This is a genomic window from Marinobacter caseinilyticus, from assembly GCF_011074955.1.
Lineage (GTDB): Bacteria > Pseudomonadota > Gammaproteobacteria > Pseudomonadales > Oleiphilaceae > Marinobacter > Marinobacter caseinilyticus.
This window is the reverse complement of the sequence record NZ_WUQJ01000031.1, coordinates 173,015-230,685: the sequence shown is the minus strand read 5'-3', so window position 1 is coordinate 230,685 and position 57,671 is coordinate 173,015. Positions and strand designations below refer to the sequence as shown.

General features: G+C 59.7%; 52 protein-coding genes and 1 pseudogene (2 of these 53 running past the window's edge). 33 read left to right on the top strand and 20 right to left on the bottom strand.

Translation table 11 applies throughout. The annotated features are described in order from the left end of the window. Both GRX64_RS16260 and GRX64_RS16255 read right to left on the bottom strand, forming a co-directional pair. Positions 1-209: the 5' portion of an anti-sigma factor gene (locus GRX64_RS16260; RefSeq protein WP_166268785.1), read on the bottom strand. The gene continues 496 nt to the left of window position 1, outside the view; 209 of the gene's 705 nt are visible here — the first part of the coding sequence; the start codon lies at positions 207-209; the stop codon falls past the left edge of the window. Continuing rightward, entirely contained in the window at positions 206-763 is a 558-nt protein-coding gene (locus GRX64_RS16255; protein ID WP_166268784.1) for a sigma-70 family RNA polymerase sigma factor, read from the bottom strand. The genes GRX64_RS16260 and GRX64_RS16255 overlap by 4 nt, the downstream gene beginning before the upstream one ends. Positions 764-952: 189 nt before the next feature. Here GRX64_RS16255 and GRX64_RS16250 point away from each other — a divergent pair, with 189 nt between their 5' ends. The 4 genes from GRX64_RS16250 to GRX64_RS16235 are packed head-to-tail and all read left to right on the top strand — an operon-like array spanning position 953 to position 5,026. Continuing rightward, positions 953-2,443 (top strand): DUF4331 domain-containing protein, encoded by a 1,491-nt coding sequence (locus GRX64_RS16250; RefSeq protein ID WP_166268783.1) that lies wholly within the window; start codon positions 953-955, stop codon positions 2,441-2,443. Positions 2,444-2,458: 15 nt separating this feature from the next. Beyond that, positions 2,459-2,692 (top strand): hypothetical protein, encoded by a 234-nt coding sequence (locus GRX64_RS16245; RefSeq protein WP_166268782.1) that lies wholly within the window; start codon positions 2,459-2,461, stop codon positions 2,690-2,692. A gap of 7 nt (positions 2,693-2,699) precedes the next feature. Continuing rightward, the gene (locus tag GRX64_RS16240; protein WP_235937721.1) at positions 2,700-3,896 is read left to right on the top strand and encodes a hypothetical protein; all 1,197 of its coding nucleotides are present in this window, start codon (positions 2,700-2,702) and stop codon (positions 3,894-3,896) included. After that, positions 3,893-5,026 carry a HupE/UreJ family protein gene (locus GRX64_RS16235; RefSeq protein WP_166268781.1) on the top strand — a complete coding sequence of 378 codons (1,134 nt, stop codon included), beginning with the start codon at positions 3,893-3,895 and terminating at the stop codon, positions 5,024-5,026. Before GRX64_RS16240 ends, GRX64_RS16235 begins: the two co-directional genes overlap by 4 nt. A gap of 187 nt (positions 5,027-5,213) precedes the next feature. On the opposite strand, the gene GRX64_RS16230 is transcribed toward GRX64_RS16235, so the two are convergent. From GRX64_RS16230 to GRX64_RS16220, 3 genes are all read right to left on the bottom strand, one after another. Further along, complete coding sequence (locus tag GRX64_RS16230) at positions 5,214-5,789, bottom strand: hypothetical protein (RefSeq protein WP_166268780.1); 576 nt, start codon at positions 5,787-5,789, stop codon at positions 5,214-5,216. A gap of 127 nt (positions 5,790-5,916) precedes the next feature. Further along, positions 5,917-7,404: an amidase gene (locus GRX64_RS16225; protein ID WP_166268779.1), complete on the bottom strand. Its 1,488-nt coding sequence runs from the start codon at positions 7,402-7,404 to the stop codon at positions 5,917-5,919. Between the two features lie 115 nt (positions 7,405-7,519). Further along, positions 7,520-8,071: a glutathione peroxidase gene (locus tag GRX64_RS16220; protein ID WP_166268778.1), complete on the bottom strand. Its 552-nt coding sequence runs from the start codon at positions 8,069-8,071 to the stop codon at positions 7,520-7,522. A 68-nt stretch (positions 8,072-8,139) separates the two neighbouring features. Between GRX64_RS16220 and GRX64_RS16215 the strand changes: the two genes are divergently transcribed. Continuing rightward, a complete protein-coding gene (locus tag GRX64_RS16215; RefSeq protein ID WP_166268777.1) occupies positions 8,140-9,267 on the top strand; it encodes a lytic transglycosylase domain-containing protein in 1,128 nt (375 codons plus the stop codon). Between the two features lie 34 nt (positions 9,268-9,301). Then, a complete protein-coding gene (locus GRX64_RS16210) occupies positions 9,302-10,072 on the top strand; it encodes a sulfite exporter TauE/SafE family protein (RefSeq protein ID WP_166268776.1) in 771 nt (256 codons plus the stop codon). Here the strand turns inward: GRX64_RS16210 and GRX64_RS16205 are convergent. Together GRX64_RS16205 and GRX64_RS16200 are read right to left on the bottom strand one after the other, a co-directional pair. Beyond that, positions 10,052-10,978, bottom strand: coding sequence for a DMT family transporter (locus GRX64_RS16205; RefSeq protein ID WP_235937720.1), 927 nt, complete (start codon positions 10,976-10,978; stop codon positions 10,052-10,054). The genes GRX64_RS16210 and GRX64_RS16205 overlap by 21 nt on opposite strands. A 60-nt stretch (positions 10,979-11,038) precedes the next feature. Then, positions 11,039-13,402, bottom strand: coding sequence for a sensor domain-containing diguanylate cyclase (locus GRX64_RS16200; protein ID WP_166268774.1), 2,364 nt, complete (start codon positions 13,400-13,402; stop codon positions 11,039-11,041). A 103-nt stretch (positions 13,403-13,505) separates the two neighbouring features. Between GRX64_RS16200 and GRX64_RS16195 the strand changes: the two genes are divergently transcribed. The 9 genes from GRX64_RS16195 to GRX64_RS16155 all read left to right on the top strand — a co-directional run bounded on the left by GRX64_RS16195 (position 13,506) and on the right by GRX64_RS16155 (position 22,558). Then, the gene (locus GRX64_RS16195; RefSeq protein ID WP_235937719.1) at positions 13,506-14,327 is read left to right on the top strand and encodes a MotA/TolQ/ExbB proton channel family protein; all 822 of its coding nucleotides are present in this window, start codon (positions 13,506-13,508) and stop codon (positions 14,325-14,327) included. Further along, positions 14,314-14,715, top strand: a complete 402-nt coding sequence (locus GRX64_RS16190; protein ID WP_166268773.1) for an ExbD/TolR family protein — start codon at positions 14,314-14,316, stop codon at positions 14,713-14,715. Before GRX64_RS16195 ends, GRX64_RS16190 begins: the two co-directional genes overlap by 14 nt. A gap of 3 nt (positions 14,716-14,718) precedes the next feature. Beyond that, entirely contained in the window at positions 14,719-15,129 is a 411-nt protein-coding gene (locus GRX64_RS16185; RefSeq protein WP_166268772.1) for a biopolymer transporter ExbD, read from the top strand. Continuing rightward, complete coding sequence (locus GRX64_RS16180) at positions 15,126-15,911, top strand: TonB family protein (RefSeq protein ID WP_235937718.1); 786 nt, start codon at positions 15,126-15,128, stop codon at positions 15,909-15,911. The genes GRX64_RS16185 and GRX64_RS16180 overlap by 4 nt, the downstream gene beginning before the upstream one ends. A 224-nt stretch (positions 15,912-16,135) precedes the next feature. Next, positions 16,136-17,929, top strand: coding sequence for an ABC transporter ATP-binding protein (locus GRX64_RS16175; RefSeq protein ID WP_166268771.1), 1,794 nt, complete (start codon positions 16,136-16,138; stop codon positions 17,927-17,929). A gap of 99 nt (positions 17,930-18,028) precedes the next feature. Continuing rightward, on the top strand, positions 18,029-18,814 hold the full coding sequence (locus tag GRX64_RS16170; RefSeq protein ID WP_166268770.1) for an ABC transporter ATP-binding protein: 786 nt from the start codon (positions 18,029-18,031) through the stop codon (positions 18,812-18,814). Continuing rightward, entirely contained in the window at positions 18,804-19,742 is a 939-nt protein-coding gene (locus GRX64_RS16165) for an ABC transporter substrate-binding protein (protein ID WP_235937717.1), read from the top strand. Before GRX64_RS16170 ends, GRX64_RS16165 begins: the two co-directional genes overlap by 11 nt. After that, a complete protein-coding gene (gene fhuB / locus GRX64_RS16160; RefSeq protein ID WP_166268769.1) occupies positions 19,732-21,741 on the top strand; it encodes a Fe(3+)-hydroxamate ABC transporter permease FhuB in 2,010 nt (669 codons plus the stop codon). The genes GRX64_RS16165 and fhuB overlap by 11 nt, the downstream gene beginning before the upstream one ends. Beyond that, complete coding sequence (locus GRX64_RS16155) at positions 21,728-22,558, top strand: (2Fe-2S)-binding protein (protein ID WP_166268768.1); 831 nt, start codon at positions 21,728-21,730, stop codon at positions 22,556-22,558. The genes fhuB and GRX64_RS16155 overlap by 14 nt, the downstream gene beginning before the upstream one ends. Positions 22,559-22,603: 45 nt before the next feature. Here GRX64_RS16155 and GRX64_RS16150 read toward each other — a convergent pair whose 3' ends face one another. Next, positions 22,604-24,781 carry a TonB-dependent siderophore receptor gene (locus tag GRX64_RS16150; protein ID WP_166268767.1) on the bottom strand — a complete coding sequence of 726 codons (2,178 nt, stop codon included), beginning with the start codon at positions 24,779-24,781 and terminating at the stop codon, positions 22,604-22,606. A 214-nt stretch (positions 24,782-24,995) separates the two neighbouring features. On the opposite strand from GRX64_RS16150, the gene GRX64_RS16145 reads away from it, so the two are divergent. Beyond that, positions 24,996-25,835 (top strand): hypothetical protein, encoded by an 840-nt coding sequence (locus tag GRX64_RS16145; RefSeq protein ID WP_345790089.1) that lies wholly within the window; start codon positions 24,996-24,998, stop codon positions 25,833-25,835. On the opposite strand, the gene GRX64_RS16140 is transcribed toward GRX64_RS16145, so the two are convergent. Further along, positions 25,809-28,469, bottom strand: a complete 2,661-nt coding sequence (locus GRX64_RS16140) for a nitrate reductase (protein WP_166268766.1) — start codon at positions 28,467-28,469, stop codon at positions 25,809-25,811. The genes GRX64_RS16145 and GRX64_RS16140 overlap by 27 nt on opposite strands. A 579-nt stretch (positions 28,470-29,048) precedes the next feature. On the opposite strand from GRX64_RS16140, the gene GRX64_RS16135 reads away from it, so the two are divergent. The 6 genes from GRX64_RS16135 (at position 29,049) to nirD (ending at position 36,825) form a co-directional block, all read left to right on the top strand. Continuing rightward, a complete protein-coding gene (locus GRX64_RS16135) occupies positions 29,049-30,407 on the top strand; it encodes a CmpA/NrtA family ABC transporter substrate-binding protein (RefSeq protein ID WP_166268765.1) in 1,359 nt (452 codons plus the stop codon). 25 nt (positions 30,408-30,432) lie between these two features. Continuing rightward, positions 30,433-31,434: an ABC transporter permease gene (locus GRX64_RS16130; RefSeq protein ID WP_166268764.1), complete on the top strand. Its 1,002-nt coding sequence runs from the start codon at positions 30,433-30,435 to the stop codon at positions 31,432-31,434. 10 nt (positions 31,435-31,444) lie between these two features. Then, the gene (locus GRX64_RS16125) at positions 31,445-32,374 is read left to right on the top strand and encodes a nitrate ABC transporter ATP-binding protein (protein WP_166268763.1); all 930 of its coding nucleotides are present in this window, start codon (positions 31,445-31,447) and stop codon (positions 32,372-32,374) included. Positions 32,375-32,646: 272 nt separating this feature from the next. Further along, positions 32,647-33,870: an NAD(P)/FAD-dependent oxidoreductase gene (locus tag GRX64_RS16120; protein ID WP_166268762.1), complete on the top strand. Its 1,224-nt coding sequence runs from the start codon at positions 32,647-32,649 to the stop codon at positions 33,868-33,870. 55 nt (positions 33,871-33,925) lie between these two features. Continuing rightward, positions 33,926-36,445 carry a nitrite reductase large subunit NirB gene (nirB, locus tag GRX64_RS16115; protein ID WP_166268761.1) on the top strand — a complete coding sequence of 840 codons (2,520 nt, stop codon included), beginning with the start codon at positions 33,926-33,928 and terminating at the stop codon, positions 36,443-36,445. Positions 36,446-36,456: 11 nt separating this feature from the next. Next, positions 36,457-36,825, top strand: a complete 369-nt coding sequence (nirD, locus tag GRX64_RS16110; RefSeq protein ID WP_166268760.1) for a nitrite reductase small subunit NirD — start codon at positions 36,457-36,459, stop codon at positions 36,823-36,825. A gap of 58 nt (positions 36,826-36,883) precedes the next feature. Here the strand turns inward: nirD and GRX64_RS16105 are convergent, their stop codons facing one another. Both GRX64_RS16105 and GRX64_RS16100 read right to left on the bottom strand, forming a co-directional pair. Further along, positions 36,884-37,285 carry an NINE protein gene (locus GRX64_RS16105; protein ID WP_166268759.1) on the bottom strand — a complete coding sequence of 134 codons (402 nt, stop codon included), beginning with the start codon at positions 37,283-37,285 and terminating at the stop codon, positions 36,884-36,886. Between the two features lie 26 nt (positions 37,286-37,311). After that, positions 37,312-37,482, bottom strand: a pseudogene (locus GRX64_RS16100) (helix-turn-helix domain-containing protein); the annotation flags it as partial. Between the two features lie 115 nt (positions 37,483-37,597). Here GRX64_RS16100 and GRX64_RS16095 point away from each other — a divergent pair. The 4 genes from GRX64_RS16095 (at position 37,598) to GRX64_RS16080 (ending at position 40,713) form a co-directional block, all read left to right on the top strand. Further along, on the top strand, positions 37,598-38,302 hold the full coding sequence (locus GRX64_RS16095) for a spondin domain-containing protein (protein ID WP_166268758.1): 705 nt from the start codon (positions 37,598-37,600) through the stop codon (positions 38,300-38,302). A 14-nt stretch (positions 38,303-38,316) separates the two neighbouring features. Beyond that, positions 38,317-39,039: a spondin domain-containing protein gene (locus GRX64_RS16090; protein WP_166268757.1), complete on the top strand. Its 723-nt coding sequence runs from the start codon at positions 38,317-38,319 to the stop codon at positions 39,037-39,039. Positions 39,040-39,222: 183 nt separating this feature from the next. Beyond that, a complete protein-coding gene (locus GRX64_RS16085) occupies positions 39,223-39,798 on the top strand; it encodes a DJ-1/PfpI family protein (RefSeq protein ID WP_166268756.1) in 576 nt (191 codons plus the stop codon). 153 nt (positions 39,799-39,951) lie between these two features. Next, positions 39,952-40,713 (top strand): SDR family oxidoreductase, encoded by a 762-nt coding sequence (locus tag GRX64_RS16080; protein ID WP_166268755.1) that lies wholly within the window; start codon positions 39,952-39,954, stop codon positions 40,711-40,713. Between the two features lie 77 nt (positions 40,714-40,790). Here GRX64_RS16080 and GRX64_RS16075 read toward each other — a convergent pair whose 3' ends face one another. The 4 genes from GRX64_RS16075 to GRX64_RS16060 all read right to left on the bottom strand — a co-directional run bounded on the left by GRX64_RS16075 (position 40,791) and on the right by GRX64_RS16060 (position 45,376). Further along, positions 40,791-42,071 carry an MHYT domain-containing protein gene (locus tag GRX64_RS16075; protein WP_166268754.1) on the bottom strand — a complete coding sequence of 427 codons (1,281 nt, stop codon included), beginning with the start codon at positions 42,069-42,071 and terminating at the stop codon, positions 40,791-40,793. Positions 42,072-42,247: 176 nt separating this feature from the next. After that, positions 42,248-43,105: a PA4780 family RIO1-like protein kinase gene (locus GRX64_RS16070; RefSeq protein WP_166268753.1), complete on the bottom strand. Its 858-nt coding sequence runs from the start codon at positions 43,103-43,105 to the stop codon at positions 42,248-42,250. A gap of 69 nt (positions 43,106-43,174) precedes the next feature. Further along, positions 43,175-44,284 (bottom strand): diguanylate cyclase, encoded by a 1,110-nt coding sequence (locus GRX64_RS16065; protein WP_166268752.1) that lies wholly within the window; start codon positions 44,282-44,284, stop codon positions 43,175-43,177. A 276-nt stretch (positions 44,285-44,560) separates the two neighbouring features. Further along, positions 44,561-45,376 (bottom strand): SDR family NAD(P)-dependent oxidoreductase, encoded by an 816-nt coding sequence (locus tag GRX64_RS16060; RefSeq protein WP_166268751.1) that lies wholly within the window; start codon positions 45,374-45,376, stop codon positions 44,561-44,563. Positions 45,377-45,610: 234 nt separating this feature from the next. Between GRX64_RS16060 and GRX64_RS16055 the strand changes: the two genes are divergently transcribed. Then, a complete protein-coding gene (locus tag GRX64_RS16055) occupies positions 45,611-46,072 on the top strand; it encodes an NfeD family protein (protein WP_166268750.1) in 462 nt (153 codons plus the stop codon). Between the two features lie 2 nt (positions 46,073-46,074). Further along, positions 46,075-47,109 carry an SPFH domain-containing protein gene (locus GRX64_RS16050; RefSeq protein ID WP_166268749.1) on the top strand — a complete coding sequence of 345 codons (1,035 nt, stop codon included), beginning with the start codon at positions 46,075-46,077 and terminating at the stop codon, positions 47,107-47,109. A gap of 75 nt (positions 47,110-47,184) precedes the next feature. On the opposite strand, the gene yfbR is transcribed toward GRX64_RS16050, so the two are convergent. Continuing rightward, complete coding sequence (yfbR, locus tag GRX64_RS16045) at positions 47,185-47,778, bottom strand: 5'-deoxynucleotidase (RefSeq protein WP_166268748.1); 594 nt, start codon at positions 47,776-47,778, stop codon at positions 47,185-47,187. Between the two features lie 117 nt (positions 47,779-47,895). Between yfbR and GRX64_RS16040 the strand changes: the two genes are divergently transcribed. After that, positions 47,896-48,690 (top strand): transporter substrate-binding domain-containing protein, encoded by a 795-nt coding sequence (locus GRX64_RS16040; RefSeq protein ID WP_166268747.1) that lies wholly within the window; start codon positions 47,896-47,898, stop codon positions 48,688-48,690. Between the two features lie 60 nt (positions 48,691-48,750). On the opposite strand, the gene GRX64_RS16035 is transcribed toward GRX64_RS16040, so the two are convergent. Continuing rightward, complete coding sequence (locus GRX64_RS16035; protein WP_166268746.1) at positions 48,751-51,693, bottom strand: DUF748 domain-containing protein; 2,943 nt, start codon at positions 51,691-51,693, stop codon at positions 48,751-48,753. A gap of 152 nt (positions 51,694-51,845) precedes the next feature. Between GRX64_RS16035 and pdxH the strand changes: the two genes are divergently transcribed. From pdxH to GRX64_RS16015, 4 genes are all read left to right on the top strand, one after another. After that, the gene (gene pdxH, locus GRX64_RS16030; RefSeq protein WP_166268745.1) at positions 51,846-52,481 is read left to right on the top strand and encodes a pyridoxamine 5'-phosphate oxidase; all 636 of its coding nucleotides are present in this window, start codon (positions 51,846-51,848) and stop codon (positions 52,479-52,481) included. Then, complete coding sequence (locus GRX64_RS16025) at positions 52,478-53,068, top strand: DNA-3-methyladenine glycosylase I (RefSeq protein ID WP_166268744.1); 591 nt, start codon at positions 52,478-52,480, stop codon at positions 53,066-53,068. Before pdxH ends, GRX64_RS16025 begins: the two co-directional genes overlap by 4 nt. A 189-nt stretch (positions 53,069-53,257) precedes the next feature. Then, complete coding sequence (locus tag GRX64_RS16020; RefSeq protein ID WP_166268743.1) at positions 53,258-53,563, top strand: DUF6482 family protein; 306 nt, start codon at positions 53,258-53,260, stop codon at positions 53,561-53,563. Further along, a complete protein-coding gene (locus GRX64_RS16015; protein ID WP_166268742.1) occupies positions 53,560-54,009 on the top strand; it encodes a DUF3429 domain-containing protein in 450 nt (149 codons plus the stop codon). Before GRX64_RS16020 ends, GRX64_RS16015 begins: the two co-directional genes overlap by 4 nt. A gap of 70 nt (positions 54,010-54,079) precedes the next feature. Here GRX64_RS16015 and GRX64_RS16010 read toward each other — a convergent pair whose 3' ends face one another. From GRX64_RS16010 to ectB, 3 genes are all read right to left on the bottom strand, one after another. After that, the gene (locus GRX64_RS16010; RefSeq protein WP_166268741.1) at positions 54,080-55,099 is read right to left on the bottom strand and encodes a sigma-70 family RNA polymerase sigma factor; all 1,020 of its coding nucleotides are present in this window, start codon (positions 55,097-55,099) and stop codon (positions 54,080-54,082) included. Positions 55,100-55,467: 368 nt separating this feature from the next. Next, positions 55,468-56,910: an aspartate kinase gene (locus tag GRX64_RS16005; protein WP_166268740.1), complete on the bottom strand. Its 1,443-nt coding sequence runs from the start codon at positions 56,908-56,910 to the stop codon at positions 55,468-55,470. A 106-nt stretch (positions 56,911-57,016) separates the two neighbouring features. After that, a protein-coding gene (ectB, locus tag GRX64_RS16000) for a diaminobutyrate--2-oxoglutarate transaminase (RefSeq protein WP_166268739.1) crosses the window boundary here: on the bottom strand, positions 57,017-57,671 show its 3' portion. Its footprint extends 617 nt past the window's final position; the window shows 655 of its 1,272 coding nt (coding positions 618-1,272); the start codon falls outside the window, past its right edge; it ends in the stop codon at positions 57,017-57,019.

Below are 57,671 nucleotides of genomic sequence, written 5' to 3'. Positions count from 1 at the left end.
TCAATCGCCGACCAGATGCTGGCCGGTGGTTGTTGGGGCGGCACCACGCCGGACAATCCGCTCAGTTTCTCCTCCCAGAACCAGACCTCTTGCCGCACGCGGTAGGATTCCATCATCCAGCGTTCAAACCGTCGTCGGGCAGGTCCCTTGAGTGAACCAAGCACATACTCGGCGGACAAACTCTCAATACGCTCAGGTGTTTTTTTCATCGCTCAAGACACCTCTTCAAGGCCTGCAACCCCCGACGAACCCAGCTCTTGACCGTGCCGATAGGGGTACTCAAGGTTGTAGACAGCTCTTCATGCGTCAGCCCACGGTAATAGGACAACAAGATGCTGTCGCGCTGCACCGGACTCAGTTCATCCAGGCAACCGGTCAGGGCGGCAGCGCCGTCCATCTGCATCGAGGTTTCCAGCGGTCCCGCGCGCTCGTCTTCTGCGTAATTCAGTGCCTCATCGCCCGCGGTCTGGCGAACCTTGCGGGCTCGCATCAAATCCAGCGTGCGATAACGCGCAATGGTCATCATCCAGCTCATGGGTGAGCCACGGTCACTGTGGTACTCGCTGGCATGGTGCCAAATGCGAACGAAGGCGTCCTGCAGCGCCTCCTCGGCCAGCTCCTGCTGGCCGGCCAGTTTTTGGCATAAGCCAAACATGCGACTGGCGACCTGTTGGTACAGTTGCTCAAAAGCCTTGCGGTCCTGACGCGCTACCGCGCTCAGCAGAGCCATCAGCTCATTCTGGCTTGCGTCTTCCATCATCATTACCTACTCCAGGTGATCTCATTATTTTGGTTCTGAGACTAGTACGTTTGGTTGGGATTAAAAGATGCGGTGGAGCGTCTGCGCATTTTATTTGTTGTTCACTGCATCTATTGGTGGCTGGAGAACGTTCAAGCTGCATGGGACGACGATCGTTCCCTGCAAACAGTAACAATAGATGAGGAATACGGAATGAACACATTCGTTAAACGCTCCGGCCTCGCCATGGCGATGGCTGGTCTCTGTCTCTCTGCCGGCATGGGCCATGCCTCAAGCCACCGGGAAGCGCCGTTCATCACCGAATTGCCCAAGGTTGACGGCACGGATTTCTACATGTTTCGCAGCTATGAAACCGGCCGCGAAGGCTACGTCACCCTGATCGCGAACTACCTGCCCCTGCAGGATGCGTACGGTGGGCCAAACTACTTCGACCTGGACAGCGACGCTGTCTATGAGATCCATATCGACAACGACGGCGACGCGGTGGAGGATAAAACCTTCCAGTTCAAGTTCAGCGATATACTGAACGACATCCAGCTTCCAGTCGGACCAGACGGTGGTCCGAAGGAAATGGTTTCGGTTCCGCTCAAGAACATTGGCGACGCCTCCGATCCGGCCAATGTCCAGTTCAGCCAGGAATACACTGTCACGGTCATCAATGGCGATCGTCGCACCGGCACCCGGCAAATCGCCACCAACGTGGCGACGGGCACCGAGTTCTTCAGCAAGCCGCTGGACAACATCGGTGCAAAGTCGTTCGGTGATTACGCAGCCTACGCCAATGGCTTCATCAACGAAATCGCGATTCCCGGATGCGGCACCAACGGCCGGGTATTTGTCGGTCAGCGTAAAGAAGCCTTTGCCGTCAACCTGGGAGAAATCTTTGACCTGGTCAACACCAACCCCTTGGGTCCACGTAATGGCGAAGGTCCCGGCGATCTGGCGGACAAGAACGTGACCTCCTTTGCCCTGGAAGTACCGACCGAGTGCCTGACTGGCCCGGCCAACACGGCGATGAACGGTGCCGGTGACCCGGTGATTGGCGCCTGGACCACTGCCAGTGTTCGTCAGGCGCGGGTGATCAATCCAGCGCCGAAGGCCAATGGCAAAGGGGCAACCGTCGAAGGCGGAGCGTATGCGCAGGTATCCCGTCTGGGCATGCCACTGGTTAATGAAGTGGTCATCGGCCTCAAAGACAAAGACGCATTCAACGCCAGCGAGCCCAAGGACGACGGTCAATTCGCAACCTACGTCACCAACCCGACGTTGCCCGAATTGCTGGAAATCCTCTTCGGCGGCGCAGGTGCAGTGGCACCAAACAACTTTCCACGCACCGACCTGGTCACGGCGTTCCTGACCGGCGTGCCGGATCTGAACCAGCCAGCGGGCGTGACTGTATCGGAAATGTTGCGCCTGAATCCGGCAGTTGCAGCAACCGCTGCGGCGAGCCAGAGCGATCTGGGCGTACTGGGTGGCGACTTAGCCGGCTTCCCGAACGGTCGTCGGCCGGTTGATGACGTGGTAGACGCCGCCTTGCGCGTTGCAATGGGCGCCCTGACCGCTGACGCGCCGAACAGGGACACGCCGTTTACCGATGGTGTTCAGCTTGATCCGGCCGAATTGCAAACCGTGTTCCCGTACCTGGCGACACCGTTGGCCGGTTCACCGAACGGTCCCCTGTAAGGGAAGGAGAAGCCCATGATACGCGTTATGCAACTCACCGGCGTGGCCCTGATCGGGCTGGCTCTGACCGGGTGCTTCGATGGCAACAGCAATCGATCCGCCCGTCCGGATCTGCCAACCGACTTCACCGCTTTCGTGACGTCTGAAATCAGCAATACCGCTGACAACCGCAACGCGGTTGGAATCAATGATCTGGAGTTCGGCTTCAATGATCAAACCAATGAACAGGCTTTTAACGGGCTGTTCTGAGATGGAAATGAGTGAGCGTTGCCGCCAGCCAGCCTTGTGTTTACGGCTGGCGGCCTTTTTCCCTGCCCTTTGGGGCAGGGTTTTTTGCGGCTTGCTGACCCTGATGTCCGTCGGCGTCGCCGATGCGTCACCCGCTCCCATCCAGACCCAATTTTCCGATACCCAGGTCCTGGTGTCGCTCCCCAACCTGGCCTCACCGGCACTGGCGCCAAGCCAGACCGAAGACCAACTCGCGACCAAGGTCCGTGATTTCCTGCAACAGGCCCGGTCCGAGGGCGACCCACGCTACCTGGGCTATGCCCAACGCGCGCTTGAGCGCTGGCCGGAGACGCAAATGACCGATCGCCTGCGGGTCCTGCGAGCCACACTCTGGCAAAGCCTGCACCGCTTTGACGAGGCTCGTGCCGATCTGGCACAGGTGCTCGCGACCGGCAATGTCAACGCCAATACCATTCAAGCCACCCTGACTCTGGCCAACCTGGAGCTGGTACAGGGCCATTACGAGGCTGCGCGCCGCGCTTGCGGCCAGCTTCAACAGCATTACCCCGGCTTGCTGGCCTTGAATTGCCAGGCCCAGGTGTCGGCACGAACCGGCCAAGCCCTGGAAGCCTATGACAGCCTGACCGCGGCCAAAGACAACGCGTCTCGTCTGTCCGCAACCGACCGCAGCTGGACCGAAGGCACGTTGGGCGACCTGGCAGCCCAGCTGGGGCGTCCGGAAGCTGAACTCCACTGGCGCCGGACCCTCCGGATCGCGCCGGACGACCTCTACGTGCGGGCCCAATTGGCCGACTGGCTGATCAACCAGCAACGGTTTGAGGAAACGCTGGCGCTCACCGAAGGCTACGAAGCGGTGGATTCGCTGGCGGTACTGAGAGCCATTGCCCTGAACCGTGCCGGGCATGACCATGCCGATGACCTGACAATGCGATTGCGCGAACGATTCGCCGAAGCGCGCTGGCGCGGCAATTTACTGCACCAACGCGATTACGCCCGATTCCTGCTGGATGTGGAAGGCGAGGTGAGCGACGCACTGACGTTTGCCCGGCAGAATTGGCAGGCCCAACGAGAACCCATGGATACTCGCCTGCTGTTGCGGGCCGCCCGCGCAAACGACGACAACGACTTGCTGAGGGTCACCCGCCAGTGGCTGGCCCAAGCCAACCAGCAGGACGCCCGCTTCTCCGAGGACACCAGGCCATGACACGTTGTTCCCTACTCTGGGTTGTCCTTGTAGCGCTGATCGGGGCACCGCACGCCTGGGCTCATAAGGCCAGTGACAGTTTCATCTACGTGGACCAGAGCGAACCCGACCGCCAGACGGTGAGAATCGACGTGGCACTGCGTGACCTGGCGCTGGTTGTAAACCTCGACGCCGACCGTAACCGGGACGTCACCGGCGCGGAACTGCAAGCCGCAAGACCCGCCATTACCCAGTACATTGACCAGCGCCTGACGGCTCGCAATGGCGCGGGCCGCTGTCGCCTGATTGGGCAGCAATGGGGGCTTTCCAGCCACAGCGACGGTCCTTATGCCGCCGGCGCCTACCGCATGGACTGTCCCGATGGCGAGCCCGCCCAGCAGCTGCAGTACGACTTGCTGTTCGATATTGACCCGTTGCACCGGGGCCTGGTGCAGCTGACCGGAACAGAGGGCGAATCGCTGGCAGTGATGGGGCCCGACGCCCGGCGCCTGGACCTGGCGGCCCCCCAGGTCTCAGCACTCGCCACCTTTGGTACCTTTGTGTACGAAGGCGTTTTCCATTTACTGATCGGACTGGACCATATTCTGTTTCTGTTGGTGCTTGTGCTGCCGGCCACGTTTGGCCACACCCACGCCCCGACCGCAAGTCAGCCGTCTGCCAACGGCAACCTTCGTAGCGCTCTGCTGGAGCTGATCGGAATTGTCACCGCCTTTACCGTCGCCCACTCTATGACGCTGGCACTGGCCGTTCTGGACATAGTGCAACTGCCTGTCGCCTGGGTGGAAATGGTGATTGCGCTGTCCATTGCGATCGCGGCACTGAATGTGTTCTGGCCGGTTTTGGGCAAAAAAACCTGGAAGCTCGCCTTCGGCTTTGGGCTGATCCACGGGTTCGGGTTTGCCAGCGTACTGGGGGATCTGACCAGCGGCCTGTCGCAGACAGTGGTCGCCCTCGCGGGCTTCAATATCGGTGTCGAGCTGGGTCAGTTGGCACTGCTGTTGGTGTGCTTCCCCATCCTGTTCCTACTCGGCAAACACCCGTTGTACGCTCGCGCTGCGGTACCGGCAATGGTCTTGGTGGTGTCGTGCGTCAGCCTGTATTGGGCGGTTGAACGAGCCGGAGCGCTCTAGGCCTGGCGGCAGGAGAGGCCCTCGGGGTCACTCTGGCAGGCCACGGCCTGCACCGAAGCTGAGGCGTCGGCTACATTTACCCGCAGGCGTCTTCGGGGGCCGCGTGCAACGGTCGCGCTTTCACACCCATTTGCGGTGCGTCAAAAAAAACCCGGCCATCGGGCCGGGTTTTTCAGGCAGCGTGCAATCAGTGCAGCGCTCGCATTTGTCGTGGGTAGAGTGCAGCCGTCACTTCCGGTTCCTCCAACAGGTCCGCCAACTCGCGATCAATGTCGCTTTCTTCTCCTTCATCCGGTAACGGCTCGAACAGGGTGTCCAGCCATGCGGTGACTGAGGGTGTCTCATCCCGATTATAATCCGTCGACAGCGCCTTGATCCGCTTGAAGCCAATAATGCGCTGGTGTCGTGGGTCCCGGATTTGCTCAAACCCTCGCCAGTAGATCCGGTCGCGGGTATGCAGTTGCACGAAAAGCGTGTCGATAGGGTCCGACGGCTCGTCGCTGTTACCGTTTTCGCGCTTCTCCCGTATGGTGGTCCAGGCGGGATACAGCACCGCCACCGCGTCAGCCTCTACATGCTCTCTGGCAGCGCGCAGAATCAGAGCCCAGCGGGCCTTGTCGGCATCGGTTTCCAGTGAGTTGATAGGCAAGTCGTAGCTTTGGTCGTTGGAAAGCACGATCGCCATCATCGGCGCGTCAAGCTCTCCCATGGCCTCCGCTTGTGCTACAGAGATCAATTCGTCGATTGCCATCGGTTGGTTCATAATACACTCGCCTCCTCGATGCCATCATGGACGGTCAGGGAACCCTACTCGGTCTCCTGACTAACAGCATAGCCTGTTCCCGCTACAAAGATAAACGTCCAGTTGCGATAAGTGGATCACCGCCCGGTCAATAATGGCCCTCGGTGCGCTCGTAGTGGGCAAACCAGGGATTCGCCTCTTCCAGTTGGGCCGCCAATTGCAGCAACGTGGCCTCATCACCATGGGGGCCACCGAACTGAATTCCAACCGGCAGGCCTTCAACGGTCCAGTGCAAAGGCACCGACATGGCCGGGGTGCCGGTCAGATTTGCCAGTTGGGTAAAGGGCGTACGTGCCAGGTTTTCCAGCGCCAACTCCTCCACTTGACCACTTTTGTGAACCAACCGGCCGGCTTTTAGCATCAGCATCAGTCGCGACGCCATCCGCAGATGGGTCGGCGTCTCTAACTCGCCAATACGCGCCGGCATCTGGCCGGTGGTAGGACACAGGTAAACGTCGTAGGACTGGAAAAACAACCCCAATGCCCGGCCAAAGTCATTCCAGCGCTGTCGCAGGCGGACATAGTCCGGCAGTGGCAAAGTCTTACCCAGCATACCCAGTAACCGGGTATCCAGTTCAAAATCCGAATTCCGGGCGCCAAATTCAGTTCTGGCCTTTTCCATCAGGGTGGATACCTCACCGAAATACAGGCCCAGATAGCACTTGGCCAGGGCCATACCGTCAAACTCGGGTTTGGCATACTCGACGTGATGACCGAGGTTTTCCAGCATCAGGGCCGTCGACTCCACACCCTCAATGCAAGCGCTATCCACCACCGTACCGTAGGGTGAGGCCGTAAACACCCCAATTTTCAGACGCTTTGGTGCCCGTTGCATGAGCTCGGCGTACGGCGCCGGTGGCGAGGCAATGACAAATGGGTCACCCACAGCCGGGCCGGACAGCACATCCAGCATCGCCGCACTGTCTCGCACGGTGCGGCTAACCACATGGTCGGTCGAGGCGCCCAGCCAATGCTCCGCCGCGTGCGGACCGGCGGAGACGCGACCGCGGGATGGCTTGAGACCGAACAGCCCGTTGTAAGCCGCCGGAATCCGGATCGAACCACCGCCGTCATTCGCCCCGGCCATGGGCACCACGCCCGCTGCGACGGCGGCACCGGATCCCCCGCTGGACCCCCCGGGGGTGAGTTCGGTGTTCCAGGGGTTGCGGCTGGCGCCCCATAATTCAGACTCGGTAATACCCTTAAGTCCAAATTCCGGCGTTGCCGTGCGTCCAATAAAGACCAGGCCACCCTGGCGGCTGCGTTTAACGAATTCCGAATCCTGACCCGGGATATTGCCTCGAAACGATCGGCTGCCAAAGGTGCAGGGGACACCGGCCTGTTCCTGGCAGAGATCTTTCAACAAAAACGGCACACCGCCAAAAGGCGCATCGTCCGGGACCCGTTGCTTGAAGGCGTCCGCATATTGCGCATGACAAATGGCATTGAGCCCCGGGTTCACTGCCGACGCTCGCGTGACGGCGGCTTCGCAGACGTCCTTGATATTGACTTGGCCCCGTCGGATCAAATCCGCGAGAGCGACCGCGTCGTAGCGCAGGTATTCCGATTGCTTCATGGCGTTCACCGGTTATTATTATCGTTGCTTTGCTGTCCGGGCACAGGGCACAGAAACGCCAGCATACCGCAATGGAACCGGGAGTGAAGTCAGGCCCGGCCTGCCACCAGGATGATCACAGCAGTGATTCGATTCGGTTAATCAGCACCTCATCATCGGGCCGGACCTGGCTGGGGTAATACCAGACCTGACCGGAGACGGGATCAACCAGATATTTGTTGAAGTTCCATTGGGGCTCATGGCCACTGTGCTCGGCCAGCGCCCGGAACAACGGATGGGCCTGGTTGCCGCGCACCCGTTGCGGGGACGTCATCGGGAAGGTTACCCCGTAGTCGACGAAACAGACTTCGGCGGTTTTTTCCTCGGTACTGGCCTCTTGGCGGAAGTCGTTGGATGGCACACCGACCACCCGCAGACCCTGCTGGCGATAGCTCTGATAAAGCGCTTCGAGTCCGCGAAACTGGCCCGCATAACCGCAAAAACTGGCGGTATTGACCACCAACAGCGGCATGTCCGACGGCGGCTCACAGAGGTTGAAGGTCATGGTCGATCGCAACTGATACAGGTAGTGATCAAGCCACGCCGGACATTCGGCTTTGACCACCATGGACACCAGCAGCCCTGCCACAAGCATTATTACAGTTCGGATAACCGGATTAGCATACATAGACGTACCTCTTGCTAATCTATAGGCTTTCAAGACTAGTCCGGATTTAGCTTCAGGAACAGAACAACATGAAAACTCTGGTCCGCACAGGCCTGATGATTTTGTTGTCCGCCATGGCAGTATCGGGATTCGCCGCCGAGGGAACTGAGTCTGGCGGCGGGATTGAACGGGGCGCTGTGAAGGACTGGAAAACCATTGTTCGCGAATCGCCTTATTGGGTCAGCCAGGGCGTCTATCAGAACATTCTGACCATCCGTCGCTGGGTACTGTCGGAGTCCGGCTACTGCTCGGACCAGGACCGTCACATTCTGTTCGACATCCGCGGTCAGTTTCTCGGCTACCTGGACGATGGCAGTTCACGGCAGGCGACTCAGGCCCAACTGAACGACACCCGCGCCGCGCTGGTGGACAAAGGCCGGGTCGATGCCTGGGCCAAGGGTGAGGAAGGCCAGACCGGTTATCCCTTCGCCTTGGCCTGCCGCCAACCCCACGTCAATCTTGATGAATCCCTGGCACGTTACCTGGGCACACTGCCGGCGGACCTGATATGGGGCAGCTGGGATGACCTTGTTGTGGGTGACGCCAGCAAACCGGAACCGCTCCACGACACCCTGAATTATGTCTACCAGACCCGCCAAAACCAGCAGCGGCTGGACTTGCCACCGGAGTTGCCACGTTATCTTGCCGGCCAATTATTGATAGAAAGCGGTGGCCAGCAACGGGCTCACTCGGCGGCCGGGGCAAAGGGAATTCTGCAGCTGTCCGAGTCGGCGCTGAACGACTGCGGCATCGCCCCCAAAAATTACTGGCACCGACTGGCACAGATCGATTGCGCACTGAAGCTCATGAGTCAGAATGCCCGTAACCTGAAACCCGCCTTTGACCAGCGCTTCGGCCATTTGCCGGAACAGAAGCGCCATCGCCTGTTCACGCTCTTGCTGATCCAGGCTTATCATGGCGGGGTCGGTCGGGTGACGGCACTGCTCGACGAAGATACGCTGGCACGTCCGGCGACCTATTTCGCCGCCAATCATCAACAGTACACCGCCGGAGACATCGCCTTCGGGTTGATTTTCCACAACCTGGGACGCAATCGGCTCGGCCTGGCCTCGCTGTACTATGTGGCCGATGTGCAGCTGGCAACCGAAGCCCTGTGCAGCACCGCCCGGCTTGAACCGCAACCTTTCTGCCAATGACCCAGCCCGACTCAACCCCTCCGACGGAGCGCCATTGCAAACACTGACGTTGATACCCGACGCCCTGACTCTGCCCCTGGTATCACTGCTGCTGGCCTGCTCGGTGCTTACGTCCATGATCACTGCCAGCCTCGGCGCGGGCGGCGGCGTGCTGCTGCTGGTGCTGATGGCGTTGTGGCTTCCCCCGGCGGTCATTATTCCTGTTCATGGCCTGATCCAACTGGGCTCAAACAGCGGCCGAGCGGCACTAACCTGGCGCAATATAGACTGGAAAGTCATTGCGGCCTTTGCGCCGGGGGTGTTGATTGGCGCCGCGCTGGGTGCCTGGCTGCTGGTCGCATTACCGCCTTATCTCTGGCAGCTCACAATCGCCGTGTTCGTGCTTTATCTTTGCTGGGGGCCGGCGCTGCCCCGGCGCGCCTTTGACGCTGGTGGGACCTTGCTCGCCTCCACCTTGACCAGCTTTATCAGCCTGTTCGTCGGGGCGACCGGCCCACTGGTCGCGGCGTTTATCAAGCAAATTCATACCGACCGGCATCGGACCGTGGCCACCTTTGCCGCCGCGATGACGCTCCAGCACGCGCCCAAGGCCCTGATCTTTGGTGCCGCGGGTTTTATCTTCCGGGATTGGATCGGGTTCGTTATCGCTATGATTGCTTGCGGCTTTGCCGGCACCTGGCTGGGGCTGCGATTATTGAACAGCCTCAGCAACCAGCGATTTCATCAGGTCTTCAACCTGCTGCTGACATTGCTGGCGTTCAGGCTACTGTGGCAGGCCTCGATGTCAGCCAGTGGGTGGGGTTAACGGCTGCTGCAACCGACTGCGGCGACGTCTGGTCTCGAACACGGCATTGATGGCCAGGGCGGTGAGAATAATGCCACCGCCCACAAAGCCAAGGGGCGGCGGCACTTCGGCCAGAAACACCCACACCAGGAAGGTGCCGATCACCGTTTCCAACAATAACAGAAGGCTGACTTCCGCCGCGGGCAGGTAGCGAGGTCCGGTTTGTATCAGGATCGCCGAGGTTGGCAGAAACCCCAGGCACAGCAACAGAATGAATCCCATATCCGGCCACCCAGGCCATTGCGCGCCACCCAGCAACGCTGCCACCAGCGCCACCAGCAGGGCGCCCAGTACCAGCATCACACTCATGTCCTGGTGGGCTCGGGAGCGTGCAACGACTAAATTGGAGGCCAACCCAAACGCCGCCAGACCGGCCATCACCAACCCCAGGGGTTCGCCTTTGCCCATTTCCCCAACGGCCATCAGTGTTGCACCCCCAACACACACCGCAATCAACACCCAGGTGCGCAGCGGTAACCGGTCGCGCCAGAACAGCCAGGCCAGCAACGCCGCTATCACCGGGGAAGTATTGAGTATCACCAGCACGTTGCCCGCGGCGGTATATTTGACGCCGGTGACAAACCCCACGGTGCTGAGAAAATATGCAAACGCACAGTAAAGCCCCGGCCAGCCCGTAGCCCGCATCAAACCCGGCAGCCGGCGTCCGTATCGAAAAGTGTTAATAACGGTAAAGCCAAAGGCCAGAAGCAGGCCACGCCAGAACAGGAAGACCAGCGGTGAGGCGTCGGTGACTTTGATCAGCAGCGAGTCGGGGGACAACAGCAACACGCCCAGACCCGCGATCAAAAACCCGCGTCGCCTGAGCGCTCGCCGTCCCTCATCCTTTTCCTGTGCGGTCGGGGTCACGGCCCTACCCAGCGTGGGCAGGCCCCAACATAGAGGGCAGTGCCAACCCATCCTGAATACTCAGACACCGTCAGCACAGGTGGGTAAGGGCACTGTGACAACCGTGTTGCGACCCCGGGCTTTAGCATCGTAGCAACCCTCGTCGGCCCGGGCCATGGACGCCTCAGTGCTGGCATCCTGGGCCGACACTGGCGTCAGGCCAATACTGGCGGTCACACGGTACGACGTACCCTCTTCTTCGACACTCACGCGGGCGACCGATTCCCGGATGTGCTCGGCCAGTTCTTCGGCGCGGGCCAGGCTGCACCCGGGCAGGATGATGCCAAACTCATCGCCACCGATGCGGGCCACGCAGTCCGACTGCCGCACCTCACTGGCCAGGGCGAGCGCCAGGCGACGCAACAGCTCATCGCCGACCAAGTGTCCGCCAAGGTCATTAACCGGTTTAAAATAGTCCAGATCAATCAGCATCAGAACGCAGGAAAGGTCCGTCACCCGGCTTTCAACCAACGCGTTTGACAGGTGGGCATTAAAGGCGCGGCGATTGAACAACGCCGTTAGACTGTCATGACTTGCTTCCCAGGACAGCTGGGCTTCCTGGCGCCGGCGTTCACGATCGTCCCGCAACACAAACACCAGGCACTCATGCTCACCCCCACGGTTCAATCGCAGCATGGTCAATTCAATATCCAGTGTTTGTCCGGCCCGGTTGGTGACCACCGCTTCCAGACTCTCAACTTTGTCCCGTGCCAGGAATTCCTCCTCAGACCAGTGATCGCCCTTCACCTCAATGCTGAGCAAATCAAAAAAGTTACAGTCCATGCACTTGGGCGTTATGGTCACGAAGCCGCAGGCCGCGCGATTGGCGTACTGAATCATGCCCCGGGTGTTGGTCAGCAATACCCCTTCCTGGAGTGCACCTAAAATGCCCTCGGCGCGCTCCTGCTCGGCCCGCAGCTGCTCTTCCACCGCCAGTTCATGGGTGATGTCCCGGGTCACGGTGATGGTGCCAATGGAGCGATCCGAGGTTTGAATGACGGACGTCATTGCATCCACCCAGATCAAACGACCCGACTGCCGGTCCGGCATCCGAAACTTACCCTGAAAGACTTCCCCCGCGTTCAACGCCGCACGCCAGTTCCTGAGCGTGTGCTCGCGGTCCTGATCATAGACACAGCTGATCAGATAACGGCCCTGCAACTCACTTTGGTCGCGTCCCACGATGTGTTCAAACGCCGGATTCACAAAATCGATACGGCCCAGGACATCGGTTTGCACTATGCCAATGGGCGCACTCTGCGACAACGACCGGAAAAAAGCCTCTCGCTCTGCGAGGGCCGACATCACTTGCGTGCGCTCCTCCATCACGGTGTTGAAGGTGTTGGCCACACGCCGGATTTCCCGTCCACCACCGACCGCCACTGGCTTACTCCGCATTCCTAAATGGCGGTCGCTGATTTGCTGATTAATCTCCGCCAACGGCGCCAACAGACGTCGGAAGCCCAACAGCGCGATGGGTGCCAGAATAATGATGATCCCCAGGGTGACCCAAACCATGATATCCGTCAGCCGGTTAACCGGCGCAAAGGCTTCCGCCAGAGGCCAGACAACGCCCACAAACCAGGGCGCCTGGTTCATCTGACGAAGGGAAATCATGGTTTTCTCGCCAATACTGCTCTCGGTAAACAGGGTGCCTTCAAATCCGGCAATGGCTTCCACAAGCGCTGCGTTGGAACTGGGTAGCGGCTGCATCACCTCGGAGGGCCGATGATGAGCCAACGTAATACCGGATCGGGTTGCGATGCCCACGTAACCTGACTTGCCAAGCTTTGTGTCAACAATTTGCCCCATGAAATTGTCGTTCGTCAGGGCGATCGCCCCGCCCAACACACCGATAAAACGCCGTTTGTGGTCAAACACCGGCGCCGTCATCATCACCGTCGGCTCATTGTCCCACATGGATAAAAACGGTTCGGAAACCAGTACGGTCAGTTGCGAACTCGATTGCCGGAAATAGTCGCGGAGGCTGGCATCGGTTCCAATGTACGACGCGTCCAAGGGGTACTTGCTGAGCACGGTGCCGTACTGGTCGAAGAAAAACACATCGTCAAACAGGTGATGCAGTGCCACCTGACGCTCCACCAGCAACTGCGCACGCTGATTGAAGGTCACTTGCTCCATGGTTAAAGACGCCGCCACATCGGCGAGTACTTCGAACCGCTCGGCCAATTTCTCGTCCAGGTCTCTGGCAATCAGCCCGGCAATGGCCGTCACCTGCGCGCGCGCCTGAGCCTCCAATTCTTGCCGGCCAGCCTGACTGTTTATCAGAGTCACAGTGACCGCGGTCAGCGTGATAACGATAACGACCAATGCCACTGCCCGATTAACCAGGCTGTCAAACCACTGTTTAACAGTTTCTCGCAAAATGCCCTCGGAAGCTGTGCTATCGATTTAAGAACGACTACATCAATACGCTTCTAAGTGTACCAGAGACGCAAATTTCTGCCGCCGGCCCTGGAAAACGTTAATGATAATCGTTATTATTTGCGCACTGCGGATTGTCGGAGGCACCACCATGTCGGACCCCTTGTTTACTTCAACTCTTGCTTCAACATCGGGCAATGCACTGTCTCCGGTCGCTCAGCTTATGGATATGGGCGGTCCAGTGATGCTGGTGCTTCTGGCATTGGCCGGTGTTGGGCTGGTTGCCTTTTTTTACCTGATGCTGACCGGCGCGTTGTTGGCACCCAGATTAACACCTGAACTGCGTAAGGTTGTTAAACATTGGCAACAGCAACCCGGCCGCCCATGCTGCGAGCGCTTGCAGACCTGCGCCGGCTGGTATGCCCGGCTGAACCCCTTGCGAAAACTTGCGCTCTTTGCGATGACCCAACGCCTCGAAAGTGACGATCCTGAGCTTTTGAAAGGCGAGCTTACCCGGCAAGCGCAAACCTCGCTGCAGCCCTTCGAGGCGCCCCTTAAAATCATCGAAGTGATTGCGGCACTGGCCCCGCTGCTGGGACTGCTCGGTACCGTGATGGGCATGATGACGGCGTTTGATGCCATGGCCCAATCCACAGGCCAGGGCGGGGCCAGCCAGCTCAGCGGCGGCATTTATGAAGCGCTCACAACCACCGCCGCCGGCCTTATCGTTGCGATCCCCTTTTCAGCACTGGCGGCCTGGATTGAGTTCCGCCTTAAACGGATGGGCACCACCGTCAATGACACCCTTGTGCGCCTCATGACCACTCAGATTTCCACACATGGCAGATCTGGCGACCGGACACCCACCCGCGGCTACCAGACAATTACGTCAACGCAGCCCCAGGTCGCGCATGCAGCTGGTTGACCCAAGGCCCGCCCGGCCGCTGCCAATCCGGATCACACCGCTGATCGATGTGGTCTTTATTCTGTTGGTGTTTTTCATGCTCACCACGCGATTATTGCCGACCAACTATCTGGCACTCGATAACCGTACCGAAGCCGGCACCCCAAGCGCTGGCAAGCCGGTACCGGACCTGTTGCTGCGCCAGACGGGGAAGTTGCACTGGCGTGATCGAGACTGGACGCTGTTGACACTCGTTCCCGCCCTTGCCGGCCAGGGCATTGATCGGATCAACCTGACGACGGCAGCGCAGGCTCCGCTGTCCGATTTTACCCTCACGCTGTCGGTTCTCAGTGACGCTGGCATTGAGGCCCATTGGCAGCGCACCCCAGCCAATAGCGGAACGCACTAACCGATGTTCCGAATCGATGTTCCCACGCCCGGTTCCGGCAAGTCCTTGCTTCACCGGGTTGAAGACAGTTTGTTGCCGCTGATCAATCTGGTTTTTCTGCTGCTGATGTTCTTCTTGGTGACCGGCCAGGTGACCGAGTCGCCACTGCCCCGACTGCCCGGCTTGGCGAGCACCCAAAACCCCCAGGCACCGGACGCTGACTTGGTGGTCGAGGCTCATAACCAATGGCGGGTAAATGCCCAGTTGGTCACCCGACAGACACTGCTGAGCGCACTGCCTCCGCCCGACACCGATCAACCACTGAAGATTGCAGCCGATAAATCCACGACCATGGCGGAGTTGGAAGCGCTGTTCCGGTTGCTGGAAGGTGGCGGCTTCAAAGACGTGATCCTATTGACGGAGCCGGTCTTGTGAACGCTCGCCTGAGCCTGATGCTGGTGCTGGCGTCCATCTTACTCGCCGCTGCAACACTGTTATTGGCCCTGCCAGTGGCGTCGCAGCTCAGCGAGCCCCAGGGCAATCAGACGATCAACCAGCCCAAGGCACTGCGAATTTCATTGGCCGGCCACCCGCCAGCGAATTCCGAGCCGGTCGCGACTTCACCGACAACACCGACTACGCCACCCCAAATACCCAAACCCAAGCCAGAGCCAGAGCCAGAGCCAGAGCCAGAGCCAGAGCCAGAGCCAGAGCCAGAGCCAGAGCCAGAGCCAGAGCCAGAGCCAGAGCCAGAGCCAGAGCCAGAGCCAGAGCCAGAGCCAGAGCCAGAGCCAGAGCCAGAGCCAGAGAGTGTGACGGCGCAGGCCCAAGCATTGCACCAGCAACCCCCAATGAACCCGCCGGGACAGGCGACCGGCCAGGCCCTGGCCAGCCCCAAACAAGTGGCGCTCAAGGCGGGTGATTCGAGTCAGGCAGACGGCTACCTGAACCAGCTGATCCGACAGTTGACCGCCCACCGCGAATACCCGCGCCGGGCTCAGCGCCTAAACATGCAGGGGACGCCGGTGGTGGTGTTCACGTTCGATCGGCAGGGCACCTTGCTCAGCTATCGATTGCGGACAAGCTCTTCACACCGGCTGCTTGATGACGCTGCTTTGGCCATGCTGGCTGCGGCCGCTCCGCTGCCGGCCGTGCCGGACAGTTTGCCCGGGGACACGTTCACCTTTGAGTTGCCGGTCCGGTTCGAGCTGCATTGAGCAGGACCTCATCGCCAAATCAGGAGAGCTATTGATGTCATCCTAGTCCCGGGATTGATCAGGGAACCTCTGAATAAGCCGATTGACGGGTCTGCAAGCCTTGCGGCCTTCCTGTGGCGTCGCGCCTTGCTTCCGGCTGTCACGGACAGCCAGAATCGCCCATCGACTTATTCAGAGTTTTCTTAGCTATGCTTACCCATCCACTGAGCCATTCGGAGACCTCCATGCCGCATCACCTGTCCAAAGCCACCAGCAGTTTTGCGGCCCTCGGGCGTTTACTCCGTTACGCCCGTGGCTATCGCCGCCAAATCATCGCGGCCACCATCTGCTCCATCATCAACAAACTGTTCGACATCGCCCCGGAAATCCTGATCGGTATTGCGATCGATGTGGTGGTCAATCAGGAAGACAGTTTTGTGGCCTCGCTCGGCATTGAATCAGCACGCGACCAGATTTTCATCCTCGGCGGTCTGACGTTTTTTATCTGGGCGGGCGAGTCGCTGTTTGAATACCTGTTCCAGATCCTCTGGCGCAATCTGGCCCAACGACTGCAGTCGGACCTGCGCCAGGACGCCTACGAGCACGCCCAAAAACTGGATATGAGTTTCTTCGAGGCTCGCAGTTCGGGCCAGCTGGTTGCGACCATGAACGACGACGTCAACCAGCTTGAGCGTTTCCTGGACGGCGGTGCCAACGCCATGGTTCAGGTGGTGGTCACCGTGGTGGCCGTCGGTGCGGTGTTCTTCGTGCTGTCGCCGCTGATTGCGCTGCTGGCCTTTACCCCGATTCCGCTGATTATCTGGGGCGCCTTCTATTTCCAGCGCAAGGCGGGACCGCTGTACGCCGACGTGCGGGAAAAAGTCGGCGATCTGTCCAGCCGTCTGGCCAACAATCTGGGCGGCATTGCCACCATCAAGAGTTTCACCGCAGAGCAGCGTGAAGCCGAGCGCCTCAGGGCCAGCAGCGAAGCCTATGTGGAGGCCAATCGCAACGCCATTCGAATCAGCTCGGCGTTCATCCCGGTGATCCGAATGGCCATCTTGGCCGGCTTTCTGGCCACCTTCATCGTGGGCGGCATGAAGGCCCTGGATGGCAGCCTCAACGTCGGCGCCTACGGTGTACTGGTGTTCCTGACCCAACGCCTGCTCTGGCCCCTGACCGGCATGGCCGAAGTGATCGATTTGTTTGAGCGCGCCATGGCCAGCACCCGCCGCATTCTGGATTTGCTCGCCGAGCCGATGCATGTGCGGGACGAAACCGGCACTACTCTGGCTGCGCCGGTACGCGGCGATGTCATCTTCGACGACGTCAGCTTTCACTATCCGTCCAGTGGCGCCGGTATTGCCCATGCCTCGCTGCGGGTGCCGGCCGGCCATACGCTGGCTCTGGTAGGGGCCACCGGCTCGGGCAAATCCACCCTGGTCAAGCTGCTGCTGCGCTTTTACGACACCACCGCCGGTGATATCCGGATCGATGGCCAGCCTATCCAGTCGGTAAGCCTCAAATCCCTGCGCGAGGCCATTGGTCTGGTGAGCCAGGACGTGTACCTGTTTGAAGGCAGCATTCGCGACAATCTGGCTTACGGCCTGCCCGGGGCCACCGACGCCCAGATCATTGACGCGGCCCGCACTGCCGAGGCCTGGGGCTTCATTGAAGCCCTGCCGCAGGGGCTCGACAGCCCGGTGGGTGAACGGGGCATTCGGCTCTCGGGCGGCCAGCGTCAGCGCTTGTCGCTGGCTCGGGCCCTGCTGAAAAATCCGCCCATACTGGTGCTCGACGAAGCCACCAGTGCCGTTGACAACGAAACCGAAGCGGCCATCCAGCGCTCGCTGAAACGCATTGGTCACAACCGCACAGTCATCATGATTGCCCACCGCCTGTCCACCATTGTGGATGCCGACACCATCGCCGTGATTGACGCCGGTCAGGTGGTGGAATCGGGCAATCACGACGCCCTGTTGAGCCTTGACGGGGCTTATGCCGCCCAGTGGCGCGTTCAGACCGGACAGGTAAGCTGATTGCCACCTTGCTTTATTGTTAATGATTCGCATTTGTATTAACATCGCAGGCGTCCTGACAACCTAGCCTCTCCGTTTCCGGAGACCCCGGGAGCCTGCATGTCTGCCTTTCTTGAAGTTCACCAGCTTGATGTCGCCGTCGATACCACCCCGATTCTCAGCAACCTCAGCCTCGGGTTTGTCGAAGGCGAGGTTACGGCGCTACTCGGGCACAACGGCTCTGGCAAGTCGACCCTGCTCAAGGTGTTGGCCCGCCAACTGCAGCCAACCCGCGGGCACGTGACCCTGCAGGGACGCGGCTTTGCCGACACCGATACCCGTGCCTTCGCGCGCGTCGTTGGGTATCTGCCCCAACACCCGCCCGCCACCGACGGCTTAACCGTTACCGAACTGGTGGCCCTGGGTCGCTACCCCTGGCACGGCGCACTTGGCCGTTATTGTCAGCAAGACCACGAACTCGTGGCCCAGGCGATCACCGACACCGGGCTATGGGCCTTCAGGCATCGCTCGGTGGATACACTGTCCGGCGGCGAGCGACAGCGCGCTTGGCTGGCGATGCTGCTGGCCCAGCAAACGCAATGCCTGCTGCTCGACGAACCCATCTCCGCGCTGGACGTGGGTCATCAGGTGGCCACCCTGAGGTTGATTCATCAACTGGCTCAAAAGCGCGCACTGACGGTGATTCTGGTGCTGCACGACGTCGATCTCGCGGCTCGGTTCTGTGACCGGCTGGTGGCGCTGCGGCGCGACGCGTCCGGAGGGCAGGTGATTGCCGATGGCTCGCCCGCCAGGATTATGAACGCAGACACGCTGGAGCGGATTTACCGTGTCCCCATGGGGATCCTGGAACGCGCACCCGGCCTCTGGGTGTCCTATGTTCACTAACCTTACGGCAGTGGCCCGGCGGATGTTCTGCCTGATCGGGTTGCTGTTCGTCGCCACAAACACCGGGGCCGACACCTGGCTCCATGAACGGGGCGAGCTGCAACTCACAGAGACACCCCGGCGCGTCGTGGCACTGAACTGGGCCGCCACTGAGGCGCTGCTACTGCTGGGCATCACACCGGTGGGGATCGCGGATCGGGACGGTTACCCGGTCTGGGTTCAGGATCCGCCCCTGCCAGACGGCATCGAGCATGTCGGTGCCCGCAGCGCCCCGAGCCTGGCGGCCATTGCCGAGTTAACGCCGGACCTGATCATCACCAGCGATCAACTGGCACCGGCGTGGCAATCACTGCAGAGCATCGCGCCGACCTACGTTATCAGCGTCTATGACCAGGGCGCGGAGCCCTTTAGCCAGGCCCGGCGAATGCTGCTGACGCTGGCGGACATCCTCGACCGGGAGAATCGGGCTCAGCAGGTGCTGGCCGATCTGGAACGGGCCATGATGGCCAACCGCCAGCACCTGGAGCGGGCCGGGCTGACTGGAAAACCGATTGCCCTGGTGAGTTTCATGGACGCTCGCCACGTCAGAATGAATGCGTCCAATGGTCTGTTTCAGGCTGCCCTCAATGGCCTCGGGCTGGCCAATGCCCGGCAACGGCCGGGGAATTTCTGGGGCTTTGCCATGGTTGGCCTGGAGGCGATAGCGGCCATGCCTGACGCCCGGCTTGTGGTGATCTCGCCGACCACCGCCGGCCTCGCGAACCAGCTCGCCAGCAGTCCGTTCTGGACCCACTTACCCGCGGTGCGCCACCGCGAGGTCTATCAGATCGATCCGGTGTGGGCCTACGGCGGGGTCAATGCGGTCAACCGCATGGCACAGTTGCTAACCCAGGCCTTACTGGACGGAGGCCGGGCGAATGTCCACTAGCGTTATGGGCAGCACCACCCGACTGCCCGTTGCCACGGCCATTCTCTGGGCCGTTGCGCTCGCCGGCGCCAGCCTGCCCTGGCTCGGCCAGGTCCCATTGTCGGCGCTGTGGCAGGCGTTCTCGGCAGCTGACAGTACCGACTACCGTCAGATTCTGCTGCACTACAGCTGGGCGCCCCGATTTGCCATGGCCATTGTCATCGGATTTGGCCTCGGCCTGGCGGGCGCCACACTGCAACAGGTGCTCGGCAACCCGCTGGCCTCGCCCAGCACCCTGGGAGTGGCCTCCGGAGCCCAACTCGCATTGGCTGTCGCAACCTTGTATGCCCCCTCAGTGCTGGCGTTCAGCGCCGATTTAATCGCGCTTGCCGGTGGCTTGCTGGCCGCAGGCCTGGTGGTGGCGCTGACCTGTAAAATGGGCTTTTCACCCGTCACGGTAATATTGGCCGGTCTGGTGATCAGCTTTTTTCTGGGTGCTCTGAATGCCGCCCTCTTGCTGTTCCACGGCGAATACCTGGGCAATCTGTTTATCTGGGGCGCCGGCTCGCTGGTTCAGAACGACTGGTCGCAATTTGTCGATTTGTGGCCCCGGGTGGTGGTGCTTGGGCTTGCCCTGGTGCTGCTGATCAAGCCGCTGCAACTGTTGCAGCTGGGTGCCGGTTCGGCACACGCACTGGGGGCGCGGGTCGCCGTTGTGCGACTGCTGGCCCTGTTCCTGGTGGTACTGATGACCGCCTCGGTCGTGAGCCGGGTGGGGGTCGTGGCCTTCGTCGGGCTGGCGGCACCGGTGCTGGCAAGGTTGCTGGGCGCCCGCACCCTCAGGCAGAAGTTGTTCTGGAGCACGCTGCTGGGCGGCGCTTTGCTGTTATTGGCGGACACCCTGGCACAATGGGCCACGACCTGGACCGCGGGCTCGTTGGTTCCCACCGGAGCCGCCACCGCGCTGATCGGTGGCCCGGTCATTTTACTGGCGTTGAACGGGTTGCGTAACAACCGACACATGCCAGGTGACGAACCCGGTCCTGCTCCGCTGGTACTGGCGCGCCGGCCGTTACCCACGACCCTCTGGGTCATGAGTTTCATGCTCGTGGCCATCGTTACTCTGGCCATCGGCTGGTCGCCGGGTCTGGATGGCTGGCACTGGACACCACCCACCGACTGGGCCCAGGTCTGGCACTGGCGAGGGCCTCGACTGTTGGCGGCGATCGCCGCCGGCGTGGCGCTGGGCTTGGCAGGAACGGTGATCCAGCGCCTCACCGGCAATGTCATGGCCAGCCCGGAAGTGCTGGGCATCAGCGGAGGCGCAGGCATGGCCATGGTACTGCTGACGTTGTTTGGGCTGCATCTCGGACGCCCCGGACAACTGCTTGCAGGCACCGCCGGCGGTATGACCGTGCTGTTACTGCTTCTGGCGCTGTCGCGCCGGCACACGTTCGCCGGCCACCCACTGTTACTGGGCGGCGTGGCCATTTACGTCTTTATGGACGCCGGTCTGCGCCTGGTCTTGGCGGGTGGCGGCAGCGACGCCGTCGCGTTGTTGAACTGGATGTCCGGTTCCACCTGGCTGGTGACCAACGCTGAGGCCCTGGCACTGGCGGCGGCAACGTTGCTGCTCGGCGCCCTGACCGTGACCGGACGCCGTGCCCTGACACTGCTGCCCCTGGGGCACAGCACCGCCGCCGCGCTCGGGCTGAATGTGGCGCGGGCCCGGCTGCGGTTGATGGTGCTGGCGGCGGCACTGACCGCAGCCGCCACCATGGTGATCGGGCCGCTCAGTTTTGTCGGCCTGATGGCGCCGCACCTGGCCCGTGTGCTGGGCCAGCAAACCGTCGGCCGCCAGCTTATGGTGGCGGCCCTGGCGGGGGCAATGCTGATGGCGCTGGCCGACTATCTGGCGCGGGTGCTGCTGTTTCCCAACCAACTGCCGGCCGGTCTGCTGGCCGCGCTGGTAGGCGGGGTCTACTTTCTCTGGGGGCTCAGTCGCCATGACAAACACTAAGGACTGGGCTCTGCGCTATCGCCGCCTGCTGGAGCAGGCCAGGATCACGCCGGCCTCACTCCTGAGCCACGACACCTCCACCGCCCGCGCCAGACCGCAAGACTGTGTGCGGCTGGCGGACTGCCTGTTGAATCCGGATCGATTGCGGGCGCGGCTGAGCCAGCAGGCTGGCCAGGGCGTCAGCAGCCGACAACTTCGGGCTCGCGCCTCGGTTCTGCACCAGACGCTTGCACTGAACGTGATCGCTCCTTTGACCCTCAGGTTGTTTCTGGAAGGCCAGGCTCCGGTCCCCGACTCACGATCAATCTGGCTGTCCCCGAGCGCGGAGGACACCGATCAATGGTACTGGGAGGCGGCAGCCACCACGGCTGGCTTTGCTGGCTTCGCCAGCGCCATCGCACGGCTGGTCAAGACCTGGTACCCACTGTTCGGACAGGACCTGGGAGTTACCCCTGGCGCGTTCTGGAGCAGCGTGGGGTTGGGGCTGTGCGCGCCCTTTTCGGCATTGTATGCCAGCGCCCCACCCCAAACTCTGTGTCGTGAGGCGACCGATTGGCTCAATAGCGTCGACTGCGACGCCCGGCGCTTTATCGACTGGATTCCGACCGAACTTGACGGGCGTGGCTGTGCCTTACCCCAGCGCCGGGGCTGTTGCATGAAGTATCTGTTGCCTGGGGGCGGTTATTGCGGAACCTGCGGTATTTATCGTAAACAGAGAATGACCGAGCAGGCGCGGGCAACGGCACACCCGCTTGCCCGCCCGCATTCAGACCAACCGGTCTCCATCCCGCCGGGGATCTGGTCCCCGGCGGGATAGCGGGAGCCGGCAAGCCGACACCCCCTTTCGGTGCAGCGGTTCCGATCAATAAGTCCAGCTGACGGTCACGTTGGCGTTGGTCGGTGCACCGTAAAAACCCTGGGCCGAGGTGCCGAATTTCTTCAGGCTCTCAATGTACTTCTCGTCGGTCACATTGTTGACGTTGAGTTGCGCACGCCAGTTGCGGGCAAAATCATAACGGGCCATCACATCCAGCACGGCATAGCTGCTCTGGCGCGTCACGATCGGCTGGCCGTCATTGGGTCCGCCACTGACCGTGCCCTGATTCTGGCGGATTGCGGATTGCCATCGCACCTGGCTTCCCAGCGCCAGGCCGGTGGTGCCCGGTACCCGCCAGGTAGCCCTGAGCTGGGCCAGGTGGGCCGGGATCGACGGCTTGGCAGTGTGGCCATTGGCCGTATCGATATCGACGTAGGTGTACCCGGCGAAGAGCTGAACCCGGTCACTGACCTCCCCCGCCAGTTCCAACTCTATGCCTTCACTGGTGAGGCCATCCACCCCGCGGTAATAGCTGTCGACGGAATTATCAAAGGTGCCTGCCGCTTCCGCCAGGTTATCCTGCTCGGTATGGAATACCGCCACGGTTGATTTCAGCCGGCCCGCCCGATAGTCGCTCTTCAGCCCGACTTCGTAATTGACGCCGTCGATCGGATCAAGACGGTTCCGGTCACGGTCCACCTCGGTCTGGGGCTTGAATATTTCGGTATAACTGGCGTACACAGAGTGGTTGTGGCTGAGATCATAGATCAAGCCCGCGTAAGGCGTTTCCACAGCGTTATAGCGGGTGGCCTTGCTGAGACCGTAACTCACCCCTTCGCTGTCGAGCCAGGTCAGCCGCACACCCGTGATTGCCGTCAGCGGGTCGGCCAGCGTCCACCGCACCGCCGCGTAGGTACTGGTCTGTTTGTCGGTCCAGTCCGACCCACTGATACCGTTGTCAAACGTCGGTTTGGGGTAACTACCGGTCCATTCCTCCAACGGCGGCAAGGCGGTGCCAATGCCCTGGCCGTATCGGGATTCGTCCACCGTTTCCGAGCGTGACCAGGTGGCCCCCAATACCAGCTCATGGATGCGGCCCACCAGACTGAACGGACCGGTCGCGTAGGCATCCGCCACCCATTGTTCGGTGTTCAGTTCGTACTGGCTGGGGTAGGCGAAGAGGCCTTCGCCGGTCTGCCGGTCGGGGGTTCCATACTGGTAAAACAGTTCCGAATCGCTGTCCTTTTCCAGCCGCAGGACACTGCCCTTCGCCTGCCAGCCGCCGCCCAGTTGCTGACTCAGTTCCGCAAAGCTGTTGTGCTGAACATTGTCCCAGTAAGACCAGTCGGCCGATGTGCTGGTAGACCGCTGGTAGTGGGTTGGCGACCCATCGCTGTAGAACAGCGGCAGCGCGCCCCACAGTGGGCTGTCGGTGTCCGAGGTCTGGCTGGCGTGACCCAGCGTCAGCACTGTGGTGGCAGTGAGGTCTGCTTCCACCACACCATAAAACATCTGCTTTTCATTGTTGTAGCGGTCGAGGTAGGAATCGCGATTCTGATAGCCGGCAACGACACGGCCTCGCACCTTACCGGATGCCGTCACTGCACCGGAGACGTCGCCCACGATGCGTCGGTTATCGTAGGAACCCCCGGTGACCGCCACGGAGGCACGGTTGGCGACGGTCGGTCGTTTGCGAATGAAGTTGACGGTGGCCGATGGATTGCCGATGCCCGTCATGAGGCCATTGGCGCCGCGGAGCACCTCGACCCGATCGTAAAAAGCGGTATCGAGGTCGCCCTGGACATTGTCGTACACGGCGGGCAAGCCCACACCGTCGTACTGGAAGTTGTCGATGTTGAAGCCGCGTGAGGTGTAATAGGTGCGATCGGTCTCGACCGATTCGACCGTTACACCGGTGGTGCCCTCCAGCACGTCGTTGACATCGGTCTGTGCAAAATCATCCATCTGTTTGCGCGTAATCACCGAGACCGACTGCGGCGTTTCCCGGTGAGACAATGCCAGTTTCAACGCGGTTCGACTGCTGGCGGCGGTGTAACTGCTGGTGGATTCGGAGGCGGGCTCACCGCGCTCGGCAGAAACCTGAATCGCGTCCAGCACTGTTGGCTGGGCCTCTTGGGCCAGCGTGGCGGCGGGCAACGAGGCCCATACCAAAGCGTACACAAGCGGCTTGCGGTGCGTGTGAACTATCGGGGGTTGAGGCATGACTACTCTCCAGTGACTGTAGGCCATTGATCAGGCAAATGAGAATGAGTCATACATAATAATGATAATCATTATTATTTGATACAGAAAACAAAGCTTTCTCAAATCCAACGCGAGCACAAGGTCGCACCTGCCCATTGGGCCTGACCGGCAGGCCGGACCGGGGCCGGTTGCGCCAGTCCGAAGCCAGGGTCTTTGCGGCAGCGGCGGCAGAATGGCCGTAGAAAGTTGGCTACGGCCATTCTCCGAGCACCGCCTTGAGGTCGTTTCTATCCTGTCTTCAAGCGGGTATTATTCCGACCTGAGCACCGTATTTACTCGCCATTCACACACGGAATCGCTGTTTTTGAACATGTCTGTGAGCCCCCAAGACGCACGTTCCCTCGGTCACCTGCTTTGCACAACCACCGCTGAGGTATTGTGGCAGCCCGCCCGCGGCTGGATACGGGAGCGCCATCCGGGCACCCTGCTGGCGTGCCGGGTTGGAGCCGGTCAGGCCACGTACCACCGGTTTGATCCGCGCCTGCGCCAGCACAGCATTACCTTTGGCGCCCGAATGATCATTGCCAAACATCGGCCCGACACCGCGGCAGGCTGGTTGTCCAGCCGGGAAATCCTGAACCGGGGGTATTTTGACGGCCAATTGTCCACGCTCAACCTGCTTGCCCACACTTGCTGCCATGAGTTCGCCCATTTATTGCAGCACGTGGCCGGCAAGCGCAAGCGGGGCTCGGTGCATAACCGTCATTTTTACGAGATCCTGGATAACTTGCACGCCAGCGGCGCCGCCCAATCCGTGCGGACCACGATGCAACACACCGCGCCCGACCACGGACTGAGCCTTCCCGATCAACCGTTTGCTATCGCCAGCTCAGGCGAACTGCTGGCGCAGTGGCAGGTGGGAGACGCCGTGGGCTTCGGTTCAGACGCCCACTGGCGTGAAGGTGTCGTTCAGCGCATTAACCGAAAAACCTGTACCGTTGCAGGCACCGGCGCCTCGCACGGACTGCGGTACCGGGTACCGGCCTCAATGCTCCGCCGGCTCGAGACCTAGCCTGGACACCAGCGCCTTGAGTTCCGGCAGGCACGAGCCGCAGTTGGTGCCGCACTTGAGCTGAGCCCCCAGGGTTGCCACATCCTGTGCGCCATCGGCAATGGCCTTGGCAATCTGCCGTTCGCCGACCTGGAAACAGCTACAGACCACCGTGCCAATGTCTTCTTGCGCCACATCCCGGCCGGACAGCAGGTTGCGGCACTGCTCCGGGGTCAGCTTGTCCAGCGCGAAACAGCTGGCCAGCCAGTCCACCGGCGGCAGGCGCTCCGAGATCGCATCCACCAGCAAGATGGCCACCACTCGCCCGCCCTTTAGCCGGGCGGCGCGAAAGCGGCCTTCCTGGGGATCGGACAGCACCATTTGCGGTGCTCCGCCCAGCCAGTGGCCGACCTCCGCAGACCAGTCCACCGATCGCTGTCCCGCCAGCCACCAGCTGTCGCAGTCGGCTAACGGCGCATGGCTCCAGTAGTCGGCCAACCAACTGCGCGGCTGTTCAGCCGGGCACAACAACCGGGCATACCAGCGGGCCTCAAAGGGCTTCAGGGCGGCCACGCCATGTTTCGACTCCGGCTGTCCGGAGATCGGGTCGACGACCCGGGCGATCAGTTGGGAGGCCAGGCCAGCCGAGGCGTATTGCTGGTTCCAGTGAATTGGAATAAACACCTCACCCCGTCGCTGAGCCGCGGTCTCCCGCACCCGACCGGTAAACCGGTTCAGGCCCTGCTCCAGGGTGGCCAGGCCGGCTTGTTCGATGCCGCACGCCAGCCGGTCGTCGGGGTGCATCTCAATGAACGGCTCGGAACGATGCTGCAGCAGCCGGGGCGATCGGGCCGTGCGGGTCATGGTGTGCCATTGGTCCCGGACACGACCGGTGTTCACAATCATCGGTGCCTCGGTCGTGGGCACTGCCGCCGGCACCACGGTCCGGATCGGAATCAACCGCCCACGCCCCTCCGGGGTGCAGAAGCGACCGTCTGAAAACAGTCGCTGACTGGTGTTCGTAGCGGTGGCTCGTACCGGCCATTGTACCGGTTCCAGCGTGTCATACGCGGCATCTGACAGCGTTGCCAGCGCGCTGATATCAAACAGCCGGGCGCCGTCATTTTCGAAGCCAGACAACGCGGCGTGTTCGCGGAAGATATCGGCGGCGGTGTCGTAGCCAAAACCGTGGGCATGCCCCAGACGTCGGGCGACCTCACTCACCAGCCACCAGTCGGGCCGTGCATCCCCCACTTGCGGCAGGAATGAGCGCTGGCGTGAGATTCGCCGCTCGGAATTGGTCACGGTGCCATTTTTTTCGCCCCAGCCGGCCGCCGGCAGCAGGATATCCGCCAGCATCGTGGTGTCGGTGCGGGCGATGCAGTCGGAGACGATCACCGTCGGGCAGCGCTTAATCGCCTCACGAACCCGGGTGGAATCCGGCAGGCTAACGGCGGGATTGGTTGCCATCACCCACAAAACCTTGATGTCGCCTCGGTGCACGGCGTCGAAAAGATCGACCGCTTTGAGTCCGGGCCCATCCGCCACCGCATCGGTCTGCCAGAACCGCGCCACCCGGTCGCAGGCACCGGGGCTGTCGTAATCCATGTGGGCCGCCAGCGTATTGGCCAGGCCGCCCACTTCCCGGCCACCCATCGCATTGGGTTGCCCGGTGATGGAAAACGGGCTCGCACCCGGCTTGCCTATCCGACCGGTCGCCAGGTGGCAGTTGATAATGGCATTGCCTTTGTCGGTGCCCGCCACCGATTGGTTGCTGCCCTGGGAGAAGCCCGTCACCGTTCTGGGGGTCGCTGCAAACCACTCGAAGAATGCCTCGACATCGCTTTTGGCAAGGTCGCAGAGCGCCGCAACGGCGGCGACATCGGGCGCGGCTTCCCGGGCCGCGGCGACGGCGACGTCCAGGTCCTGGCAATGATTGTCAACGAAATCCCAATCAATGGCGTTGTGATCCACCAGCCACACCAGCAAACCATTAAACAGCACGGTGTCAGTGCCGGGGCGCAATTTGAGGTGGAGGTCGGCCAATTCGGTGGTGGCCGTCTCGCGCGGGTCGATCACTACCACGCGCCGTCCTCGTCGGGCGGCGGCCTTCATCCGCTGATACAGAATGGGGTGATTCCAGGCGGTATTGCTGCCGGTCAACACCAGCAGCTCGGCCAACTCCAGGTCCTCATAACAGCCCGGCACCACATCGGCACCGAACGCCCGCTTGTGGGCGGCCACCGCCGACGACATGCAAAGCCGGGAATTGGTATCGACGTGGGGCGTTTTGAGAAACCCTTTTGCCAGTTTGTTGGCCACGTAATAATCTTCGGTCAGTAACTGGCCCGATAGATAGAAGGCAACCGAACCCGGCCCGTAAGTCTCAATCGACTGCCGGATGGCCTCGGCAGTAGCGTCCAGCGCTTCGGCGAGCGGCGTGGTTCGGCCCCGGACTTTGGCCGACAGCAGCCGGCCATTGGAACCCAGCGTCTCATGCAGACTGGCGCCTTTCACGCACAGCCGGCCATGATTGGCGGGATGCTGAGCGTCGCCTGCGACCGCCTGTCCCGACGTGGCCTGGGCAATGACGCCACAGCCAACGCCACAATAGGGGCAGGTCGTTCGGACCGAACACGATGATTCCTGTTTCACAAACGCTCCTCTTCTTCATAAAGCCGTTGCTTAACATTCGCAGGCGATCCGGGCGCGGTCGGTTGGCCCAAAACAAAAAAGCCCGACGGGTTTACCGGAGCGGTCTCAATCGAAACCAAATCTCTCGGAAAACCCAGTCGGGCACTGTTGCCTTAACGATTGTCTACTCAATCTGACTTTTATATAGCAATTTAGAGGCCAACCCGCTTAGCGCGGTTATCTGACTGTTATACAACAATAAATATCAGATCGACCGGCCTCTCTTGGCCACCACTCAGGCATTTCCGCCCACAGTTGGTGCAGCATGCCTTAAGTGTGGGCGATTACAGTTCAAGAAACCGGGGGGCCCCATTCGTCCCTTTCTTTATGCCCCTGTTTTTTATGATTTTTTATTTTTGGCACAGCGCATGCATTAGCTTTGACACGACGATTACTTTTTTAGGGCGTTGCCGGGGACCAACCCCAATACCCTGAAACCACATACGCAGATCAAAGCGATCTGCAGGCATTGGCGCCTGCTCCCCTCTGATGGGGAGTGGGCGTTTTTTTTGGCGGGTACACCACCCCAGGGAGAACAGGATGAAACTTCGACAGTTCGCAGTCGCACTGCTGCTTTTAACCGGCCTCAACACACTGGCCTCGGCAGACATCGGACCGGCCGAAAAGCCGGACTTGAAACTTGGCTTTATTAAACTGACCGACATGGCACCATTGGCCATTGCCTGGGAGCAGGGGTTTTTCCTGGATGAAGGACTATTTGTTGAGCTTGAAGCCCAGGCCAACTGGAAAGTTTTGCTGGACCGGGTCATCACCGGTGAACTCGACGGCGCCCATATGCTTGCAGGTCAGCCGCTAGGCGCCACCATTGGCTATGGCACCAAGGCCAACATCATCACGGCGTTCAGCATGGACCTCAACGGCAACGGCATCACCGTGTCGAACGCAGTCTGGGAGGGCATGAAAGAAAGCCTGCCGATGCAGGCCAACGGGCTACCGGAACACCCGATCAGCGCCGCCTCCCTCAAGCCGGTCGTTGAGGCGTATAAGGACAAAAGCGAGCGCTTTCGCATGGGCATGGTCTTTCCGGTCTCCACCCACAACTATGAATTGCGGTACTGGCTCGCGGCCGGTGGCCTGAACCCCGGCTTTTATTCGCCCCAGACCGGCGATACCAGTGGCACCCTGAAGGCCGATGTTCATTTGTCAGTGACACCACCGCCACAGATGCCGGCAACGCTTGAAGCGGGTACCATCCAGGGCTATTGCGTCGGCGAGCCATGGAACCAGCAAGCTGTATTTCAGGGCATTGGCGTGCCGGTGATTACCGATTACGAAATCTGGCCCAACAACCCGGAAAAAGTGTTTGGTGTGTCAGAGGGCTGGGCCAAGCAAAACCCCAACACCCACTTGCGCATGCTGCGTGCGCTGATTCGGGCCGCCCACTGGCTGGATGAGAACGACAACGCCAATCGGGAAGAAGCGGTCAAAATTCTTGCACGCTCCAACTATGTCGGTGCGGACGAAAAAGTCATTGCCAATTCCATGACCGGTACCTTCGAGTATGAAAAAGGCGATGTCCGGTCGGTTCCCGATTTCAACGTCTTTTTCCGCTACTACGCCACCTACCCATACCCATCGGACGCCATCTGGTACCTGACGCAAATGCGTCGCTGGGGCCAGATCGCGGAAGCCAAGAGCGATGACTGGTACATGAAGACCGCGGCCCAGGTTTACCGCGCGGATATCTATGAGCAGGCGGCCCAGTCGCTGATTGACGATGGCCTGTTAGCGGCCAGCGATTTCCCGGACATGGCCAACGACAATTTTGCCCGCCCACAACAAGGCAAATTGATCGACGGCGTGCCGTTTACACCGGCAACACCCAATGCCTACATCGACAGTTTTGACATTGGGCTCAAAGGTCAGCAGACCCCTTGATCCCGATACTGTCAGGAGATATGCAATGACAACGCTGACGAACACACCATCCGACAAGGTGTCCGCCTCACAGTCCGCCCTTCGGGTGCTGGCCGAAACGTTTTCGGCCCGGGCTCTGGGCGACAGAGCCCAAGCGCTGCTGCTGCCGACCATTGGTCTGGCCCTGTTTGTGGCGTTCTGGCACGTCATGGCGCCCCAGGTGAATACGTCCCTGGGCACTTTCCCGGCGCCGGCGGACGTTTTTGAACAGGCCGGCCAGCTCTGGCAGGAGCACCAGTCAGAGCAGGAGCGGGCCGAGCGCTTTATTACGATGCAGGAAAACCGCAATGCCGGGATTCTGGCCGACAACCCCGACGCCGAAGTGCGGATTCGGGACTACCCCGGTGCCCCGACCTTCTTCAGCCAGATCGGCACCAGTCTGTTGACGGTGCTGTCGGGATTTTTCCTGGCCAGTCTCATTGCGGTGCCGATTGGCATTCTGATCGGGCTCAACCGCTACTTCGCGGCTGCGGTAAACCCGCTGATCCAGATCTTCAAACCGGTATCACCGCTGGCCTGGTTGCCGCTGGTGACCATGGTGGTGTCGGCGACGTACGTCAGTGCCGACCCGATGTTTGAGAAAGCCTTCATCACTTCGATGATCACCGTCACCCTGTGCAGCCTGTGGCCGACGCTGATCAACACCAGTGTGGGCGTGGCGGCGGTCGATCCCGACCTGCTGAATGTATCCAAGGTGCTGCGGCTGTCGTTCTGGACTCACGTCTTCAAAGTGGTGCTGCCGTCCGCCATTCCGATGATTTTCACCGGTTTGCGGGTATCACTGGGCATTGCCTGGATGGTGCTGATCGCAGCGGAAATGCTGGCCCAGAACCCGGGCCTGGGAAAATTTGTCTGGGATGAATTCCAGAACGGCAGCAGCCAATCCCTGAGCCGAATCATGGTGGCGGTACTGGCCATCGGCTTTATTGGCTTTGTGCTCGACCGGATCATGTTGTTGATCCAGAAGAAAGTCGCGTGGAACGAATGAGGAGAGCAGCATGAGTAAATCCCATCTCGAGTTAACCGGCGTGAATATGTCTTTTGACACGCCGGACGGACCCTTTGTGGCGTTGGAGAATATTGACCTGAAAATTGCCGAGGGTGAATTCGTCTCCCTGATCGGTCACTCCGGTTGCGGCAAGTCGACGGTCCTGAACATCGTGGCCGGGTTGCTGCAATCCACCCGTGGCGGCTGTGTACTGGATGGACACGAGGTCAATACCCCCGGCCCCGAGCGGGCCGTGGTGTTCCAGAATCACGCCCTGATGCCGTGGCTTACAGTGTATGAAAATGTCCAGCTGGCGGTTCAGCAGGTATTCCGCAAGACCATGAGCCGCAAGGAGCGTCGTGAATGGATCATGCACAACCTGGAACTGGTCAACATGGGGCACGCGGCGAATAAACGGCCGGGGGAAATTTCCGGCGGGATGGCCCAACGCGTGGGGATCGCACGGGCACTGGCCATGAAACCCAGTGTTTTGCTGATGGACGAACCGTTCGGGGCCCTCGACGCCCTGACCCGCGCCCATTTGCAGGACGCACTGATGGACATCCAGCAGGACCTGAACAGCACCGTCATCATGATTACCCACGATGTAGACGAGGCGGTGTTGCTGTCAGATCGCATCATCATGATGACCAATGGCCCTGCGGCCACCATCGGAGAGGAGCTGGTGATTGATCTGCCACGCCCACGGAACCGGGTCACCTTGGCCAACAACCCCGATTACGTCCGCTGTCGTCAGGCCGTGCTGTCCTTCCTGTATGAAAAGCAGACGTTTCCGAGCAAAGACAAGCCCGCAACCGGCGCGCCATCACCGGCGCCATCTGCCACCGTCTCCGACACTGACCAGCCACCGACCAAGGCGGCGGATACGGCTGCCACCAGCAGCCATGACGCGCAGGCACGGGAGCGCGCCATCGCCTGACCCATCCGGGTGCAAAATGCTCCGGCGTCGAACCAGAGCAGGGCATGCATCCGATGGGCCGAGCACACTGACAAAATCTAACTATATGTTTTATATTGAAATATTAGCTTGGCACGGTTATCGCAGAGTATTCGTTAGAAGCAAAGTGGGCACGGAAGAAAGTCCCGGTCATGGATGACCGGACCACCTGAAAATCGTTATTGGCATTGGCGCCGGACCATCGATTCCCTAACGGGATGAGATGCTCCGGCTTTTTTTGTTGGAGCAGCGCTATGGCTACACACACGTTGGTGATAATCGGGCACGGAATGGTCGCCCAGCGTTTGCTGGAGCGTCTGTCGGAGCAAACCGTGCGACCGTACAGCCGCATTGTGGTCCTGAGCGGCGAACCGGCCGTCGCCTACAACCGTATCCAGCTTTCTGCCTGGCTCGCCGGCGATGCCGACCCCGACAGCCTGACACTCAAACCGGCGGCCTGGTTCCTGAAGCACGGCATTCTGCTGCGACAGGGTGACCCGGTCGTTCGCGTTGACCCAAACACCAGACAGGTCCACACCGAACAAGGCCATACCGAAGCCTATGATCACCTGGTGCTGGCCACCGGTTCACGCTCGGCCCGTCTGGGTCTGGACGGCGAAGACCTGGACGGAGTGGTGGGTTTCCGTGACCTGCGGGACACCCAAAAGCTGATCGACATCAGTCAACGCAACCGCCGCGCCGTTGTCATCGGCGGCGGGTTCCTGGGTCTGGAAGCGGCCGAAGGCCTGCGCCATCGGGGCATGGCCGTTACCCTGCTGCACCGGAGCTCGCATTTACTGAACCGGCAGCTCGATACCGTCGGCGGCGCCCTGCTGAAGGAGATTCTCAGTGCGCGGGGCCTGACCATACAAACCGACACCGCCCCCAGGGCGCTGTTGGGCAGCCAGCGGGTGCGCGCCGTGCAACTGACGGACGAAACCCTGATCAGCACCGACCTGGTGGTCGTCGCCGCCGGCATTACCCCGAACACCGAATTGGCCCAGGCTGCCGGGCTGGCTTGCGACCGCGCCATCTGCGTCGATCATCGGTTGCAGACCAGCGACCCCAGCATTTACGCACTCGGCGAGTGCTGCCAGGTCGATGACCAGACCTTTGGCCTGGTGGACCCCGGCTACCAGCAAGCCAACGTTCTGGCCCAGGTGCTCAGCGGTTCGCTACTGGATGCAACCTACATCCCGGCCATCGTACCGACGCGACTCAAGATCAGCGGCATTCCGATTTATTCCTGCGGCCAGACCCGCCCGGACGACGCCACCGAATCGGTGGTCTGGCAAGACTACAGCAGCAATCGCTATTGCCGGCTACTGATTCGCCACCAGCGGCTGACCGGCGCAGTGCTTTTTGGCGAGACCCGTGACGGGCCCTGGTACGCCGAGCATATCCAGCAGGGCACCGATATCACCGACTGGCGGACGAATCTGGCCTTTGGTCCGGCCTATTGCGAGACACCGGCCTGACGCACCGAGTCACAACCGAATTTTTCTTTTACCGAACACGATGAGAGTGAACACCATGAGCAAGAAAAACCTGATTGTTATTGGCAACGGCATGGTCGGACACCACTTCCTGGAGCAGTTTGCCGACACCCCGGGCGCCGCGAATTACCACATCACGGTTTTCGGCGAAGAGCCGTTACTGGCCTATGACCGCGTGCATCTGTCGGAGTACTTTGGCGAGGCGACCCACGCCGATCTGGCTCTGGGGACCGCCGACTGGTACCGCGACAATCACATTGACCTGCGGCTGAATGAGCAAGTCACCGCCATTGACCGCCAGCACCAGCGGGTCACCACACCCCAGGGTCAATACCCCTACGATGAGCTGGTGCTGGCCACCGGCTCTTACCCGTTTGTGCCCCCCATCGAAGGCAACGATCAGCCGCACTGCCTGGTCTACCGGACACTGGCGGATCTGGATGCGATCCGGGCCAGTGCCGACGGGGTCAAAACCGGCGTTGTCGTCGGCGGCGGGTTGCTGGGACTGGAAGCGGCCAATGCGCTGAAGAGTCTCGGGCTTGAGGCCCATGTGGTGGAATTTGCGCCACGGCTGATGCCGGTGCAACTCGACAGCGACGGCGGCGCCGTGCTGAAACAGAAAATTGTCGATCTGGGCGTCCAGGTGCACACCGAAAAGGCCACCCAGAGCATTGTGCCCGGTGGGCAGGCCCGTCTGCGCATGAACTTCAACGACGACAGCCATCTGGAGACGGACCTGATTGTGTTCTCCGCCGGCATCCGGCCCCAGGACGCGCTGGCCCGGTCGGCCGAGTTGGTGATTGGCGAGCGCGGCGGCATTGTGGTGAACAATCAATGCACCACCTCCGACCCCCACATCCACGCCATTGGCGAATGCGCACTCTGGGAACAAAGGATCTACGGCCTGGTCGCCCCGGGCTACACCATGGCCCGCACCCTGGCGGCCTGTCTCAACGGTGATGCCGAGGCCGCGTTCACCGGCGCTGACATGAGCACCAAATTGAAACTGCTGGGCGTGGACGTCGGCTCCATTGGCGACGCCCATGGCCAGACCCCCGGTGCGCGCAATATTCGCTTCAACGACGAAGCCGCTGGGCACTACCGTCGTATGGTGATCAGCGCCGACGGCAAGACCCTGCTCGGCGCCATACTGGTGGGCGACAATGGTCCGTACGACACGTTGCTGCAGTACGCGCTGAATGGCATCAAATTGCCGGACCACCCGGAAACCCTGATTCTGCCCGAGAGCGAGGGCGGCGCCCCGGCCCTCGGTCCGGACGCACTGCCGGACACGGCCGCCATCTGCTCCTGCCACAACGTTACCAAGGGCGATATTTGCAGTGCCATTGACGCCGGCTGCAGCGATCTGGCCGGCATCAAGTCCGGCACCAAGGCCAGCACCGGGTGCGGTGGTTGCGCCGCGCTGCTGAAAAATGTGGTCGACAACGAGCTCGAAAAGCGCGGCGTCGAAGTCAGCAAAGACCTGTGCGAACACTTTCCGTACAGCCGCCAGGAGTTGTTTCATCTGGTCAAGGTCAATGGCATCCGCACCTTCGACACGCTCATCGAACAGCACGGTAAGGGCCGGGGCTGCGACATCTGCAAGCCCACCGTGGGCTCGATCCTGGCGACCTGCTGGAACGAACACATTCTGGCCACCGATCACGTGCCGTTGCAGGACACCAATGACACCTTCATGGCCAATATGCAGAAGAACGGCACCTACTCCATCGTGCCACGCATTCCCGGCGGCGAAATCACCCCGGACAAACTGATCGTGCTGGGCCAGGTCGCCAAAGATTATGGCCTCTACACCAAGATCACCGGTGGTCAGCGGGTCGACTTGTTTGGCGCCACCCTGAGCGAACTGCCGGAAATCTGGGAGCGGCTTATCGCCGCAGGGTTTGAAACCGGTCACGCCTACGGCAAGTCCCTGCGCACGGTGAAATCCTGTGTCGGCAGTACCTGGTGCCGCTATGGCGTGCAGGACAGTGTCGGCATGGCCATTCGCCTGGAGGATCGCTACAAGGGCCTGCGCTCCCCCCACAAGATCAAGTTTGCGGTCTCCGGCTGCACCCGCGAGTGCGCCGAAGCCCAAAGTAAGGACATCGGCGTGATTGCCACCGAGAACGGCTGGAATCTGTACGTCTGCGGCAACGGCGGCATGCGCCCCCGTCACGCCGATCTGTTCGCCACCGACCTGAACGACGACGAACTTATCCGCACCATCGACCGCGTGCTGATGTTCTACGTCCGCACCGGCGATCGTCTGCAACGCACCAGTGTCTGGCTTGAAAACCTCGAGGGTGGGCTGGCCTACCTTAAAGAGGTGATCCTCAACGACAGCCTGGGACTGGGCGAAGAGCTGGAAGCCCATATAGGCGACATCGTCGGCACCTACCAGTGTGAATGGAAAACTGTCGTCGAAGACCCGGAGAAGCGTAAGCGGTTCCGTGAATTCGTCAACGATGAGCGCAAGGATCCGGTCCAGCACTGGGTCGAGGAGCGCGGCCAACGCCGGCCTGCAGCTACAGAAACCGTGGAAGAAATGGCTTAAGGAGAAACGCTATGAGTCAGCAAAAACAGTGGCAAACCGTGTGTGAAACCGCCGACCTGGTCGCCAATTCCGGCATCGCCGTCTGGACCCCGGCCGGACCGGTCGCCGTGTTCTACTGCCCAGACGAAACACCAAGCCTGTACGCCATTGGCCACTTTGACCCAATCGGCAACGCCAACGTGCTGGCCCGGGGCATTGTAGGCGATATCAAAGGTGAACCGGTGGTGGCCTCACCGTTGTACAAACAGCATTACAGCCTGTTAAGCGGACAATGCCTGGAGGACGCATCGGTCAAGGTGCCGACCTACGCCGTGCAACTGGACGGCGACCAGGTTCAGGTGGCGGTGCATGCCGGCCAGCGCGAGGAATGCGCGGCCTGACCCGCAGTGCAAGCCCGGCGAGCGGTCATACCGGATGCGACTGCTCGCCGGGCCACATTCACTGAACCGGGCTGGCGTTTTGCTCCGACACCTGATCATTCAGGGTCCAGAAGTCGTACAGTACGCCGAGTAAAAACAGACCGCCCGTCAGCAGATAGATCACTCCGCTGATCCACTTGCCCATGTACATACGATGGACGCCAAAGACACCGAGAAACGTCAGCAGCAGCCAGCTGATGTTGTAGCTGGTGTCACCGCTGCGAAACCGGAAGTCGGCCTCCCGGTCCATGCCGGGAATGAGAAACAGATCAATTATCCAGCCGATTAAAAACAGGCCCAGGGTGAAGAACCAAATGGTGCCCGTGATGGGTTTGCCATAGTAGAACCGGTGGGACCCCAGGAAGCCAAAGATCCAGAGTAAATAGCCAAACAATTTGCTGTGCGTATCCGTGTGCGGCATGCGTCTCTCCTATGGCAGAGGTCAAGTTATGGCCCCGGTTCAGGGGCGGAATCAGAGCCTGCTTCGCGAAATTCGCCGGCGGACTTGCCGGTCCATTTCCGCAACGCCCGACTGAAGTTTGACAGATCCGCGTAGCCCAATTCATAGGCAATTTCGCTGACCGCCTGGTGGGTGTCACGCTCGGCCAGTCTGCGCTTCGGAATCTGATGACACTACCCAACAATAAGCAAACCGTGACTCTTTTGTGATGATTGACCAACGCCCGTCGGGTGATACTGGACAGGCACGCTCAAACTGGAAAGGAGTCTGATTATGAACCGTGTCATCCTCGCACTTGCCGTTGCCGTTGCCGCAGCACCGCTATTGTCGCAAGCGGCTGAATTTGATGTTGAAATTCACAATCCAACCCGAGGCATCTATTACACGCCGTTGCTGGTGACGGCACATCCGCCCGATGTAACACTGTTTGAGCCCGGATCGCCGGCGTCCAGTAACCTCCAGGCCATGGCCGAAGGGGGTGACATCTCGGCCCTGGTGGCGGCACTGAATGGGGTGGGCGCCACCACGGTGGCTAATCCGGCCGGTGGCCTGCTGGCTCCGGGCGCAACCACACTGGCCACGGTGAACACCGACAGCGCCACCGCCAACACCCAGCTATCCATCGTCGCCATGCTGCTCCCCACCAACGATGGCTTCCTCGCCCTCAACAACCTGGAGGTACCGACCGAACCCGGCACCTACACCTACAACCTGAACGCCTATGACGCCGGCACCGAAGCCAACAACGAATTGCGTGGCAGCGGTACCCCCGGGCAAGCGGGTATGCCCGTGCCGCCACCACTGGACCCGATACTGGGCAACGGTGGCAGTGGTGCCGCCAGTTCCGCTGAGGGCTATGTCCATATCCACCGTGGCAATCTGGGTGATACCAACCTCATCGGCGGCGCCAGCGACATTGTCAGCACGCTCCACCGCTGGCTCAACCCTGTGGCCCGCGTCACTGTGACGGTGAAATGATCAGGAGGTGCATCATGGTTTTTCACAAACACCTTTGGGTACTGCTGCCACTGGCGGCAACCGTGGCCGGCTGCCATTCCGACACCGAGTTCGTGTTTGGCCCTGGCCAACAGGATTATCGCTACCAGATAACGATCACCAACCTCACGGCCGGGCAACCGTTGTCGCCCGCCACCGTGGTAATCCACACGGCCGACTGGCAAGCCTTCGCATTGGGCGACGCCGCCTCAGTGGCACTGGAAACCCTGGCTGAGTCCGGAGACAACAGTGACTTCCTGGCGACGGCTGGCTTCGATAGCGGGGTGTTGAGCAGTGATTCCGGGTCGGGTGTGATCGGTCCCGGAGCCTCTGAGCAACTGACCGTCACTGCCCGGGCCAGCAATACCACCGAACTGCATCTGACCTGGATCTCCATGCCGGTCAACACCAACGATGGTTTGGCGGCCTTACAGGGCGTGCCCCTGGCCGAACTTGATGTTGGCCAACGCCAAAGCTACCTGGCCATCGGTTACGATGCCGGTACCGAGGCCAATACCGAAACGGCCGCTACGGTGCCAGGCCCGGCTGCCAGCGGACTCGCCGAAGGCTTCAATCCCAACCGCAACGATGTCCGAAACGCCGTCTACATCCACGCCGGAGTGGTGACCCAGGCGGATGGGCTGGCCTCCTCCACGCTCAGCGGCACCCAACGCTGGGACAACCCCATCGCCGTGGTAAGCGTTGAGCGATTGCAATAAGGCCACGGCCACCGACGCAGACCCTCCGCCTCGGTGGCCGTGTTGACGTCGGGCCAGCGGCGAGTGGCTTCCGCCGCCACACAGACTTCATTTGACATGCGCACCCTTTGGGTAAATGGTTCTAGTACACACAAACCTCGTTTACGGAGTCTTACTCGAGGTGTTCAACCCAAGGAGCCTGTTATGAAACGCATACTGATGCTGGTCGGTGATTACGTCGAAGATTACGAGGTTATGGTCCCCTTCCAAGCCTTGCAAGCAGTGGGTTACGAAGTCCACGCCGTGTGCCCCGACAAAAAATCGGGCGAGACCGTCCGTACGGCGATCCACGATTTCGAAGGCGACCAGACGTATTCTGAAAAACCCGGGCACAACTTTGCGGTAAACGCCGATTTTGACGAAGTGGACGTGTCCCGGTACGACGCCCTGGTCGTACCCGGGGGCCGCGCCCCGGAATACCTGCGCCTTAATGACCGGGTGCTCGACATCGTCCGCTTTTTCAATGACCACAAGAAACCCATCGCGGCCATTTGTCACGGCGCCCAGATACTGGCCGCCGCGGGCATTCTGGAGGGCCGGGAGTGTTCCGCATACCCCGCTTGTGGGCCCGAAGTCACTGGCGTCGGCGGCCGGTTCCAGTCCATCGATGCCACCGAGGCCCATGTCGATGGCAACCTGGTGACGGCCCCCGCCTGGCCCGCTCATCCGAAGTGGCTCGCCCGCTTTATGGAGGTGATGGGCGCGCGCATCACGCTCTGACCGCGGCGCGGGGTCACGGCAACGTCAGCGTGACCCCGCGCTTCATCAAGTCCAGTAATGACCCGCCATTAGCCAAACTCAGTTCCGATTGGCGACCGAACCCCCTAAGATGCTCGCATTCATCCATTTCGCGTGCTTAAGGGGAGACACAACATGACAATGCAGTTTACCGGGAAAGTGGCACTGGTGACCGGCGGTGCTGCCGGTCTGGGGCAGGCCACCGCAGAAGCGTTTGCCGCGGCAGGCGCTCAGGTGGTGGTCTCGGATATTGACCGTATTCATGGTGAAGCGGTGGTGGCAGCCATTCGCAGCGCCGGTGGTGACGCCACGTTTGTGGCCTGCAACGTCAGCCGCAGTGAAGATGTCCAGCAACTCGTTGAAGCGGCCCTTGAGACCTACGGACGGCTTGATTTTGCCTTCAATAATGCCGGAATTGAAATTGAGAACAGCAAACTGGCCGACGGCGACGAAGCGGACTTTGACCGCATCATGGACGTCAACGTCAAAGGTGTCTGGTACTGCATGAAATATGAGATTCCGGCCATGTTGGCCCAGGGCGGCGGTGTCATCGTTAACACTGCATCCATTGCCGGTCTCGGTGCGGCACCGAAGATGAGCGTCTACAGCGCCAGCAAACACGCCGTGATTGGCCTCACCAAATCCGCCGCGGTGGAATACGCCAAGAAAGGCATCCGGGTGAATGCCGTGTGTCCTGCGGTAATTGATACTGAAATGTTCCGCCGCGCGGCCGCCTCGGATCCTCGCAAGGCCGAATTTGCCGCCGCCATGCACCCCGTTGGGCGCCTGGGCCAGGCCAATGAGATTGCCGCCGCGGTCTTATATCTGTGTTCCGACGGTGCGGCGTTCACCACCGGGGTCGCCTTGCCGGTCGATGGGGGTGCTACCGCGATCTAAGGCCTTGGTCGGTCAATGACCTGAACTGCGGTTCTGCCTGGCGTTTGACCCAGGCAGAACCGCTGTCCATCTTCAACTCAGCTTGCCGACAATGGCGCCGACAGAGGGTCTTGGTAGGCGGGCGAGATGCGATTGAAGCGACCGATGTTTTTCAGGTCTCCGGTTTTCATCGCGACACGTACCAGCATGCGACTCGAACGCCCCGTATCCGGGAAAACACTCTGGCCTGCCCGCCATACCAAATCCACTCCCTCCGGAGCATCGACGTATTCAGGCAACCGTTTAAGCCGTTCGTACATAGCCTTTTGGTTGGCTTGGGTGTGCCCCTCGACAACGACAATAAAGGTACTCGCCGAATACTTGGCCAAATACGCTGTTGCCGAATCCAGTGCAGCGCGAACCCCGGACGCAATAGCCGCCTGTTCCGGTGCACCTATTGAGGATTCGATATCCCGGTAGTTGGCGATATCCAGGTAAAGCAACGCAAACGAGCGCTCGCTGGCATGGTTTTCCGCAATCAGATTGAGCAAATGGCGGTCAAGAGCGACCCGATTGGGCAATCCGGTGGCTTTGTCCACAAACGCCAGCTGCTGGAGTCTCGAGGCCTCTTCTTCCGCCTGTACGACAGCGACGTTGCGCTTTTTGACATCCACCGCCGAAGCCGCCAACGCCATCACAATCAACACCGCGCTGGTCAATCCCAGCGGGATACCCAACCAATCACCCGATAACAGGTTATCGGCCGCCGGCATGGCGCTGTCCGGGTAAATAACAGCGGCCATACCGGTATAGTGCATGCCACAGATTGCGACTCCCATCACCAGCGCGCCGCCCAACTGCAGGAACAACGCTTTGTTCCCCGTGGATGACTGCAAGGTTCGGCAAATCGCCATGGCCGCCCCAGACGCCGCCACCGCGATGACGACGGAGACCGAAAATATGGCCGGATCGTAAGTGAGGCCGGGGGACATATTCATCGCCATCATGCCCACGTAATGCATGATGGCAATACCACCCCCCATCGCCAGACTGCTTACAGCCAACTGCACCCAACCCACTTTTTTCAAGCTGATCATGTGCAGCGCCAGTCCCGATGCCAGGATCGCAGCCAGCCAGGACGACACAGTCATTGCCAGGTCGTACGTCATCTCAACCGGCATCACATAGGCGCGCATGCCAACAAAATGCATGGTCCATACCCCTGTCCCCATGGATAGGGCCCCCAGGGTCAGCCATAGCCGGCTCTTGATGCCACTGATGGTGGTTAGCTGCGCACCAAAGTACAGTGCACTGTAAGAAGCCAGAACTGCTATTGCATACGATAACAACACCAGCCCGCTGTCGTAAAATCCGACCATGTCGATTCCTCTCCGAAAAAGTTATGTCGCGCAGGCGAACATAAATGCGTGACGCAGGTCACAGTTATTAAAGTCGGAGTTAATACGGGGAAGGTCGAAAATCGGTTGCAGAAAGATTGTTATTGTTGTGTTACAGAATTATAAAAAAACCCGCATCGGCGGGTTTTGAGAATAAGCTAGTCCTCTTCGTCATCATCACGCATCCGGTCCAACCGCTCCAGCTCTTCTTCTTTCGCTGCGTCGATCACCGCCATCAGCTCGCCCACATCGGCGCTGGTGGTGTCATGTTCGAAACAGCCGGTGAGTTTGCTGTCGGCATGGAGGTCGCCGGTTTCGTAGAGTGCCCAGATTTCCTTGCCATAATCGGTGGTCAGCAATTCCGGAGCAAAACGGCCGAAATAACGTCGCATGTTGTCGACATCACGCTCCAGCATGCTCTCCGCACTGTTGTTACCCGCCGCATTGACGGCTTGTGGCAGGTCAATAATGACCGGACCCGCAGGCTCCACCAGCACATTGAATTCCGACAAATCGCCATGAATCAGACCGGCGCTGAGCATGCGAACAACTTCGGCCACTACGCGGGCGTGGTAATCGCGGGCTTGTTCGGGGCTTAAACTGACGTCATCCAGTCTCGGAGCGGCTTTGCCATCGTCATCCGACACCAGCTCCATCAACAAAACCCCGTCCACAAAACCGAACGGTTCCGGCACCCGCACACCAGCGTCGGCGAGTCGATACAGTGCATCCACCTCGGCATTCAGCCAGGCATCTTCCTGTTCTTTCTGGCCATACCGGGTTTTCTTGGACATGGCCCGGGCGCGCCGGCTGTTGCGAACTTTACGACCTTCCTGATATTGCACCGCTTGCTTGAAGCTGCGCTGCTTCGCTTCCTTGAAGACCTTTGCACAGCGGATGCTATCGCCACAACGGACTACATAAACCTGTGCTTCCTTACCACTCATGAGCTGGTGGAGGACTTCATCCACCATGCCATCATCAACCAGGGGCTGTAATCTTTTCGGTATTTTCATAGAACCTTTGGCGTGTAATGCGTTGGCCGACCCTGGACTGGTCTCTCTGCCAGCCCGCTGGTCGTCATGTTAACCGATCATAGTTGTTTCTGAATCCAGTTTGTGTCCGGACTCGGACGTGTCGTCGTGCTCGGACACAATATTTCGACCCGCCCGTTTGCCGCTGTATAGTCGACGGTCAGCGGCTTGGTAGAGCTCATTCTGTTTGTCGGCATCTTTTGGCCAATACGCTATCCCGAATGAGGCGGTCAGTTTAACGGTTTCAGCACCGTACGCCAGTTCGCTTGATTCGATGCGCTGCCGTAGCGCCTCAATTAACGGGTAGGCACCACCATTCTCCACATCACGCAGTATCAGGCCAAATTCTTCGCCGCCAAGACGACCCACAAAGTCGGTATTTCGCAGCCGCTCGGTCAAGCGCCGGCTGATGTGATGCAAAACGCGGTCGCCAGCATCGTGGCCAAAGCTATCGTTGACCTTCTTGAAGTGATCTATATCCATGAGTACCAAGGCAAACGGCGTTTTATTGCGCAAGGACTCGTTGACCGTACGCGCCAGGGTGGCCTGAAAAGTACTGCGATTCGCCAAGCCCGTCAGGGCGTCGGTTTCCGCCAGGCTGACCAATTTGTCCTGGGCCTCCGCCCGGCGAGTTTCATACAAGTGCATAAACGCCAATACCAATACAGCACAAAACAAAGGGTTTAACAGATCGATCATCACGCGGGCACTGTCGATGGCGTCCAGGTGAAGGTAAAAGAACACGCTCCCCGCCAGCATGAACGGGGTTGCCAATAGAAAGCCCGCAATTTTGCCCAGCAATAGATAGGACAATACCGGCATGATGAAAATCCACACAAACGCCGTCGTTGACGCCTGGGGCTTAGCAATAATGTAGACCAGAAAACAAAACGCAAAGATCAGATAGCCATGAATCCACCAACGCAATTTTTTCGTGTTTTTAAGCTGGAACGAGCTAATCAGCAGCACCGCGCTGGCACTGAGTTCGCCGAGCGCCAGCAGAGCATTGGCGTTAAGGAATTGCAGGCAGGCGAAAACCACCAGCATAGCAGAGGTTGCCAGGAAAATGAGGCGGATGAGAGACCGGCGATGTCTGTCTCGAAGGCCAGATTGGCCGCCGCTCAACGACCCGTATGGTTCGTCTTGCTGGAGTGGCTCCATTGCTGTTTTTGTTTCCCTGATAAAGGGAGCCCACAGCGCCCTTGTGCGACGAGCCTGCCCGATTTTCAGGCATTGAGTTTGACCGCCGGCATCGTGCAAAAATGGTTATGAGCGTGCATGAGGCTTTGAGTATAGAGCCTGCCAGCATGGCTTGCCAGAATCCTCCGGGTTCCGGAACTCGGGCGCTTGAGAGCCACACCGAAACAGGGATCGACCGCGGCTCTGGGCGTCATCCTGCCCCAGGCCTTGAATTCCCTTGTCCCGAATAGGCTGGATTCAAAGGTACATGTTTTTCCTGGAAAATCGCTCAACCAAAGGCTGATACGCGGACCCCAACAAGCGGTTAATGGCATCGATTCCCCAGGCATCCGGACCCACCAGAATTCGCGACTCATTTTTTAGAATTCCTTTGAGGATGGTGGCGGCGGCCTTTTCCGGCGAGGTCATCGCCAATTTGTCGAACCCCTTACGCAGCGCCTGAATATTTTCGGACTTACCCATCCGTGCTGCATTGGCGATGTTGGTGCGAATGCCCCCCGGGTGCACACAACTGACCGAAACCGGCTGCTTTTCCAGTTTCATTTCCTGACGCAGGGCTTCAGTGAAGCCACGGACCGCAAATTTGGCCGCGTTGTAGGCACTTTGCTTGGGTACGCCGATCAGGCCAAAGACACTGGAGATGTTAACCACGTGGCCATCGCCAGACGCGATGAGGTGGGGTAAAAAAGCGCGCGTGCCATGGGAGACGCCCCAGAAGTCGATGTCCATGACCCACTTGAAGTCCTCATCCGTCATCTCCCGAACCGAGGCCGATAACGCAACACCGGCATTGTTGATCACCAGATTCACCTGACCAAAATCCTGTGCCACTTGCTCGGCATGAGCGTAGATCGCGTCCCGGTCGGACACATCCAGAGCATAGATTTTGACCTCGACCGCAGCACAGTCAGCGGCCGTTGCTTTCAGGCCGGCCTGATTCACATCGGACAATGCCAGCCGGCACCCTTGAGCGGCCAGCGATTTTGCCAGTGCCCGACCGATGCCCGAGCCGGCGCCGGTAATGACGGCAACCTTGTTTTTCAGATTCTTCATGAGCCAGGACCTCTTGTTTAAAGCTTTCATTAAAGCAGACACTTTAATCTTGGGATACTCTACCCGTTCAATGGGGATCGGATACAGCAGATAATCACCCGCGAAGATGATGTTTCAATCAGTCCGACCGCAAGTGATTGGCGATTAGATACCCTTTCATTAAGCTGATATTCTTGCCGCTGGGCCACACGGCCCCACACGTTCTACCCCACCAATGACGATTGGAAACTCGAAATGGAATGGAGTCTTGCGCATTTCTGGCTGATTCTGGCGCTGGTGCTCAGCCTGGCGGAACTTACATCCGGCGTGCTGGTGCTGTTAGCGTTGGGCATCGCCGCGGGCGTCACCGCGCTGTTGGCTTATCTGGGCGTGTCCTTTTACTGGCAGTTGGTCGGTATGGGCGTGCTGTCTGGCATCCTGGTGCCGGTCGCGATCCGTTTTATTCGCCCGCTCTTTTCCCCCAAGGGTGTCGCCTACGGCACCACCGGCACGGGGGTCGAGCAGGGTCTCAAATACCGCACCCTAAGACGTGAATTCGACAATGCCACCGGTATTAAAATAAATGGCGACTTTTACCGCCTGCGCGTCCTGGAAGATGGCCGCACTGAATTACCGGAAGGTACCGAGGTTATTTTCGAGCAGTTCGATGGCACCACCGCCATTGTTCATTGTGATATTACCAACAAGGAACTTTAAGCATGGATACGATTCTCACACCCGGACTCATCCTGAGTCTGATCATCGTTGTTATCGGCATTCTGATCATTGCCAAAGGGCTGGTGATCGTGCGGCAATCGGAGGTGATGGTGATCGAGCGGCTGGGCTCATTCAATCGTGTGCTCGAAAGCGGCGTCAACATCATCATTCCGTTTATTGAACGACCCCGTCCGATCACCATGATCCGCTATGTAAAGCTGGGCGAGGACTATCACGCCTCCAGCAGCGATGAAGTGAGGATCGACCGGCGTGAAACGGTGATGGACTTCCCCGGCCAGCACGTGGTCACCACCGACAACGTGACGGTCACGATCAACGGCGCGCTGTACTACCAGATCATAGATCCACGCCGGGCGGTGTATGAAGTAGCCAACATGAGTCAGGCCGTCGAGGTATTGGCCAAGACCACTTTGCGGTCCGTGGTTGGCAAAATGGAACTGGACAAGCTGTTTGAATCCCGCTCGGAGGTGAACAGCGCCATCCAGGCCGAAATGGAAGAAGCGGCCTCAAAGTGGGGGGTCAAACTCACTCGGGTGGAAGTTCAGGACATCAACATGCCGGAGGAAGTCGAGGAGGCCATGCGCCTGCAGATGGCGGCCGAGCGTAAACGCCGGGCCACCGTGACCGAAGCCGAAGGTGAGAAGTCAGCGGCCATTGCCATGGCTCAGGGTCAGCGGGAATCCGCCATTCTGAATGCCCAGGGCGACAAGGAAGCGGCCATTTTGCGTGCCCAGGGTGAGCAGGAATCCATCAAACTGGTCTTGAATGCCATTGGTGAGACTGAGGAAAACAAGCGAACCGTTGTGGGTTATCTGCTGGGCCAGAGCTACATCAAGGCATTACCGACCATGGCCAAAGACGGTGAGCGGGTGTTTGTGCCTTACGAGTCGTCCGCGCTTTTGGGCTCCATGGGCATGTTCCGGGAAATGGCCGGCAGCCCTGAAGATTCGGTCCGCCAAGCTCTGCAGCGGGACGGTTTGCGCGGCGGCATGGTCGCCTCCAGCGGCGGCGCCTAGCCCTCGGCCAACCGGTACACCGGCGCCCCTTGTGCGTGCCGGTGACCGGTAGATCCCGCCCTTGGGATCGTCAACTTACTCCAGCAAGTGATCCAGCGGCCGTTGATAACTCGGCGCGAAGACCTCCAGAAAATACAGCACCTCCGGCAAGGCTTCGGTTTGCAAACGTTTGTAAATCTGGCTCGCGGCTGGCTCAAATTCTTTGTTGCCTGCCTGAATCTCAGCCTGACACTTAAGCCATGCGGATAACCGGTCCGCCGCTTTGATGATCTCCTGAACGGCCGGCGCCCAGGCCGACTCCGTCACATACGGCACAAAATCCGCGCGCAAATCAGCCGGCAACAACGCCAGCAACTCAGCCTGAGCTTTGTGTTCAATATCGCCAAACGCCTCCCGCATAACCTTCGAGTGGTATTTGATGGGTGTTGGCATGTCCCCGGTAATGACTTCCGCGGCGTCGTGATACAACGCGGCGGTGGCAATGTGTTCCGGATTGACGGTCCCTGCGAAATGCCGGTTGCGAATCAGTGCCAGGGCATGGGCCAGCGTTGCCACTTCCCAGGAATGGGTGGCCACATTTTCTTCAATGGCGTTGCGCATCAGTCCCCACCGGCGAATCCATCGCAAGCGGGCAATATAGGCAAAAAAATGGCTCTTTGGCCGACTCATGGTTGAAACCTTTTACAGTGTTTTTCAGAGTTATTGTGGCTAAGCACGCCACAAATGCTACGCTGAATTGAAGAAGTGAAATGTTGTTCATTTTATGGTTATCGGCAACAGGACGCTATGAAATCGATTGGAAACATCCTCTTCGCTGGCCTGGTATTAAGCTGTGGGGCCGCCGTTGCCGAGTCCCGCGTTGTGATTGGCGCGTATAATTTTCCACCCATCGCCTCAGTAACCACCACAGGGAAAGTATCAGGCCTACTGGCCGACCTGGTGAACGAGTTGAATACTCGCCAGTCAGACTATGCGTTCGTGTTGTTCAAAACCGCCCCCAAACGGCGCTATCTGGACTTTCAACAAGGCCATTACGATACTATTTTCTTCGAAAGTACACAGTGGAGCTGGCAAGCGGTTGAGAACCAGGCAACACCACCGCTATTGATGGACGAAGACGTGTATGTGGCGCTCAAAAAGCCCGGGCGCGACCAATCTTTTTTCGATCATCTGCCACAACGCCGGATAGTCGCCATGCTGGGCTATCACTATGGTTTCGCCAATTTTGAAACCGATGAGCAACGCCTGCGTCAGAACTTCGATATCTTGCTGTCCCACAATCACCGACGCAATATTGAACTGCTATTGATTGACCGGCCCTCGGCGGCCGAAATCGCGATCGTCAGCCGGTCTTATCTGGCGCTCCATTTCACTCTGAACCCGACGGATCAAGCGCGATTGCTGATCTCAAACAAGGTGGATCAGCGCTACGCCTTGCGAGCACTGACACGCCCTGACGGACCGATCAGTGCCGACACCCTGATGGCGCTGTTGAACCCGTTGATTCAAGACGGCACCTATGCCGCGCTGGTCAAGCGCTACAACCTTCAACTGCCCGATGCACTCAGCACCAAGCCCTGACACCATGCCGGCCACAGTAACCGCAAACCCCTGTGGTGTCCGCACCGGCCACGCAAGTCGCTACCGTACGTCCAGTTGAAACTGCACAGTGACCTGCTGCTGGCCATTGTTTACCGGTGCATCCAGCAAAGGGTCCAGCAGGTAAAGCTGCTCCTGTGGTGTGTCATAGGAGTCCAGCAAGCGACGCTGGATGTTGGTTCCCCGTACAGCGGCCAGCGATTGCAACGCCTCTGACGATATTGAAATATTCTGCCCAAGCGCCGCTACCAGGGCGGCCTCCCAGGCAGCACCGCTGGCGTTTTGACCGGTATTCCGAGCCTGTTGTTTCAGCGCGGCCAGCGCTTCGGCTCCGGAGGACTGTTCATAGGCCTGCTCGAGCCGTTCGATACGGGACGACAGGGGCGTACCCTGACCCAGCCCCAGGCGCTCAAACACCTGCTGCCGCTTCAACCCTGGCCTGTCCAATTCCGGGGCAACCGCACCCCGGATGTTGAGCAACAGCTCGGACCGCTCTGACAACACCTTGGCCAGAGCCGCCACTTTTTCCTGTTCCTTGGGCGCCAGTTCCGACTCGCCTGGATTGAAGGCGATGGTGCCCAACTCGGCACCGGACAATCCAGCCAGGTCAACGACGGAGCCCAGCACACTGAAAGGCGACGTCGCCGCTTTCACCACCAGGTTCACGAAGGTGCTCATCATCACCTGACCGAGACGGAAATCGGGATCGCTCAGGTTGCCCTCAATGGGTAGGTTGATATCAATGACGCCATTGCCGTCACGCAGCAACGCCAGTCCCAGCTTGACCGGTGCATTCACCGCCAGGTCGCTGTTTATCGGTCCGCCCAGTTCCATTCGATCCAATGTCACCTGGTTTTTGCCGTTCAGTAGGGTGCCGTCAATACGGTAATCGAGATTCAGTGCCAATTTGCCACTGTCGATACTGTACCCAAGATAGCGCCCCAGATAGGGGCTCAGTTGCGGTAACGACAACTGGCTCAGGGTGAGTTTCAGGTCGCTGCTGCTGTCGGCGCCCAGCGTGCCAATCGAACCGTCAACCTGTATCGCACCGACGTCGCCAACACGTCCGTTAATGGCGACTTTGGCCTGCTGCGGCGGAATGTTGCTCAACCCTGTCACCGTGCCGTCGAGATCGCTGAGCTGGGTGGTAAACACCGGTTGTACCGACCGGTCGGAATAGTCAACCTGGCCCTTGTCCAGGACAAACTCTCTGACCCGAAAAATAACGGCGGGGGTGGTGCCTGTCGCCGCAGCTGACTCGGCCGATGCCGGAGGCTCTGCAGACGGCTTTGGCGAGCCTTCCGAGGCGGTCATAATACGCTGAACATTATGATTGCCGCTTTCCAAACGGGCGACCGACACCCGGGGTTCGCTGAGGGTGATTTTGCCAATTTCCAGCCGCGCCGGTGCGAGATTGTATTCAATCGGCTCAAGCACCAGGCTGCTCCAGGCAATCAGCGGTGTGTCGCTGTCTGGCAGCAGAGCATCGAGATTTTCCACCCGACCGCGGCCACTGAAGGTGCCGGTCAATGGCTCGGTCTGGCCATCCAGGTCAATCGAGCCGTCGAAGCTCAGCCGTCCGTCCCGGATCTTGAGCGCCGCCGATTCCCGGATGTAGGGTTCGAAGGCCGCCAGCGCCAAGCCCTGTGCCGACAATGAGGCTTCCAGAGTAAACGGCTGCAGCGTCGCCTGGCCCTGGAACGACACATCGCCGCCATCCGCCACGTTAAACGCCAGAGCATAATCCACCGGTTGCTCAAGTTCATCGCTTAATTCCGTCAGGCTCAGGTTGATCGCGTCCAGCGAGACATCCGCCGCCACCACGGGTTGCTCGTCGAGCCAATGCAGGCGGCCGTCTGCAACCTCGATGGCCTTGACCGACCAGCGGAACGGTTGGGATGGTGGCGCTTGTGGGGCATCGACCGCGTCGGCGCTGCCGGCCTCCTCCGAGTTGAGGGGCGCAAGCAGGTTGAGAATACCCTGAGCGTTGCGCTGGACCGTCATCGCGGCGTTGCGGAGCGCAATTTTGTCAATGGCCAACTCACGGCCCAGAAGATCAAATTCAAACCCGTCGACATCGATATCGGCGTTTTCCAATGCGGCCGGATCATCGTTCTCTGCCGTCGCCACTGAGAGTCCGCGAACATTGACCACGCCATCGCGGGTCACCAGTGCCAATTCGTCGACCCACGACAACTGGTAGTCGGTGGTGACTGACACGGTGCCACTGCGTAACGAGTAGGGCACAGCATCGCGGGCAAAGTGCCATAAGGTAGGGTATTCCAGATTGTTTACCGCGATCCGCCCGGACGACGTCAGGGGCGCAAAGCTGAGGTCGCCCTCCCAGGTAATGGTCTGTTCACCAATCGCAGCATTCAAGCGGTAATCACTGCTGCCTTCCCGCGCATAAGTGGCGAGGTCCGTGAGTTCAATCGTCAGCGGCTGGATGCGAAATTCGGCGTCACGTCCCTGGCTGAAATCCCTCAGGTTGATGTCGCCATTGTTCAGTGAAATCCGGCCAAAATACAGCGCCGGCGCGCCACCGCCGGAGTCCTCAGCGTTGGCGTCATCCGCATCCGCGGGATTATGGGTTTGCCAGTCGCGGCTGAAATTGACGCCATAGTCCTGCAACAGATCGATACGGATAAAAGGCTGATCCAGCGTGATGTGCTCGAATGCGATAACACCGTTTATTAACTGCCAAAGGCTAAGATTGGCGCTTAAGCTATCAAAGTTCAGTACCGGCTCGTTGGCGCTATCCGTTGCCGCAAAGCCGGTGGCCTCCACCGAGAACGCAAACGGATTGACCCGAATATCATCGACCGTGGCCGACCAGCCCATGTGCGCCTGCATTCGCTTTGGCAACTCCCGTTCAAGCCACCAGGGCAGGAGGCCAGCACCCAATAGGCCATAACCGAATACCAGCAACGCCAACCATATTACGAGCTTTTTGTACCAGGGTCCTGAGGTCTTCGCAGTGGTCAACGTGGGTCTCCTTAAGTGTTGGCCGATGGGTGTCGCTGTAAAGACTATACCGCGACGGTCCGTCGCATTTCCATTCAGCGCCAATCCTGAAAGAATAGAGCACCGTATGCCTTCAGAGCGAATTTCTATTCATCCAATTCAGGACTGTACCGATGGACATAGGTGAGATGCGCCGTGAATTCGAGAGTGACGGCCTCGACCGTGACGACCTGGATGCCAACCCCACCCGGCAATTCGAGCGGTGGTTTACGGATGCCCGGGAGGCGGGAATTCTGGAGCCCAATGCGATGTCCCTGGCCACCAGCGATCGAGATGGCGTGCCTGACCTGCGGACGGTACTGCTGAAATACTTCGATGATCAGGGCTTTGTCTTCTACACCAACTATGGCAGCCGCAAGGCCCGGGAATTGAGTGATAACCCGCAAGCGGCCCTGCTGTTTCCTTGGATTGGACTGAACCGCCAGGTCATCATTCAGGGCCGCGCGGAAAAAGTCAGCAAGGCGGAATCCCTGCGCTACTTTGCGTCCCGGCCCCGGGGCAGCCAGATTGGGGCCTGGGTGTCGGAACAAAGCAAGGTCATTTCCTCGCGCGGGTTGCTGGAACAGAAGGTGAATGAAATCAAACGCAAATTTGCAGAGGGCAGCGTGCCCCTGCCCTCGTTCTGGGGCGGCTACCGGATCATACCGCACCGGATCGAATTCTGGCAGGGTCGGCCCAGCCGCCTGCATGACCGTTTTGAGTACCTGCGCCAAGGCGATGGCTGGCTGATTCAGAGGTTGCAACCATGACCGACGTTGCGACCAGTGCCAAACGCTGCCCCTGGTGCGGCACCGACCCTCTTTACGTGCAGTATCACGATCAGGTGTGGGGACGGCCCGAATACGATGACCGGGCGCTGTTTGAAAAACTCTGCCTCGACGGCCAGCAGGCGGGCTTGAGCTGGATCACCATCCTGCGCAAGCAACAGAGCTACCGCGAGGCTTACGACGACTTCGATCCCGAGAAAATCGTCCAGTACGACGACGCCAAAATTGAGAATCTGCTGCACGACTCGGGCATTATCCGGAATCGATTGAAGGTACATTCCATTATTCGTAATGCCCGCGGATACCTGAGCCTGCAAGAGCAGGGCGTCTCGTTCGGCGCATTTCTCTGGTCGTTCGTAAATGACCGTCCGGTTCAGAACGCCTGGCAGTCCATTGCCGAGGTTCCGGTTTACACGGCGGAAGCCGAGGCAATGTCCAAAGCCCTGCGCAAGCATGGCTTTAACTTCGTCGGCCCCACCATTGTGTATGCCTTTATGCAGGCAACCGGAATGGTCAATGATCACCTGGCACATTGTCCGCAGCACTCGGTGTGCCGTGCGCTGGCCTGAGGTCTCGCGACTCAGACCGACGGCCCACTGGATAACACGCAGTCGGTCATGACGAACGGAACCCTCGGCGTGCCGGCGCCTTCCGTTCCGTGACCAGCACACCACCGAAGTTTCCCTGACCCAGGTTGATCTTGAATTCTGTAACGGTCGTATTGCCTCCCATACACCGGAATACGGAGCAGGATCGTTGTGAGAATTTCGCTGACAGACCTCCGGTCGATGGAGAACCCCACCATCGATCTGTTGGAAATTCTATCTCTGGAAGGCCAGCGCTACATGGCCAGGCTGCACATTGACGGGCGCGTTCTCGTGCTGTCCGATTCCTCCCAGACCACCACACTGTTCCGGAGTAGTTGGGAGGTTCAGAACGTGCTGAGCGCCTTTACCGTACGGCGAACCGACGTGGTGCACTCGTCCGCTTACCATGAGATGGTCGGCATGGCCACGGCGGAGATTGCGCCCATGAGAATTCGTATCCAGGGGCATCGGACGTGATCGCTGTCGCTCGCCTGGCCAATGCCATCGGACTGCTCGGCCTGTTACCCTTTATTCTGGGCGCGCTGGCGGTGTTTATCTGGCCCGCGCACAGCCTTCAAATTACCCACTATTTCTATATTTACAGCGCCGGTATTCTGGCTTTCATGGCTGGTGTTTATTGGCCAATCGCCTTGCAGCTTGAGAATCGCTGTTTCCCGCTGTCTCCGCTGACCACTATGGTCATCAGCCAACTGTTTTTCCTGACCGCCGGCATTGGGCTGCTGCTTCCCATGCACCTGCAAATCATTATTTATCCAATCGCCTATCTGGCGCTCTATGTCGTCGATGTGCGCTGGATGAAACTGTATTGGCCCGCCTGGTATCGGCAATTACGGCTGATTCTCACCGGTGTTGCCATTCTCTCCCAAGCGGTTGTCGCTGGCTGGCTGCTTTCGGTCCATTAAGGCGCCGCACTCTCTTTCGCATTGGCCCCGCGACGCAGTCCTGACCGGCAACAAGATACCAGCCACTCGACTACCGGCCGCTCGCCCAGCTTCCGCTAACCACCCGTTCGCCCAAGTCAGCGTAGCGTTCCTGAAGCTTGGCCAGTGCGGTCTTTTCAATCTGACGAACCCGCTCCCGACTGATGCCCAGATCGTCCGAAATGACCTGCAACGTTTCCGGTTCTCGCCGGTTCAATCCGAAACGCCGGCTCAATACGGATTGCTCGCGAACGTTTAATTCCGCCAGAATGGTGTCCAGAATTCGTCGCCGATCCCTCGGCACCAAGGCCTCTTCCGGCGCCTCCTCCTCACCAAGACTCAGGCTGTCGCCAATGGACAGAGATCCCTCGTCGGTAACCGGCGCATCGGTAGACACTTCCGCGCCGGTATAACTGATCAACTCCGTGACCCGACTGGGTGAAACCTCCAACTCACTGGCGAGTTCGCTTTGCCTCGGTGTGCGCCCCAGCTCGCGATGCAGCCTGAGCGTGGTGGCCTGTAAAGCACGGATTTCATCCACCACGTGGTCCGGGGTGCGCACCACCCGGTGGCCGCGCTTGAGGCATCGTTTGACCTCCTCGCTGATCCACCAATAGGCATAGGTCGAGAACCGGAAGCCTTTGCTGGGATCGAATCGCTCAACCGCTTTGATCAAGCCGATATTGCCGTCTTGAATAACATCGGACATTGGCAATCCACGGGTAACGTGGCGCCGGGCAATGTGTACCGCCAGCCGCAAGTTACTTTGAATGAGCAGCTCGCGACTGGCGCGGATCAGCCGATAGGCGCGCCTGGCGTGCAAACCGGTCAAATCGGATTCCGCTATGACGCCGACCACGTCCCGGATGGTGCGCGGAATATCCTCGCCCAGGCCACGCTCGGCCGCGACAATATTGAGGCAGCGGCTGAGCCGACGGCTCAGTTTGCGTTCATTGGGCTCGGTCAGCAGGGCGTGACGGGAAGCATCCCGAAAGTAGTGTCCCACCAACGTTTCGGGCTCTGAGTAGGGGGCGGTGCGGGTGGTGGGGGGCTGCGGATGAAGTTCACTCATGGCATCGATCCGGGTTGAAAATAGTGTCTGAGAATACGATCAGAATGCGGTCATGGATTGCCCGGTTTGGCGCCGGCTCTGGGCTCGGCGGTGGCTCCCGCACCCTTTGCCCATCGCTACCGAACCACCGTGCTGCGGGACAGCGCTGTCGACAAAGCGTCGAGCGCGGAGGGGCGAATCCAGCCGGGCGGGATGCGTGCGTTTTGGAGGTGGGAATAAACAAGGGACGGTGACCGGGGCCACCAGACATCTCAATGCCCGGCACCCCGGTCAGGAGGCAAAACACCCTCCATTATCCGGAGTCGGAGCGACCAGTCCGAACCCGGATAAGTCAGCAGGAGCGTCTGGGCGGCGCTCCAACACGCCCACTAGGCCGCGACGATGGCGTACTCGTGGTTGTGGGTCTCGATCAACGTCTGGTGTAGTTTGATGATGGCCGGCCGGTAGTGGTCTTCCTTCACGACAAACTGCATGTCGACCTGCCTCAGGCACTGGTGTACGGCAAGAATACCAATGCCCTCGTCCGCCAATGACTGAAGGGTACGGGCCAGAATGCCGGGCACCTGCAGGTCACTGCCAATCGCCGATACCAGCGCCACTTTACGGGTGCAGATTTCGCCGTTGGGGAACTCTTCCTTCAATGCCCTCACAACTCGCTTGACGTGCTTCAGCGTGCTGTCCACATAGTGGGTAATGGTATTGGCATTGGAGTCCTTGGTGATGAAACGGACCTTGAAGCGGGTCAGCACGTCCAGGATTCTGCGGTCACAGCCGGGCTCACCCTGCATGTCCTGATCGAATACCTCGATCGCAAACACACCCTTGTGGCCCGCCACAATTTCCACCTGAGGCTTTTCACTCACGTAGTCACGAGTAATCAGCGTGCCGGTGTGTTCCGGCTCAAAGGTGTTCTTGACCCGCAAGGGGATGTCGTTTTGACGCAGGCCTTTCGCGGCGCGCGGGTGAATCGCTTCCATACCCAAGTTGGCCAGCTGGTCCGCCACGTCGTAATTGGTCCGGCCAATCGGCACGACCTTGTCTTCACCGACGATTTTGGGATCGGCCGAGCTCAGGTGGTATTCCTTGTGGATCACCGCTTCTTTCGCTTCGGTGATGACCGCGATCCGACTGAAGGTCATTTCGCTATAGCCCCGATCAAACGTGCGCATCAAGCCTTCCTTGCACTGGGCGTAACCGGTCACAATCGGCAATTCCCGGGTCAGATCGATGCTGGCGAAGGCCTGTTTGAGCTTTTCATCCAGCGGCAACAGTTCATTGTCGCGCCAGCCGGTCAGGTCGACAAAGCGGGCGTTGACGCCCTCATGCTGCAACTTGAGCGAGGTGTTGAAGGCACTATGCGCCTCACCGATGCCCGCCAGCATCTCTCGCACCGTCAGCAGGTGCTCTTCAAGCTGGAACTGGCCGTATGAACACAGACGCTGCAGGTCGATCAGGCACCCACGGACACCTTCGACGCGGTCCATGATGAATTGATCGGCCTGTTGTCTGAGCATCTGGTCTTCAAACAGTTCGGCATTCAGATCGGTCAGGAACTTGACCAGCTTGGTCAGGTCATCGCCCCAGGCCCAGTCCGACTCGGCGTCGGCAAACAGGGCGTAGACGCCCGGTTCGCCGGTTTTTTTGTGCTCCAACAATTCGTCAGTGACGCCGCCATAGGCGGAAACCACAAAAATGCGGTTGTACCAGTCACCATGTTCACGGTTGCCCATCACGATGTTGTCTCGAACGGCTTCGAAATTGCTCATTGAAGTGCCGCCGATTTTTTCTACGGTATGCTGTTGGCTGCTCATAATCTTATCTTCGGTCGCGTTGAATTTAGCGCCGGGAATCAAGTGTTCAGAGAGGCTGCCCCAGTGTTGGCTTCCCGGCCTTAGGCGGCCTCTCTACTGCGTATACTTAAGACGCTGCGCTCATGTCTTCGTTAAGAACTTCATTGACACTGTCGGTCAGCAAGTCAAGGCCCTTATTCAGGTCGGCCGCACTGATCGTCAATGGCATCAGGCACTTGACGACTTCGTCATCAGGCCCGGCTGTTTCAATAATCAGACCTTTCTCGTAGGCCCGCGCGGTAATCCTATCGGCCAGTTCGCCGCTGCTGCACGCAATGCCACGCATCATGCCGCGGCCCTTGAGCTTGAACAGCCCTGAACCATGCTGATCACAGATCGCCTTCAGACGTTTACCGAGCAGATCGCTCTTCTGACGCACATCATTAATGAAGATATCGTCTTGCCAGTAGGTTTCAATGGCGGTTTTGGCCGTAATAAACGCCATGTTATTACCACGGAACGTGCCGTTGTGTTCACCCGGGTTCCAGATGTCCAGTTCCGGTTTCAGCAGCACCAGTGCCATCGGCAAACCGTAGCCACTCAGTGACTTGGACACCGTAACAATGTCCGGCACAATCCCTGCTGCCTCAAAGCTGAAGAAGTCGCCTGAGCGCCCGTTGCCCGCCTGGATGTCATCCAGAATCAGCAAAATATCGTGTTTCTTGCACAGGGTCTCAAGGTCCTTCAGCCACTTCGCACTCGCTGCGTTCAAACCACCCTCG

Excerpts from the sequence above, each read along its gene's own strand:
- GRX64_RS16040 (WP_166268747.1), top strand. The coding sequence starts at position 47,896 with ATGAAATCGATTGGAAACATCCTCTTCGCTGGCCTGGTATTAAGCTGT.
- GRX64_RS16145 (WP_345790089.1), top strand. The coding sequence starts at position 24,996 with ATGGCCGTAGAAAGTTGGCTACGGCCATTCTCCGAGCACCGCCTTGAG.
- GRX64_RS16060 (WP_166268751.1), bottom strand. The coding sequence starts at position 45,376 with ATGAAGAATCTGAAAAACAAGGTTGCCGTCATTACCGGCGCCGGCTCG.
- GRX64_RS16095 (WP_166268758.1), top strand. The coding sequence starts at position 37,598 with ATGAACCGTGTCATCCTCGCACTTGCCGTTGCCGTTGCCGCAGCACCG.
- GRX64_RS16050 (WP_166268749.1), top strand. The coding sequence starts at position 46,075 with ATGGATACGATTCTCACACCCGGACTCATCCTGAGTCTGATCATCGTT.
- GRX64_RS16025 (WP_166268744.1), top strand. The coding sequence starts at position 52,478 with ATGACCGACGTTGCGACCAGTGCCAAACGCTGCCCCTGGTGCGGCACC.
- GRX64_RS16195 (WP_235937719.1), top strand. The coding sequence starts at position 13,506 with ATGATAATCGTTATTATTTGCGCACTGCGGATTGTCGGAGGCACCACC.
- GRX64_RS16055 (WP_166268750.1), top strand. The coding sequence starts at position 45,611 with ATGGAATGGAGTCTTGCGCATTTCTGGCTGATTCTGGCGCTGGTGCTC.
- GRX64_RS16010 (WP_166268741.1), bottom strand. The coding sequence starts at position 55,099 with ATGAGTGAACTTCATCCGCAGCCCCCCACCACCCGCACCGCCCCCTAC.
- GRX64_RS16190 (WP_166268773.1), top strand. The coding sequence starts at position 14,314 with ATGCAGCTGGTTGACCCAAGGCCCGCCCGGCCGCTGCCAATCCGGATC.
- GRX64_RS16235 (WP_166268781.1), top strand. The coding sequence starts at position 3,893 with ATGACACGTTGTTCCCTACTCTGGGTTGTCCTTGTAGCGCTGATCGGG.
- GRX64_RS16130 (WP_166268764.1), top strand. The coding sequence starts at position 30,433 with ATGACAACGCTGACGAACACACCATCCGACAAGGTGTCCGCCTCACAG.
- GRX64_RS16070 (WP_166268753.1), bottom strand. The coding sequence starts at position 43,105 with ATGAAAATACCGAAAAGATTACAGCCCCTGGTTGATGATGGCATGGTG.
- GRX64_RS16220 (WP_166268778.1), bottom strand. The coding sequence starts at position 8,071 with ATGTATGCTAATCCGGTTATCCGAACTGTAATAATGCTTGTGGCAGGG.
- fhuB (WP_166268769.1), top strand. The coding sequence starts at position 19,732 with ATGTCCACTAGCGTTATGGGCAGCACCACCCGACTGCCCGTTGCCACG.
- nirD (WP_166268760.1), top strand. The coding sequence starts at position 36,457 with ATGAGTCAGCAAAAACAGTGGCAAACCGTGTGTGAAACCGCCGACCTG.
- yfbR (WP_166268748.1), bottom strand. The coding sequence starts at position 47,778 with ATGAGTCGGCCAAAGAGCCATTTTTTTGCCTATATTGCCCGCTTGCGA.
- GRX64_RS16085 (WP_166268756.1), top strand. The coding sequence starts at position 39,223 with ATGAAACGCATACTGATGCTGGTCGGTGATTACGTCGAAGATTACGAG.
- GRX64_RS16165 (WP_235937717.1), top strand. The coding sequence starts at position 18,804 with ATGTTCACTAACCTTACGGCAGTGGCCCGGCGGATGTTCTGCCTGATC.
- pdxH (WP_166268745.1), top strand. The coding sequence starts at position 51,846 with ATGGACATAGGTGAGATGCGCCGTGAATTCGAGAGTGACGGCCTCGAC.
- GRX64_RS16255 (WP_166268784.1), bottom strand. The coding sequence starts at position 763 with ATGATGATGGAAGACGCAAGCCAGAATGAGCTGATGGCTCTGCTGAGC.
- GRX64_RS16105 (WP_166268759.1), bottom strand. The coding sequence starts at position 37,285 with ATGCCGCACACGGATACGCACAGCAAATTGTTTGGCTATTTACTCTGG.
- nirB (WP_166268761.1), top strand. The coding sequence starts at position 33,926 with ATGAGCAAGAAAAACCTGATTGTTATTGGCAACGGCATGGTCGGACAC.
- GRX64_RS16230 (WP_166268780.1), bottom strand. The coding sequence starts at position 5,789 with ATGAACCAACCGATGGCAATCGACGAATTGATCTCTGTAGCACAAGCG.
- GRX64_RS16245 (WP_166268782.1), top strand. The coding sequence starts at position 2,459 with ATGATACGCGTTATGCAACTCACCGGCGTGGCCCTGATCGGGCTGGCT.
- GRX64_RS16125 (WP_166268763.1), top strand. The coding sequence starts at position 31,445 with ATGAGTAAATCCCATCTCGAGTTAACCGGCGTGAATATGTCTTTTGAC.
- GRX64_RS16090 (WP_166268757.1), top strand. The coding sequence starts at position 38,317 with ATGGTTTTTCACAAACACCTTTGGGTACTGCTGCCACTGGCGGCAACC.
- GRX64_RS16155 (WP_166268768.1), top strand. The coding sequence starts at position 21,728 with ATGACAAACACTAAGGACTGGGCTCTGCGCTATCGCCGCCTGCTGGAG.
- GRX64_RS16080 (WP_166268755.1), top strand. The coding sequence starts at position 39,952 with ATGACAATGCAGTTTACCGGGAAAGTGGCACTGGTGACCGGCGGTGCT.
- GRX64_RS16120 (WP_166268762.1), top strand. The coding sequence starts at position 32,647 with ATGGCTACACACACGTTGGTGATAATCGGGCACGGAATGGTCGCCCAG.
- GRX64_RS16005 (WP_166268740.1), bottom strand. The coding sequence starts at position 56,910 with ATGAGCAGCCAACAGCATACCGTAGAAAAAATCGGCGGCACTTCAATG.
- GRX64_RS16215 (WP_166268777.1), top strand. The coding sequence starts at position 8,140 with ATGAAAACTCTGGTCCGCACAGGCCTGATGATTTTGTTGTCCGCCATG.
- GRX64_RS16240 (WP_235937721.1), top strand. The coding sequence starts at position 2,700 with ATGAGTGAGCGTTGCCGCCAGCCAGCCTTGTGTTTACGGCTGGCGGCC.
- GRX64_RS16170 (WP_166268770.1), top strand. The coding sequence starts at position 18,029 with ATGTCTGCCTTTCTTGAAGTTCACCAGCTTGATGTCGCCGTCGATACC.
- GRX64_RS16175 (WP_166268771.1), top strand. The coding sequence starts at position 16,136 with ATGCCGCATCACCTGTCCAAAGCCACCAGCAGTTTTGCGGCCCTCGGG.
- GRX64_RS16225 (WP_166268779.1), bottom strand. The coding sequence starts at position 7,404 with ATGAAGCAATCGGAATACCTGCGCTACGACGCGGTCGCTCTCGCGGAT.
- GRX64_RS16065 (WP_166268752.1), bottom strand. The coding sequence starts at position 44,284 with ATGGAGCCACTCCAGCAAGACGAACCATACGGGTCGTTGAGCGGCGGC.
- GRX64_RS16075 (WP_166268754.1), bottom strand. The coding sequence starts at position 42,071 with ATGGTCGGATTTTACGACAGCGGGCTGGTGTTGTTATCGTATGCAATA.
- GRX64_RS16135 (WP_166268765.1), top strand. The coding sequence starts at position 29,049 with ATGAAACTTCGACAGTTCGCAGTCGCACTGCTGCTTTTAACCGGCCTC.
- GRX64_RS16250 (WP_166268783.1), top strand. The coding sequence starts at position 953 with ATGAACACATTCGTTAAACGCTCCGGCCTCGCCATGGCGATGGCTGGT.
- GRX64_RS16150 (WP_166268767.1), bottom strand. The coding sequence starts at position 24,781 with ATGCCTCAACCCCCGATAGTTCACACGCACCGCAAGCCGCTTGTGTAC.
- GRX64_RS16185 (WP_166268772.1), top strand. The coding sequence starts at position 14,719 with ATGTTCCGAATCGATGTTCCCACGCCCGGTTCCGGCAAGTCCTTGCTT.